Annotated in this window: 38 protein-coding genes, 1 pseudogene and 1 riboswitch; of the genes and pseudogenes, 30 read left to right on the top strand and 9 right to left on the bottom strand. The window is 63.3% G+C overall.

What is annotated here, in order from left to right; translation table 11 throughout:
• The 15 genes from D886_RS27110 to D886_RS0118995 all read left to right on the top strand — a co-directional run.
• The coding region (locus D886_RS27110) for an ABC transporter permease subunit (protein ID WP_033694275.1) at positions 1-889 on the top strand (889 nt) is incomplete at its 5' end.
• Positions 890-946: 57 nt separating this feature from the next.
• The gene (gene proX, locus D886_RS0119055; protein ID WP_027595431.1) at positions 947-1,975 is read left to right on the top strand and encodes a glycine betaine/L-proline ABC transporter substrate-binding protein ProX; all 1,029 of its coding nucleotides are present in this window, start codon (positions 947-949) and stop codon (positions 1,973-1,975) included.
• Positions 1,976-2,114: 139 nt separating this feature from the next.
• Complete coding sequence (locus D886_RS0119050; protein WP_027595430.1) at positions 2,115-3,170, top strand: GlxA family transcriptional regulator; 1,056 nt, start codon at positions 2,115-2,117, stop codon at positions 3,168-3,170.
• Between the two features lie 246 nt (positions 3,171-3,416).
• Positions 3,417-4,373 carry an AraC family transcriptional regulator gene (locus D886_RS0119045; RefSeq protein WP_027595429.1) on the top strand — a complete coding sequence of 319 codons (957 nt, stop codon included), beginning with the start codon at positions 3,417-3,419 and terminating at the stop codon, positions 4,371-4,373.
• A gap of 93 nt (positions 4,374-4,466) precedes the next feature.
• Entirely contained in the window at positions 4,467-4,847 is a 381-nt protein-coding gene (locus tag D886_RS28615) for an RHS repeat-associated core domain-containing protein (RefSeq protein ID WP_050580771.1), read from the top strand.
• A 29-nt stretch (positions 4,848-4,876) separates the two neighbouring features.
• Complete coding sequence (locus tag D886_RS28395; RefSeq protein WP_177323904.1) at positions 4,877-5,395, top strand: hypothetical protein; 519 nt, start codon at positions 4,877-4,879, stop codon at positions 5,393-5,395.
• A gap of 95 nt (positions 5,396-5,490) precedes the next feature.
• A complete protein-coding gene (benA, locus tag D886_RS0119035) occupies positions 5,491-6,849 on the top strand; it encodes a benzoate 1,2-dioxygenase large subunit (RefSeq protein WP_027595428.1) in 1,359 nt (452 codons plus the stop codon).
• The gene (gene benB, locus D886_RS0119030) at positions 6,846-7,331 is read left to right on the top strand and encodes a benzoate 1,2-dioxygenase small subunit (RefSeq protein ID WP_027595427.1); all 486 of its coding nucleotides are present in this window, start codon (positions 6,846-6,848) and stop codon (positions 7,329-7,331) included. The genes benA and benB overlap by 4 nt, the downstream gene beginning before the upstream one ends.
• 70 nt (positions 7,332-7,401) lie before the next feature.
• Positions 7,402-8,412, top strand: coding sequence for a benzoate 1,2-dioxygenase electron transfer component BenC (benC, locus tag D886_RS0119025; protein ID WP_027595426.1), 1,011 nt, complete (start codon positions 7,402-7,404; stop codon positions 8,410-8,412).
• 133 nt (positions 8,413-8,545) lie between these two features.
• The gene (locus D886_RS0119020) at positions 8,546-9,307 is read left to right on the top strand and encodes a 1,6-dihydroxycyclohexa-2,4-diene-1-carboxylate dehydrogenase (RefSeq protein ID WP_027595425.1); all 762 of its coding nucleotides are present in this window, start codon (positions 8,546-8,548) and stop codon (positions 9,305-9,307) included.
• Positions 9,308-9,365: 58 nt separating this feature from the next.
• Positions 9,366-10,694: an aromatic acid/H+ symport family MFS transporter gene (locus D886_RS0119015; protein ID WP_027595424.1), complete on the top strand. Its 1,329-nt coding sequence runs from the start codon at positions 9,366-9,368 to the stop codon at positions 10,692-10,694.
• Positions 10,694-11,893, top strand: coding sequence for a benzoate/H(+) symporter BenE family transporter (locus D886_RS0119010; protein ID WP_027595423.1), 1,200 nt, complete (start codon positions 10,694-10,696; stop codon positions 11,891-11,893). The genes D886_RS0119015 and D886_RS0119010 overlap by 1 nt, the downstream gene beginning before the upstream one ends.
• Positions 11,894-11,947: 54 nt before the next feature.
• Complete coding sequence (locus tag D886_RS0119005) at positions 11,948-13,198, top strand: OprD family porin (RefSeq protein ID WP_027595422.1); 1,251 nt, start codon at positions 11,948-11,950, stop codon at positions 13,196-13,198.
• Positions 13,199-13,293: 95 nt separating this feature from the next.
• A complete protein-coding gene (locus D886_RS0119000) occupies positions 13,294-14,373 on the top strand; it encodes a metal-dependent hydrolase (RefSeq protein WP_027595421.1) in 1,080 nt (359 codons plus the stop codon).
• 204 nt (positions 14,374-14,577) lie between these two features.
• Positions 14,578-14,790: a cold-shock protein gene (locus D886_RS0118995; protein WP_027595420.1), complete on the top strand. Its 213-nt coding sequence runs from the start codon at positions 14,578-14,580 to the stop codon at positions 14,788-14,790.
• Positions 14,791-15,003: 213 nt separating this feature from the next.
• Here D886_RS0118995 and D886_RS0118990 read toward each other — a convergent pair whose 3' ends face one another.
• Positions 15,004-16,014 (bottom strand): aldo/keto reductase, encoded by a 1,011-nt coding sequence (locus D886_RS0118990; protein ID WP_027595419.1) that lies wholly within the window; start codon positions 16,012-16,014, stop codon positions 15,004-15,006.
• A gap of 276 nt (positions 16,015-16,290) precedes the next feature.
• On the opposite strand from D886_RS0118990, the gene D886_RS0118985 reads away from it, so the two are divergent.
• On the top strand, positions 16,291-18,471 hold the full coding sequence (locus D886_RS0118985; protein WP_027595418.1) for a PQQ-dependent dehydrogenase, methanol/ethanol family: 2,181 nt from the start codon (positions 16,291-16,293) through the stop codon (positions 18,469-18,471).
• A 7-nt stretch (positions 18,472-18,478) separates the two neighbouring features.
• A complete protein-coding gene (gene aldA / locus D886_RS0118980; protein WP_027595417.1) occupies positions 18,479-19,912 on the top strand; it encodes an aldehyde dehydrogenase in 1,434 nt (477 codons plus the stop codon).
• A gap of 53 nt (positions 19,913-19,965) precedes the next feature.
• Here the strand turns inward: aldA and D886_RS0118975 are convergent, their stop codons facing one another.
• The 3 genes from D886_RS0118975 to D886_RS0118965 all read right to left on the bottom strand — a co-directional run bounded on the left by D886_RS0118975 (position 19,966) and on the right by D886_RS0118965 (position 24,984).
• Positions 19,966-21,879 (bottom strand): sigma-54-dependent Fis family transcriptional regulator, encoded by a 1,914-nt coding sequence (locus D886_RS0118975; protein WP_027595416.1) that lies wholly within the window; start codon positions 21,877-21,879, stop codon positions 19,966-19,968.
• Positions 21,880-21,944: 65 nt separating this feature from the next.
• Positions 21,945-23,465, bottom strand: coding sequence for an FAD-dependent oxidoreductase (locus tag D886_RS0118970; protein WP_027595415.1), 1,521 nt, complete (start codon positions 23,463-23,465; stop codon positions 21,945-21,947).
• 190 nt (positions 23,466-23,655) lie between these two features.
• Positions 23,656-24,984 carry an MFS transporter gene (locus D886_RS0118965; protein ID WP_027595414.1) on the bottom strand — a complete coding sequence of 443 codons (1,329 nt, stop codon included), beginning with the start codon at positions 24,982-24,984 and terminating at the stop codon, positions 23,656-23,658.
• 162 nt (positions 24,985-25,146) lie between these two features.
• Between D886_RS0118965 and D886_RS0118960 the strand changes: the two genes are divergently transcribed.
• The 9 genes from D886_RS0118960 to asnB all read left to right on the top strand — a co-directional run bounded on the left by D886_RS0118960 (position 25,147) and on the right by asnB (position 35,751).
• Positions 25,147-26,244 carry a sugar diacid recognition domain-containing protein gene (locus D886_RS0118960; protein ID WP_027595413.1) on the top strand — a complete coding sequence of 366 codons (1,098 nt, stop codon included), beginning with the start codon at positions 25,147-25,149 and terminating at the stop codon, positions 26,242-26,244.
• Positions 26,245-26,358: 114 nt separating this feature from the next.
• Positions 26,359-27,492 (top strand): glycerate kinase, encoded by a 1,134-nt coding sequence (locus D886_RS0118955; RefSeq protein WP_027595412.1) that lies wholly within the window; start codon positions 26,359-26,361, stop codon positions 27,490-27,492.
• 352 nt (positions 27,493-27,844) lie between these two features.
• Entirely contained in the window at positions 27,845-29,131 is a 1,287-nt protein-coding gene (locus D886_RS0118950; protein WP_256215215.1) for a phenylacetate--CoA ligase family protein, read from the top strand.
• Positions 29,128-30,843, top strand: a complete 1,716-nt coding sequence (locus tag D886_RS0118945; protein ID WP_027595410.1) for a prenyltransferase/squalene oxidase repeat-containing protein — start codon at positions 29,128-29,130, stop codon at positions 30,841-30,843. Before D886_RS0118950 ends, D886_RS0118945 begins: the two co-directional genes overlap by 4 nt.
• 9 nt (positions 30,844-30,852) lie before the next feature.
• On the top strand, positions 30,853-31,260 hold the full coding sequence (locus D886_RS0118940; RefSeq protein ID WP_027595409.1) for a hypothetical protein: 408 nt from the start codon (positions 30,853-30,855) through the stop codon (positions 31,258-31,260).
• Positions 31,257-31,541 (top strand): acyl carrier protein, encoded by a 285-nt coding sequence (locus D886_RS0118935; RefSeq protein WP_027595408.1) that lies wholly within the window; start codon positions 31,257-31,259, stop codon positions 31,539-31,541. Before D886_RS0118940 ends, D886_RS0118935 begins: the two co-directional genes overlap by 4 nt.
• Complete coding sequence (locus D886_RS0118930; RefSeq protein ID WP_027595407.1) at positions 31,538-32,533, top strand: AMP-binding protein; 996 nt, start codon at positions 31,538-31,540, stop codon at positions 32,531-32,533. The genes D886_RS0118935 and D886_RS0118930 overlap by 4 nt, the downstream gene beginning before the upstream one ends.
• Positions 32,520-33,905 (top strand): amidase, encoded by a 1,386-nt coding sequence (locus tag D886_RS0118925; protein WP_027595406.1) that lies wholly within the window; start codon positions 32,520-32,522, stop codon positions 33,903-33,905. The genes D886_RS0118930 and D886_RS0118925 overlap by 14 nt, the downstream gene beginning before the upstream one ends.
• A gap of 10 nt (positions 33,906-33,915) precedes the next feature.
• Entirely contained in the window at positions 33,916-35,751 is a 1,836-nt protein-coding gene (asnB, locus tag D886_RS0118920; RefSeq protein ID WP_027595405.1) for an asparagine synthase (glutamine-hydrolyzing), read from the top strand.
• 2 nt (positions 35,752-35,753) lie between these two features.
• On the opposite strand, the gene D886_RS0118915 is transcribed toward asnB, so the two are convergent.
• Positions 35,754-36,695, bottom strand: a complete 942-nt coding sequence (locus D886_RS0118915) for a LysR family transcriptional regulator (RefSeq protein ID WP_027595404.1) — start codon at positions 36,693-36,695, stop codon at positions 35,754-35,756.
• 192 nt (positions 36,696-36,887) lie between these two features.
• On the opposite strand from D886_RS0118915, the pseudogene D886_RS28905 reads away from it, so the two are divergent.
• Positions 36,888-37,532, top strand: a pseudogene (locus D886_RS28905) (SDR family NAD(P)-dependent oxidoreductase); the annotation flags it as partial.
• Positions 37,533-37,559: 27 nt separating this feature from the next.
• Positions 37,560-38,612, top strand: coding sequence for an SMP-30/gluconolactonase/LRE family protein (locus D886_RS28900; protein WP_371098215.1), 1,053 nt, complete (start codon positions 37,560-37,562; stop codon positions 38,610-38,612).
• Here the strand turns inward: D886_RS28900 and D886_RS0118905 are convergent.
• The 4 genes from D886_RS0118905 to D886_RS0118890 form a co-directional block, all read right to left on the bottom strand.
• The gene (locus D886_RS0118905) at positions 38,602-39,582 is read right to left on the bottom strand and encodes a site-specific integrase (protein WP_218186931.1); all 981 of its coding nucleotides are present in this window, start codon (positions 39,580-39,582) and stop codon (positions 38,602-38,604) included. The two genes, D886_RS28900 and D886_RS0118905, sit on opposite strands and share 11 nt — an antisense overlap.
• A gap of 42 nt (positions 39,583-39,624) precedes the next feature.
• Positions 39,625-41,952, bottom strand: coding sequence for a bifunctional diguanylate cyclase/phosphodiesterase (locus D886_RS0118900; protein WP_027595401.1), 2,328 nt, complete (start codon positions 41,950-41,952; stop codon positions 39,625-39,627).
• Between the two features lie 80 nt (positions 41,953-42,032).
• Complete coding sequence (locus tag D886_RS0118895) at positions 42,033-43,019, bottom strand: SCO family protein (RefSeq protein WP_027595400.1); 987 nt, start codon at positions 43,017-43,019, stop codon at positions 42,033-42,035.
• Positions 43,020-43,161: 142 nt separating this feature from the next.
• Positions 43,162-46,554: an Ig-like domain-containing protein gene (locus D886_RS0118890; protein WP_027595399.1), complete on the bottom strand. Its 3,393-nt coding sequence runs from the start codon at positions 46,552-46,554 to the stop codon at positions 43,162-43,164.
• A gap of 242 nt (positions 46,555-46,796) precedes the next feature.
• Positions 46,797-46,911, top strand: a riboswitch (TPP riboswitch).
• A gap of 79 nt (positions 46,912-46,990) precedes the next feature.
• Here D886_RS0118890 and D886_RS0118885 point away from each other — a divergent pair.
• Entirely contained in the window at positions 46,991-47,638 is a 648-nt protein-coding gene (locus D886_RS0118885) for a TenA family protein (protein WP_027595398.1), read from the top strand.
• Between the two features lie 2 nt (positions 47,639-47,640).
• Complete coding sequence (tenA, locus tag D886_RS0118880; RefSeq protein WP_033694274.1) at positions 47,641-48,300, top strand: thiaminase II; 660 nt, start codon at positions 47,641-47,643, stop codon at positions 48,298-48,300.
• Positions 48,301-48,368 lie beyond the last annotated feature (68 nt).

The raw sequence follows: 48,368 nt of genomic DNA, 5'->3' as shown, positions 1-48,368 counted from the left end.
CGCTACCCTCAACTTCCTCGTGCACAACTTCCGCGAGGTGTTTCGCGCCATCCGCTGGCCGATCGACCAGGTGCTCAACGGCATCGAGTTCACCCTGCAGAGCATCCCGCCCACCATCGGCATCCTGCTGTCGTCCTTGCTCGGTTGGCAGCTGGCGGGCAAGCGCATGGCGCTGCTGTGCTTCGTCACCCTGACCCTGCTGGGGCTGATCGGCGTGTGGTCGGAGTCGATGACCACCCTGGCGCTGGTGCTCACTTCGGTGTTTTTCTGCGCGGTGATCGGCATCCCGCTGGGCATTGTCTGCGCCCGCAGCAACCGCCTGGAAAGCATCATCCGCCCCGTGCTCGATGCGATGCAGACGCTGCCGGCGTTCGTCTACCTGGTGCCGGTGGTGATGCTGTTTGGCATCGGCAACGTGCCGGGCGTGCTGGTGACCATCGTGTTTGCCCTGCCGCCGCTGGTGCGCCTGACCAACCTGGGCATCCGCCAGGTGCCGGAAGACAAGACCGAAGCGGCCCGCGCCTTTGGCTGCACGCCGCGCCAGATGCTGACCCGCGTGCAGCTGCCGCTGGCCACCTCGACCATCATGGCCGGGCTCAACCAGACCCTGATGCTGTCGCTGTCGATGGTGGTGATCGCCTCGATGATCTCGGTCGGCGGCCTGGGCCAGATGGTGCTGCGCGGCATCGGCCGGTTGGACATGGGCCTGGCCACGGTCGGTGGCATGGGGCTGGTGCTGTTGGCGATCTTCCTCGACCGCCTGACCCAAGCCATGGGCGCGCGCACCAATGCCGACCCGAGCCTGCGCTGGTACCACACCGGGCCCGTGGGTGCGGTGCTGCGCCTATGCGGCTCAGGGCACGCTGCAGGGCGGCGCAAGACCGCCTGACGCAAACACATTCGTACTGCCGCACACGACATAAAAACCAGAAGAAGGTACGCGACGATGTTGGAATCCAAGTTCTCCCGCAGCATCCTGCAAGGCGCCAGCGCGCTGGCCCTGGTAATCGCCTCGCTGTGCGCCAACGCCTCGGCCGACAAGCCGGGCGAGGGCGTGAAGGTAACGCCGATCTTCCCCTCCATCGCCGAAGAACGCTTCCGTGGCGAAGTCGCCATGGAAGGCCTGCGCGAGCTGGGCTACAAGGTGCAGGAGCCTAAGGAAACCGAGTACGGCGTGATGATGGTGGCCCTGGCCAACGGCGATGCCGACTTCACCGTGCACCTGTGGGACAAGCTGCACGACAAGTTCTACCAGCAGGCCGGCGGCGATGACGTGATGGTCAAGGCCGGCGACATCATGCCTGGCGTGCTGCAGGGCTACCTGATCGACAAGAAGACCGCCGAGCAGTACCACATCAAGTACATCACCGACCTGAAGAAGCCGGAGATCGCCAAGCTGTTCGACACTGACGGCGACGGCAAGGCCAACCTGACCGGCTGCAACCCGGGCTGGGGCTGCGAGCTGATCATCTCGCACCACATCAAAGCCTATGACCTGGACAGCAGCGTGCACGTCGACCAGGGCTCGTACTTCGCGCTGATGGCCGACACCATCACCCGCTACAAGGAAGGCAAGCCGATCCTGTACTTCACCTGGGTGCCACAGTGGATCTCCACCGTGCTGGTCGAGGACAAGGACGTGGTTTGGCTGGAAGTGCCGAAGACCGACCTGCCGGATGGCAACAACGATGTCGACACGATGTACAAGGGCAAGAACCTGGGCTTTGCGGTCGACAAGGTCGAGGCGGTGCTGAACAAGGAATTCGCCCAGGAAAACCCGGCAGCCACCAAGTTCCTGTCGCTGATGCAGATCACCACGGCGGACGAGAGCGCGCAGAACCTCAAGATGCAGCAAGGTGAGAAAAAGCCTGCTGACATCACCCGCCATGCCAAAGCGTGGGTTGCGGCGCATCGCCAGCAGTTCGACGCGTGGCTGCAGGCGTCGCGCGCGGCGGCGACACAGGCCAGCAAGTAACCTGTTCCATCGGTGAGCGCTTCTTCGCGGGCAAGCCCGCTCCCACAGGGTTCGTGCCAGCGTTGGGTTTGCGCGCTGCCTGTAGGCGCGCGCTTGCTCGCGAAGAAGCCAACGCGATTTTTGCAGTTGAGTCAAAGCCATGAGCCATTTCGAAAGCACCCTCAAGAACGCCAACCTGGCCCACCTGGACACCGCAGGCCGTACTTCGCTGTCGATGCCGTGCCAACGCGTCGCCTTCGTGTTACGTGAGCATTTCTCCATGATGGCCTTTACTGCGGCCATGGACACCCTGGTCACCGCCAACCTGATGAGCGCCACGCCACTGTTCCAGATCCAGGTAGTGGGTGATGGAGCACAGGTCATGAGCGACCTGGGCATCGCCTTGCCGGTCAACACGCCACTGGCCGAGCTCGATGTGCAGGTGCTAGACACCCTGTTGGTATGCGGTGGGTTTCGGGTGCGCCTGGAAAGCGCACCGCTGCTGCGCGCCAAGCTGCGCCAGGCCGACCAGCATGGCTGCCAGCTGGGTGGTCTATGGAACGGCACCTACTTCCTGGCCGAAGCCGGCCTGCTCAATGACCACGCCTGCGCCTTCCACCCCGATGGTCGGGCAATGATGAGCGAGCTGTTCCCCAAGGTACGTGTCAGCCGCCAAGCCCATGTGTTGGATGGTCGGCGTCTGAGTTGCGCAGGGGCTAGCAGTGCCCTGGACATGATGCTGGCCTTGCTCGAACACAGAGGTGGCAACGGGTTGCGCCGGGCGGTGGAGCAGATGCTGGCCTGCGATCGCGCACGGGTGATGAGCGATGCCCCGGCCACTGCAGCGGACATCGACCCCAGCCTGCCCAAGGGCATACGCTTGGCCCTTGAGCTGATGCATGCGAATATCGAAGACCCGATCGGCATCGACGAAATCGCCGAACATGCAGGCTTGTCGCGTCGGCACCTGGAGCGGCTGTTCCGCCGCCATGTACAGGCGACACCGCCGCGCTACTACCTGGAATTGCGCCTGACCCATGCCAGGCAGTTGCTGCAACACACCAGCAAGTCATTGACAGAAGTGGCCGTGGCCAGCGGCTTTGTCAGTTTTCCGCATTTCTACCGGCGTTTTCGTGAGCTGTTCGCCGTTGCGCCGCGCCAGTTTCGGGCGAGGAGCCAGGGGTGGGCAGGGCGGCAGGAGATAGCGATACCGTAAAAATGAAATAGTGTTCGATAATCGCACGCTTAACCGTGCCCTGTTGTCCGCTATCCGCCCACGATTCCAATGGTCGCATTGCCCAATCCCCGCCTTTTTGCTTAGTGTGTGCCTATTCACCGGCTGTCGCCTGCCCCAGTACCCAGCGACCAGCTCGATAGAATAACCGTGATCGACCGCAACCACCGGCCCCAAGGCCCGTAGGAAGCGGCGCCCAGAACAATAACGAAACCGAGTGCCTTGCCTATGGAAAGCCGCCTGCTGAGCGAGCGCAGTAGCGTGTTTCACCACGCCGACCCTTATGCTGTGTCCGATTATGTGAACCAGCATGTGGGCCAGCACTGCATCGGTTTGTCGCGCACCACCCACCCCCAGGCCAGCCTTAGCCACCGCAAGTTCGCCGAACTCGACCTGTGCCGCATCAGCTACGGCGGCAGCGTGCGCGTCACCTCGCCTGCGTTGGAAACCATCTACCACTTGCAAGTGTTGCTCAACGGCAACTGCCTGTGGCGCGGGCCCCAGCGCGAGCATCACTTGGTGCCGGGCGAGTTGTTGCTGATCAACCCAGACGACCCGGTTGACCTGACCTACTCGGAAGACTGCGAGAAATTTATCCTCAAGGTACCGACCCGGCTGCTCGACTCGATCTGCGAAGAACAACGCTGGCATCGCCCGGATGGCGGCGTGCGGTTCCTGCGTAACCACTACCGATTGGAAGAGCTGGATGGGTTTGTAAACCTGCTGGCGATGGTGTGCCATGAAGCCGAGGTGAATGAGTCGTTGCCGCGGGTGCAGGGGCATTACAGCCAGATTGTGGCCAGCAAACTGCTGACCTTGATGAGCACCAACATCCGGCGCGAAAGCCTGAGTGCACCGGCGGCTAGCCTTGAGCGGATTCTTGATTACATCGAGCGCAACCTGAAGCTCGAACTTTCAGCTGAAGTGCTGGCAGAGCAGGCCTGCATGAGCGTGCGGTCGTTGTATGCCTTGTTTGATCGGCACTTGGGTACCACGCCTAAGCAGTATGTGCGGCAACGCAAGCTGGCGCGGGTGCAGGCGTGTTTGAGTGATGCCACGTGTGGGGTGCGGAGTGTGACGGAGCTTGCTCTGGATTACGGCTTCCTGCATTTGGGGCGGTTTTCCGAGGTGTACCGGCAGCAGTTTGGTGAGCTGCCATCGCAGACCTTCAAGCGACGCGGTTAAGCGGAGCCGTACTTTGTACCTGTTATTTCTGCCAGTTGCGAGCAGATTAGCGCGGATCCACCATTTGCCTTCATGGATAAAATGGTGACACTTATGTCTACTTTGCAGCAGTTGTATTTTTACTCGCCGGAGGGTCTGGCGATGGTCAGATATCCTGGTGCGCAGGCATTGACGCTATTGCGTGCGGCAGGCCAGGTGCTCGGTCAGCGGGATGCTAAACATGTTGCATTTTACTTGACTGACCTAAAAGATTCGGTCTTGGAATGTATGGGAGGGCAAGCATCGTCGATGAAATACACGGGTTACGGCTATGAAGGTGATAGCACGGGTTCCTCATTGTTGCGATTCAATGGGCAGCGCAAAGAATCTACGACGGGTCATTATTTGTTGGGGGATGGATACCGGGGGTTCAACCCTGTGTTGATGAGGTTCAATAGCCCCGACAGTCTCAGTCCATTTGGGGCGGGGGAGTGAATACGTACTGTTACTGTGGCGGCGATCCTGTGAATAGGGCAGACCCCAGTGGGCATGAATGGAAATCTTTTTTTGGAATTCGGCCGCGGCGAAGCTCCATACCGGACCTCATCTATCAAGGCCCATTTTCAATAGATGAACCACCGACCAAATATACTAGTAGAGATAGTTATTCGTTCGCGCATCACATAACAAGCCGCGACAAAGACAAATTTGCAGATTTCATTGCCTATCAGGGCAAGGGGACTGGAGCGCGGATTGACAAGCTGTTTGCGCGCGATAAATTCCTTCCCGAGGATCTAGAGCTGGTTCAAAGTGTGACGGTGTCCCTTCATCGGGATGGGCTAGCGCTGATCTCCAATATGAAAACTCACCCAATCAAATCGTACACCGATACCAGATTTATCGCCGCAAACTGGCTTGCTGAGGGGGTGGAAAAACTCGAACTCCTCTCAACAAGGATTAAATTAACCTTGGAGGCTCAGAGCAGAGCAAGGGCCAATAGGGAAAAATGGCTAAAAGCAAATACAGCGATTAGAAAGGCCTGAATGACTGGATAGCACTCTGCACAATCCGGATAGTCCCCCACCCGTCGAATCCCTAACCTGACCCGGTCTGAACAATAACAATGGAGACCCTGGCCATGTCCCTGGGATTCGACTACCTCAATGCCATGCTCGAAGACGACCGTGAACAGGGCATCTACCGCTGCAAGCGCGAGATGTTCACCGACCCACGCCTGTTCGACCTGGAGATGAAGCACATCTTCGAGGGCAACTGGATCTACCTGGCGCACGAAAGCCAGATCCCCGAGAAAAACGACTTCCTCACCCTGACCATGGGGCGCCAGCCGATCTTTATCGCGCGCAACAAGGACGGGGTACTCAATGCCTTCCTCAATGCCTGCAGCCACCGCGGCGCCATGCTGTGCCGGCACAAGCGCGGTAACCGTGCCAGCTACACCTGCCCATTCCATGGCTGGACCTTCAACAACAGCGGCAAACTGCTCAAGGTCAAAGACCCGAGCAACGCCGGCTACCCCGACAGTTTCAACTGCGACGGCTCCCACGACCTGACCAAGGTCGCGCGCTTCGAGTCGTACCGGGGCTTTCTGTTCGGCAGCTTGAATGCCGATGTGAAACCGCTGGTAGAGCACCTGGGCGAGTCGGCCAAGATCATCGACATGATCGTCGACCAGTCACCCGAAGGCCTGGAAGTGCTGCGTGGCGCCAGTTCGTATATCTACGAAGGCAACTGGAAGCTCACCGCCGAGAACGGCGCCGACGGCTACCACGTAAGCTCCGTGCACTGGAACTACGCCGCCACCCAGAACCAGCGCAAACAGCGCGAGGCGGGTGACGAGATCAAGACCATGAGCGCAGGCGCTTGGGCCAAGCAGGGCGGGGGCTTCTATTCCTTCGACCATGGCCACCTGCTGCTGTGGACCCGTTGGGCCAACCCAGAAGACCGCCCAGCCTACGAGCGCCGTGACCAGCTGGCCGCCGATTACGGCCAAGCACGCGCCGACTGGATGATCGAGAACTCGCGCAACCTCTGCCTGTACCCCAACGTGTACTTGATGGACCAATTCAGTTCGCAAATCCGTATTGCCCGGCCGATTTCGGTAAACAAGACCGAAATCACCATCTACTGCATCGCGCCCAAAGGCGAGAGCGCTGACGCCCGTGCCAAGCGCATCCGCCAGTACGAGGACTTCTTCAACGTCAGCGGCATGGCCACCCCGGACGACCTTGAAGAGTTCCGCTCGTGCCAGACCGGCTACGGCGGCGGCACCGGCTGGAACGACATGTCCCGCGGCGCTGCCCACTGGGTCGAGGGCGCTGACGAGGCGGCCCAGGAAATCGAGCTCAAGCCGCTGTTGTCAGGCGTGCGCACCGAGGACGAAGGCCTGTTCGTGCTGCAACACAAGTACTGGCAGGACACCATGATCCAGGCGCTCAAGGATGAGCAGCAACTGATCCCCGTGGAGGCCGTGCAATGAGCCTCTACGAAACCGTGCGCGACTTCCTCTACCGCGAAGCGCGCTACCTGGACGACGCCGAATGGGACCAGTGGCTGGAGCTGTACGCAGCCGATGCCAGCTTCTGGATGCCGTCCTGGGACGATGACGACCGCCTCACCGAAGACCCACAAAGCGAAATCTCGCTGATCTGGTACGGCAACCGTGGTGGCCTCGAGGACCGGGTGTTCCGCATCAAGACCGAGCGCTCCAGCGCGACCGTGCCGGACACCCGTACCTCGCACAACATCAGCAACATCGAGATCGTTGAGCAGGGCGAGGGTTACTGCCAGGTGCGCTTCAACTGGCACACCCTGAGCTTTCGCTACAAGACCACCGACAGCTACTTCGGCAGCAGCTTCTACACCCTCGATTTGCGCGGCGAGCAGCCGTTGATCAAGGCCAAGAAGGTGGTCCTGAAGAACGACTACGTGCGTCAGGTCATCGACATCTACCACATCTGAACCGAGGTAACGCGAGCCGCCCGGTGTGCCGCATGGCGCGCCGCGGGCAGGCTCGCCCGCGAGGTGCAACATGAGCTTCCAGATCGCACTGAATTTCGAGGACGGGGTAACCCGCTTCATCGAGGCCACTGGCCATGAGACCGTGGCTGACGCCGCCTACCGCCAGGGCATCAACATCCCGCTGGACTGCCGCGACGGCGCCTGCGGCACCTGCAAGTGCAAGGCCGAGTCCGGGCGCTACGACCTGGGCGACAACTTCATCGAAGACGCCCTGAGCGAGGACGAAATCGCCGAAGGCTATGTGCTGACCTGCCAGATGCGGGCTGAATCCGACTGTGTGGTGCGCATCCCGGCCTCTTCGCACGTGTGCAAGACCGAACAGGCCAGTTTCGAAGCCGCCATCAGCGACGTGCGCCAGTTGTCGGCGAGCACCATTGCCCTGTCGATCAAGGGCGAGGCGCTGAGCCGGCTGGCATTCCTGCCGGGGCAATACGTCAACCTCAAGGTGCCCGGCAGCGAGCAGAGCCGCGCTTACTCGTTCAGCTCGCTGCAAAAGGACGGCGAGGTCAGCTTCCTGATCCGCAACGTGCCGGGCGGCTTGATGAGCAGCTTCCTCACCAACCTGGCCAAGGCCGGCGACAGCATGAGCCTGGCTGGGCCGCTGGGCAGCTTCTACTTGCGGCCGATCCAGCGCCCACTGCTGTTGCTGGCAGGTGGCACCGGGCTGGCACCGTTCACCGCGATGCTGGAGAAGATCGCCGAGCAGGGCAGCGAATACCCGGTGCACCTGATCTACGGGGTCACCAACGACTTCGACCTGGTCGAGCTGGACCGCCTGCAGGCCTTGGCGGCGCGCATTGCAAACTTCACCTTCAGCGCCTGCGTGGCCAACCCAGACAGCCAGTACCCGCAGAAAGGCTATGTCACCCAGCACATCGAACCGCGCCACCTCAATGACGGCGATGTGGACGTGTACCTGTGCGGGCCACCGCCGATGGTCGAGGCAGTCAGCCAGTACGTTCGCGAGCAGGGCATTACGCCGGCGAACTTCTACTACGAGAAGTTCGCCGCCGCGGCCTGAGTTTCCTTGGGGCCGCCCTTGTGGGAGCGGGCTTGCCCCGCGAACACGGGCGCAGCCCGTGCCATCCACCGTGGGGTCTGCTAGCGGGGCAAGCCCGCTCCCACAGCGTCCGCGTCAGCATGGAGAAATACTGATGAACACAAGATTTCAAGGCAAAGTCGCCCTGGTCACCGGCGCCGCCCAAGGCATTGGCCGCGGCGTGTGCTGGCGGCTCAAGGCCGAAGGCGCGCAGGTGGTGGCGGTGGACCGCTCAGAGCTGGTCCACGAATTGGCCGGCGAGGGCATGCTGACCCTCACCGCCGACCTCGAACTGCACAGCGATTGTGCCCGCGTCATGGCCGCTGCGGTCGAAGCGTTCGGCCGCCTCGACATCCTGGTCAACAATGTCGGCGGCACCATTTGGGCCAAGCCTTTCGAACACTACGAAGTGGAACAGATCGAGGCCGAAGTGCGCCGCTCGTTGTTCCCCACCTTGTGGTGTTGCCATGCCGCGTTGCCGTACATGCTCGAACGCGGGGCAGGGGCCATTGTCAACGTCTCGTCCATCGCCACCCGTGGCGTCAACCGCGTGCCCTACGGCGCGGCCAAAGGTGGCGTCAACGCGCTCACCGCCTGCCTGGCTTTCGAAACCGCCGGGCGCGGTATCCGTGTCAATGCCACTGCCCCTGGCGGCACCGAGGCACCGCCACGGCGCGTGCCGCGCAACGCCGCCGAGCAGAGCGCGCAGGAAAAGGCCTGGTACCAGCAAATCGTCGACCAGACCCTCGACAGCAGCTTGATGCACCGCTACGGCAGCATCGACGAGCAGGTCGGCGCCATCCTCTTCCTGGCCTCCGACGAAGCTTCCTACATCACCGGCGTAACGCTGCCGGTAGGGGGCGGCGACCTCGGCTGAGCCAGCCCCCCCCCGGCAACCGTTTTACTCCACAACAAAAACAACAGAGACAGATGCCATGCGAACCCTTGACGTGCACCCGATCATCGATAATGCGCGCTTTACCGCGTTCCACTGGATGGTCATGGCCTGGTGCGGCCTGCTGCTGATCTTCGACGGCTATGACTTGTTCATTTACGGCGTGGTACTGCCGGTAATCATGAAAGAGTGGGGCCTGACGCCCCTGCAGGCCGGCGCCCTGGGCAGTTATGCGCTGTTCGGCATGATGTTCGGCGCCCTGGTATTCGGCAGCCTGGCCGACCGCATCGGGCGCAAGACGGGGATCGCCATCTGCTTCGCCTTGTTCTCCACGGCGACCATCCTCAACGGCTTTGCCACCAGCCCCAGCGAGTTCGGCATCTACCGCTTCATCGCCGGCCTCGGGTGTGGCGGCTTGATGCCTAACGCCGTGGCATTGATGAACGAATACGCCCCCAAACGCCTGCGCAGCACGCTGGTGGCGATCATGTTCAGTGGTTATTCGCTGGGCGGCATGCTGTCGGCAGGCGTCGGTATTTTCATGCTGCCGCGTTTCGGCTGGGAGTCGATGTTCTTCGCTGCGGCGGTACCGCTGCTGCTGTTGCCGGTGATTCTCTATTACCTGCCAGAATCCATTGGCTTCCTGGTACGTAAAGGGCGCACCGAAGAAGCCCGCAAGCTGCTCAAACAGCTTGACCCCGCGTGCGACATCCAGCCTGGTGACGTGCTTCAGGCAACCGACCGCAAGGGGGCTGGCAGCTCGGTCGTCGAGCTGTTCCGCAACGGCCTGGCCGTGCGCACACTGGCCCTGTGGCTGGCGTTCTTCTGCTGCCTGCTGATGGTCTACGCGCTCAGTTCATGGTTGCCGAAGCTGATGGCCAACGCGGGTTACAGCCTGGGTTCGAGCCTGTCGTTCCTGTTGGCGCTGAACTTCGGTGGCATGGCCGGGGCGATTTTGGGGGGCTGGTTGGGCGACCGCTACAACTTGGTCAAGGTCAAGGTCGGTTTCTTCATTGCCGCCGCGCTGTCGATCAGCCTGTTGGGGGTGAACAGCCCGATGCCGGTGCTGTACCTGCTGATCTTCATCGCCGGCGCCACCACCATCGGCACGCAGATCCTGTTGTATGCCGGCGCGGCACAGATGTATGGCCTGGCGGTGCGCTCCACCGGCCTGGGCTGGGCGTCGGGCATTGGCCGCAATGGCGCCATTGTCGGCCCGCTGCTGGGTGGCGCGCTGATGGGCATCAACCTGCCGTTGCAACTGAATTTCATCGCGTTCGCCATCCCTGGCGCGATTGCCGCGCTGGCCATGGCCGTGCACCTGGTCAGTGGCAAGCGCCATGGCCTGGCTACGGCGGCGCAAGCGTAATGAAAACCCTGATCAAGGACAGCTCGCTGTCTGCCATCGTCGCCGGCTGCCTGGCGACGATGATCTCCTACGCCGGCCCATTGGTGATCATCTTTCACGCTGCCGAGGCCGCGCAGTTGTCCCATGGCCAGCTGTCTTCCTGGGTCTGGGCCGTTTCCATGGGCAGCGGAGTGCTCGGCGCTGTACTCAGCCTGCGCTACCGGGTGCCGGTCGTGATCGCCTGGTCGATCCCAGGCTCGGCGCTGTTGGTCACGGCCCTGCCTGAGCTCGGCTTGGAGCAGGCCGTGGGGGCGTACCTGGTGGCCAACCTGGTCTTGCTGCTGATTGGCATCAGCGGGGCCTTCGACCGCATCATCGCGCGCCTGCCAGGCTCCATTGCCGCCGGAATGCAAGCCGGCATCTTGTTCAGTTTCGGCATCGAGGTGTTCCGCGCCTTGCCGGTACAGCCGCTGCTGGTGGTGGCCATGTTCATCACCTATGTGCTGATGCGCAGGCTTCAGCCGCGCTATGCGGTGGCCGCCGTACTGTGCGTGGGCGCCGTCGTGACCGTGGCCAGCGGGGCGTTTCGCAGCGAGGCGTTGGTACTGCAACTGGCCTCGCCGCAATGGATTGCCCCGCAATTCAGCTTGGCGGCGGTGTTCAGCCTGGCGTTGCCCATGGTGCTGGTGGCCCTCACCGGGCAATTCATGCCGGGGATGGCCGTGCTGCGCAACGCCGGTTACGCCACACCGGCCAGCCCGTTGATCAGTGCCAGCGCCATCGGTGGCGCCGTGCTCGCGCCTTTTGGTTGCCACGGCCTGAACCTGGCGGCCGTCACCGCCAGCCTGTGCACAGGCCATGAGGCCCATGAAAACCCGCGCCGGCGCTATGTCGCGGCCGTCGCCGGCAGTGTGCTGTACCTGCTGCTTGGGGTTGCTGGGGCCACCTTGATGTCGCTGTTCGCGGCATTTCCGGCGGCACTGATCGCGGCCCTTGCCGGGCTGGCCCTGTACGGGGCAATCAGCGAAGCCCTGGCACGCAGCCTCGCCGAGCCTGCTGAGCGTGATGCCGGGCTGTTCACTTTTTTGGTCACCGCTTCGGGGGTGTCCTTCCTTGGCCTGTCGGCGGCGTTCTGGGGCCTGCTGTTCGGCCTGCTGGCCCACGCGCTGCTCGTTCTGCGGCGGCCTCAAGCGCGGGAGGTAATGCGCCGCACCCCATGATGCCTGTGTTCCCAGCGCTTTATTCCATAAAAACAAGATCAAGAGAGCTTCGGAATGAACCACACCCCTTGCGTCGCTATTGGCCTGGCATTGCTCAGCCCACCGCTGCTGGCTGCTGAAGGCGGCTTCTTCGAGGATTCGAAGGCCAGCCTCAGTGCCCGTAATTACTATTTCAGCCGCGACTTCTCCGACATTGTCGGCGCCAATCAACAGTCCAAGGCCGAGGAGTGGGCCCAGGGCTTCATACTTGACTTCAAATCGGGGTACACGCCTGGCACGGTGGGGTTCGGGGTGGATGCACTCGGCCTGCTGGGCGTCAAACTCGACAGCAGCCCCGACCGGGTCAATACCGGCCTGTTGCCGGTGCATGGCGATGGCCGCGCCGCAGACGAATACAGCCGCCTGGCGCCGACGTTCAAGGCCAGGCTGTCGAAAACCGAGCTGCGGGTGGGCGAACTGCAGCCCAACCTGCCAGTGCTCACGTTCAGTGATATCCGCCTGCTGCCGCCGACTTACCAAGGTGCCAGCCTGTTGTCGACCGAGCTGCAGGGGCTGACCTTGCAAGCCGGGCACCTGACCTCAACCCACCTGCGCAACGAGGGCGGCGACGGCAAGATGAATGCCATGCTCGGCCACGTGCCAATGCGTCAGGCTGAAGGTGATGCGTTCAACTATGTGGGGGGCGACTACGCGTTCAATGCGAACCAAAGCAGTGTCAGCCTGTGGTACGGGCAGTTGGAAGATATCTACGAGCAAGGCTTTGTCGGCCTCAAACACAGCAAACCTGTCGGCGACTGGGTGCTGAGCGCCAACCTTGGCTATTTCACCGCCCGCGAGGACGGCGACGCCCTGCTGGGCAGTATCGATAACCAGGCATTCTTCTCGCTGTTCACCGCCCGCCATGGCGGGCACAGCTTCCATGCAGGGTATCAGGGCATTTATGGCGACAGCCCGTTCCCGCGAGTATTTGCCAACATCTCCCCCTTGGGCAACGAGGTGCCAACCTACGAGTTCGCCTACACCGACGAGCGTTCCTATCAGGTGCGCTACGACTACAATTTTGCCGCCATGGGCGTACCGGGGCTGACGGCAACGGTGCGCTACATCACCGGCAACAATGTCGATACCGGGCAGGGCTACGAGGGCCGTGACCGGGAGCGCGACCTGGATATCGGCTATGCGGTGCAGAGTGGGGCGTTGAAAGGCCTGGGCATTCGCGTGAGAAATGCCATGGCACGGTCCAACTACCGCAGTGATATCGACGAGAATCGCTTGACCCTGGTGTACACCTGGCAGTTGTTGTGAAAACCCAGCTGCCATCTTTTGTCACTGAGCCGCATTTGCACCCAGAGGGTAGAGGGGGTTAGCTTTCACGCGTCATCCTCTCAGGAAATCCCGCCTTGGACTCATTGACCCAAGCCGTACTCGGCGCCGCCCTACAGGGCACTGTGCTCGGTCGCATCCAGGGCCGCCGAGCGCTGCTGTACGGCGCAGCGCTGGCCACATTGCCCGACCTGGACGTGGTCATCCGCTACGCCGACCCGGTGTCGCAGATGACCTACCACCGGGGGTTCTCCCACTCCCTTTTCGTCCTGACCGGGCTGGCGCTGCTGCTGGCCTGGTGCGTCAACAGGTGCTGGCCAGGCAAAGGCTATACCGTGCCGCGCCTGTTCCTCGCGTTCTGGCTGGTGCTGGTCACGCACCCGGTGCTGGACGCCTTTACCGTGTATGGCACGCAACTGTTCTGGCCGTTGGCGCTGACCCCGCAAAGCTGGGCTGCGGTGTTCATCATCGACCCTGTCTACACCGTGCCGCTGCTGGCGGCAGTGATTTACACCCTCGCCAAGGGCGTGACGGGCACTGCCGTGCGGCTGCTGACCCTGGCACTGGTTTTCAGTACGGCCTACCTCGGCTTTGGCCTGGCTGGGCGCATGCAGGCGGAGCAACGCTTTCAGGCCGCGTTGGACCAGCAGGGCATCACGGTCAGCGACGTACGTGCCGTGCCGATTGCCTTCAACAGCCTGATCTGGCGCGTACTGGCCAAGACGCCGGACGGCGACTACTACGAAGGCGTCAGCAGCGGGTTCGACCAGCAACCGCCAGAAATGCAGCGCCTGCCACGCAACCTTGAGCTGGCCGCTGCGCTTGCCGGTGCGCCTTTGCATCAACGCCTGCGTTGGTTCACGGATGATTGGTTGCGCTATGACGAAATCGACGGCGCCCTGGTGGTGACCGACCTGCGCATGGGCATCCCCGGCAACTACACTTTCCGCTTCAACATGGCCCACCGCGACAGCCAGGGGCACTGGATTGCCGACACGCCCACGGCGTGGCGAGGGGCAGGGGTGGCATCGATGTTCAACGGGCATGACCTGGGCTTGATCTGGCGGCGTATCGTCGATCAGCAACCCCCATTGCCACTGGCTGAGTGGACTTCGCGTTACCTGGGGCCGGCTGCAGTACCGCCCAGGGGCGATTAAACGAAGATTCTGTTTACCGCCGCAGCCCCCATTTTGCGGGGGAAATCGGGTACAGGGCACAGCTATTTTGCGGCTTGGTGGAATTCTTAGTAGCTTATCGTCGCCAAAGCGCTCAATATGCCACTGCAGGGGCTGGTTGTTTGATAAGGCCCTCGTTGTAATTTCACGTAAAACGCATCAAATAAGCCATCGAGGGCTCAGAGCATGTCCAACAGACAAACCGGTACAGTTAAATGGTTCAACGATGAAAAAGGGTTCGGCTTCATTACCCCAGCGGGTGGTGGCGACGACCTCTTCGTTCATTTCAAAGCCATTGAATCGGACGGCTTCAAGTCGCTGAAAGAAGGCCAGACTGTTAGCTTTGTTGCCGAAAAAGGGCAAAAAGGCATGCAGGCCGCCCAAGTGCGACCTGAGTAAGACACGCACCCGCCGGCTCGGCGTTCGAACAGGTGCTTGCAACCTTGCGGGTTGACCTGGGTGCTTGATCGAACGGCGTGAAGCCTGGCAATTGTGTGGCGTGTAAAGAAAAGCTCCGTATCGAAAGATAGGGAGCTTTTTTTGTATCTGCCGCAGCGCGGTAGAGCCGCCAAGCGGCTTTGCGGCCCCTTGGCTTCAATCAAACGGCTGCCATCAATTGCGCGCCAGTCGCCCACTCACGTAGTGCGCCACGTCATTGAACCCTGGCGTCGAGGCATGGCCCGGCGTTACCAGCGAATCGATGAACGCTTCATCCTCCGCCGTGATTTTCACGTTCAATGCGCCGGCATAGGTGTCCCATTGTGCTTCGGTGCGCGGCCCGACAATGGCCGAACTCACTAGTTGGTTATTAAGTACCCAGGCAATCGCGAACTCGACGATGCCCACGCCCTTGGCTTCGACATACGCCTGGATCTGGCGGGCGATGGCCAATGATTCCTGGCGCCATTCCACTTCCATGATCCGCTTGTCCTGGCGCCCGGCACGGCTGCTGGCATCTGGCACCGAGCCGGGTGCGTACTTGCCGCTGAGCACACCGCGGGCCAAGGGGCTGAACGGCACCACGCCCAGGCCATGGTAGGCCGCAGCGGTCAGCTGTTCGGGTTCTGCCTGGCGGTTGACGATGTTGTACAGCGGCTGGCTCACCACCGGCTTGGCCACGCCGAGTCGCTCGGCCAGGTGGCACAGCTCGGCAATGCGCCAGCCGCGGAAGTTGGAGACGCCCCAATAACGGATCTTGCCTTGGCGCAGCAGGTCGCCGATGGCTTGCACGGTTTCTTCCAGCGGTACCTTGTGGTCTTCGCGGTGCAGGTAGTAAACGTCGAGGTAGTCCAGGTCCATGCGCGTGAGCGTCGCGTCGATGGCATTGAAGATGTGCTTGCGCGAAAGCCCGCTGCGGTTGGGCAGGCCGTCGGCCGGGCCAAAGCCGACCTTGGACGCCACTATCCAGTCCTGGCGATGGCGCGCCACGGCTTCGCCGACGATTTCTTCCGAACGCCCGCTGTTGTAGACATCGGCGGTGTCGATGAAGTTGATGCCCTGGTCCCAGGCTTTTTCGATGATCCGCAGTGAGTCCTCGGTGCTGGTCTGCTCGCCGAACATCATGCTGCCCAGGGTAAGGGCGGAAACCTGCAGGCCACTCTGGCCAAGGGGACGGTAGATCATGCGGTTGAGTCCTTTGCAGTGGGCTTGTCTGCCTGTTTTACACACAACCGCACGCCATTGAAAGCCCGCCACAGTGGCTGACACACCTGTGTCATGCCTGCATCAGCTGTGCCATGGCTGCTGCATGTGCAGGCCTCAGCCATTGCCCGGCCGTTTGGCTAGCAACCGCTCTGTAATGCCTGTTTCGAGGATGCTGGGTGATGCTGGCACAGCCGTTGCTCTGTCTGTTATCGACGCCTGATGCGGTGTCGCCATAACAAGAACGGAGAACCGACCATGAACCGAACAGGCCCGCACCGCCGGCCCCTTCCGCACGCCTTGGGCTGCCTGGCCCTTGCCTTGGCGTGCTGCGCAACCGCTTTTGCTGCAGAAGTGGATGGCAAGCGGATCATCCAGGCCGACCAGGAACCTGGCAACTGGATGAGCCACGGCCGTACCTACGATGAACAACGCTTCAGCCCGCTCAAGGCCATCAACCAGGACAACGTCAATCAATTGGGCCTGGCTTGGAGCTATAAGCTCGACCTGGACCGGGGTGTAGAAGCCACGCCTATCGTGGTCGATGGGGTGATGTACACCACGGGGCCGTTTTCCGTGGTGTATGCCTTGGATGCCCGCAACGGCAAGCTGCTGTGGAAATACGACCCGCAGTCAGACCGCAATCGCGCCGGTGAGGCGTGCTGTGATGCGGTAAACCGCGGCGTGGCCGTGTGGCAGGGCAAGGTCTACGTCGGCGTACTGGACGGGCGCCTGGAGGCGATCGATGCCAAGACCGGCCAGCGCGTGTGGTCGGTGGACACCCGCGACGACCATAAGCGCAGCTACACCATCACCGGTGCGCCGCGGGTGGTCAACGGCAAGGTCATCATTGGCAACGGTGGGGCTGAATTTGGTGTGCGTGGCTATGTGACGGCCTATGACGCCGAAACCGGCAAGCAGGCCTGGCGCTTCTTCACCGTGCCGGGTGACCCCAAGCTGCCGCCTGAAGACAAGGCCATGGAGATTGCCAGCAAGACCTGGCACGGCGATGCCTTCGTCGAGTGGGGCGGCGGCGGCACGGCCTGGGATTCGTTCGCCTACGACCCTGAGCTGAACCTGTTGTACATCGGCGTTGGCAACGGCTCGATGTGGGACCCTAAATGGCGCAGCCAGGCCAAAGGCGACAACCTGTTCCTGTCGTCGATTGTCGCCGTCAATGCCGATACGGGCGAATACGCCTGGCACTACCAGACCACCCCCGGTGATGCCTGGGACTTCACCGCCACCCAGCACATGATTCTCGCCGAGCTGCCGATCAAGGGCAAACAACGCAAGGTGTTGATGCAGGCGCCCAAGAATGGCTTCTTCTATGTGCTCGACCGGGCCACCGGCGAGTTGCTGTCCGCGAAGAATATCGTGCCGGTGAACTGGGCCAAGGGCATCGACATGAAAACCGGGCGGCCGATTCTCGACGACGAGGCAGCGGCCTACTGGAAGGACGGCAAGCGCAAGCTGGTGACCCCGGCATTCTGGGGCGCGCATGACTGGCACCCAATGTCGTACAACCCCAACACCGGCCTGGTGTACATCCCGGCGCATATCATGTCGGCCTATTACGAGCACATCCCCGAAGCGCCCAAGCGCAACCCGTTCAAAAGCGTGTACCAGCTGGGGTTACGCACCGGCATGATGCCCGAGGGTGCCGATGGCCTGCTGGAAATGGCCAAGACCTGGTCCGGCAAGCTGATCGCCTGGGACCCGGTGAAACAGGCGCCGGCCTGGGAGGTGCCCTACATCACCATCTTCAACGGCGGCACCCTGAGCACCGCCGGCAACCTGGTGTTCGAGGGCAGCGCCGATGGCCGTGTGATCGCTTATGCCGCTGACACCGGCAAGAAGCTGTGGGAATCACCCGCCGCCAGTGGCGTGATGGCAGCGCCGATCACCTATTCGGTCGATGGCGAGCAGTACGTCACCTTCATGGCCGGCTGGGGCGGGGCCTTCTCGACGTTTGCCGGGGCGTTGTCGTTGCGTGCCGGGGTACAGCCGTTCTCGCAAGTGCTGACCTACAAGATTGGCGGTACCGCCAAATTGCGTGAGCCAGCGCCCCCCGCCAATGCGCCCGAACCCCCACCATTGACCGCCGACGCCAAGACTGTCGCCGCCGGTGCGGCCCTGTACGACGGCAACTGCTCACAGTGCCACGGCATCCATGCCGTCAGCGGCGGTGTACTGCCAGATTTGCGCAAACTCAGTGCTGATAAACACCAGATGTTCCTCGGGATCCTCTATGGCGGCCGCGTGCCGGATGGGATGCCGTCGTTTGCCGACAACCTCAAGCCCGAGCAAGTCGAGCAGGTGCACCAGTACCTCATCAAGCGAGCCCACGACCTGAAAAGCGAAGGCAACGCCTGGCAGCAATTCAGCGCCAAGCCGGCTGCCCAGCCGTCACTGGCCGACAACCCGTCACAGGAGTGAGATGACCATGACTGAAGCGATCTACCAGAACTACATCGACAACGCCTTCGTACCCAGCGAGGGGCTGATCGAGGTGTACAACCCGGCCAACGCGCAGTTACTGGGGCGTGTGCCGGAGTCGCCGGTCGATCAGGTGGAGCGGGCCATTGCAGCGGCACGCAACGCGCAAAAAGGCTGGGCAGCGAAACCTGCCATCGAACGCGCCGGCTACCTGCGTCAGATCGCCGCCAAGGTGCGTGCCAATGCCGACCGCTTAGCGCGCATCATCACCCAGGAAGGCGGCAAGGTGCCGGGACTGGCGCAGGTCGAGGTGAACTTCACCGCCGACTACCTCGACTACATGGCGGAATGGGCGCGGCGCCTCGAAGGCGAGGTACTGACCAGCGACCGTGCCAACGAGCACATTTTCCTGATGCGCAAGCCGCTGGGTGTGGTGGCTGGGATACTGCCCTGGAACTTCCCGTTCTTCCTCATCGCCCGCAAGATGGCGCCGGCGCTGCTCACGGGCAATACCATCGTGATCAAGCCCAGTGAAGAAACGCCCATCAACTGCTATGAGTTCGCCAAGCTGGTGGCCGAGACCGACCTGCCAGCCGGGGTGTTTAACGTCGTCGGTGGCAAGGGGGCCAGCGTCGGCCATGGGCTGTCGAGCCATGCCGGTATCGACCTGGTCAGCTTTACCGGCAGCGTCGCCACGGGCGCACGGATCATGGCGGCGGCAGCGCCGAACATCACCAAGCTCAACCTTGAACTGGGCGGCAAGGCCCCGGCGATCGTGCTCGCGGACGCTGACCTGGACTTGGCGACGAAAGCCATTGTTGCCTCGCGGGTGATCAATACTGGCCAAGTGTGCAACTGCGCCGAGCGGGTGTATGTGGCGCGCAAGGTGGCCGACGCGTTCGTCGACAAGGTTGCCCAGGCTATGGCAGCGACCCGATACGGCGACCCGTCGCGCCAGGCCGACCTGGACATGGGGCCACTGATCAACCAGGCCGGGCTCGACAAGGTAGCGCAGATGGTGCGCACGGCGGTCGGGCAGGGCGCCCAGTTGGTGACCGGCGGGCAGGTAGCGGACCTGGGGGCCGGGTTCCATTACCAACCAACCGTGCTCGCGGGCTGCGCCGCCGACATGGAGATCATGCGCAAGGAAATTTTTGGGCCGGTGCTGCCGATCCAGGTGGTCGATGACCTGGACGAGGCGATTGCCTTGGCCAATGACAGCGAGTACGGGCTGACGTCTTCGCTGTACACCCGCGACCTGAACGCGGCGTTGAAGGCTAGCCGCGAGATCGATTTTGGCGAGACCTACATCAACCGCGAGAACTTCGAGGCCATGCAGGGCTTCCATGCTGGGGCGCGCAAGTCCGGGATCGGCGGGGCGGATGGCAAGCACGGGTTGTATGAATACACGCGTACGCAGGTGGTGTACATCCAGGGATAAGGGTTGGGTTTACCGGCCTCTTCGCGGGCTTGCCCGCGAAGAGGCCGGTACAGTCACCCCAACTGGTTCGGCTGAACGATCCCGTACCGCTTCATTTTCCGATACAACGTCGACCGCGAAATCCCCGCAGCCTCTGCCGCCAGGCTCATGTTCCAGCGCTCTCGCTTCAAAACCTCCAGCAAGTGCCGCGCCTCGGCATCTTCGACCTGCTGTTCCAGCACTTTTGGCCTGGCAGGCACTGCACGGTTCAGTAGCTCCTCCGGCAAATCTGCCAGCTCTATGACCCCACCTTCCGCCAGCGCTACCGCCTGGCGCAACGTATTGAGCAACTGCCGCACGTTCCCCGGCCAGGCATACCCCAGCAAGCAACGCCGGGCCTCATCGCTCAAACGCAAACCAGCCCCTCCCGGCAACCCCGCCAACAACCGCTCGATCAATTCACGTCGGTCACTGCGCTCACGCAATGCCGGCAGCGTCATGCGCATGCCGCATAGCCGGTAGTAAAGATCTTCGCGAAAGCCTCTATCACCGATCATGGCTTGCAGGTCCTGGTGCGTTGCCGAAATCACCTGAATATCCAGCGTCACCGGCGCCTCTGCGCCCAGAGGTACCAGTTCGCGTTCGGCAAGCACCCGCAGCAGGCGCGTTTGCAGGTGCGTTGGCATGTCACCGATCTCATCCAGGAACAACGTGCCGCCATTGGCCTGCTCCAGCTTGCCTTTCATGCCCTTGCGATTGGCACCTGTAAAGCTGCCAGCGCGGTAGCCGAACAGTTCGCTTTCGATCAGCGACTCGGGTATCGCTGCACAGTTGAGTGCGACGAAGGGTTTGGCGTGGCGCTGGCTAGCCTGGTGCAAGGCACGGGCGAAGGCCTCCTTGCCGGTACCGGTTTCGCCGTTCAACAAAATGGCGATGTCCTTGTCGAGCACCTTGCGCAGGCGTTTCACTCCCTGTTGCAACTGCGCATCCTCGCCTGCCAATTGCTCAAGCGTGGGGTACGCCGCCCGCGCGGGCAGGGGCCGCGACGGCGTGGATTGGCGGTAGCCGGCCGGTATACGCAGGCCGACGTCCAGCAGATGCGCCTGCACATGCCCGTGCAATTGAGTGCCACGGGCACCGCCGCGCGTAAGGTCGAGCAATTGGTCGATGTTGGCAGGCAGCAGTTGCTCGATCGCCACGCCCAACAGCGTGCCGGCATGCGCCAGGAAGGCCGCCCGATTGGCGCCTATCACCCGGCCGCCTTCGTCCAGGGCCAGCAGTTGCTCGGCGGCAAGGTCGGAGAAATCGTCACGCGGCTTGATGGCCAACGTCAGGCAGTCGCGGTAGCGCTGGCGGAAATGGCTGTTCTCAATAAGCCGGGCGTACAGGGTCACCAACTGCAAGGTCAGGTGCTGGGCCTGCTTGGGGCCGTCGTTATAGAGGCAGGTCGCGTTGAGGCAGCCGAGCAGTTGGTTATGGGCATCGAAGATCGGTGCCACCGAGCAACTGAGCCGGGCGTTGGTTGCCAGGAAGTGTTCCTGACGGTGGATGGTCAGCGCTTGCTGCGAGGCCAGTGCAGTGCCGATGCCGTTGGTACCGGCGATCGACTCGTCCCAGCGCGCGCCGACAATCAACCCGGAGCGGGTGTAACGCTGGTGGTCGGCTGGCAGGCGGGCATCAAGGGTAATGCCGTCGGCGTCGCTGAGCAGCACGGCAAAACCGGCGTCCACCACACGCCTTGCCAGGCCACTGACACCTTGGCTGGCGATGCTCAGGTAGGCCTCGTGTTGGGCCTGGTGCTGGCGGATTTCGGCAGCGCTGAGGATGTTGTCGACGTGGCGCAGTTCAGGGTCCAGGCGGTGCTGGGTGAGGCTGCGGTACCAGGATTCGGCAATCACCGGTTCTGGCGTCAGGCCGCGCTCGGCGAAGTGGCAGTCGACGAAGGCGGCCAGTTCACTGGCGCGGGGTGAAGGGGTGTGCGCGGCCATGGGCGCTCCACGAAATACTTGTTATTAGAGGTGGGGAAACCATAGCTGATTTTTTCCCGGAAAAGTCAGCCAATCAGCTTCAGCGCCTCGTCCAGGCGCAACGGCCGCTTCATCCGCTGCGACAGCTGCGCCATGGCATCCGAGTAGCCCTTGGCGATGACGGCCTCGACTTGCTCATCCACGCATTGCAGCGCGACGAAATCGCCTTGCTCCGGCTGGCCGACGAACTCGATGCGGTTCCAGTCCCGTGCATGCCCCAGGACTTCATAGGTGCGCCCATGCTGGTAGGTCCAGAAGAACGGCACATCTTCGTAGCGGCGCTGCTCGCCGAGCATGTTGGCCGCAGCAATCACGCCGTGTTGCTGGGCCAGGCGCCAGTGTTCGATGCGCACGGGCCGGCCAGCCAGGGGGAAGGTGGCGATATCGCCAGCGGCCCACAGCCCGGGTGCCGCACGCATTTCGGCATTGACCGGCAGCGATTTATCGTCGGCCAGCGTCACCCCTTGCACATAGGCTGTGGCAGGTTTGACCCCGGTGCCCAGCAATACCAATGGCGTCTGCAGCCGTTCACCGTTGGCCAGCAACACGGCCTCCACCTTAGCCTGGCCTTCGAAACGTTCGACTTCGGTGGGGCCGTGAAAGACCACGCCTTTGCGTTCGTGCAGTTCGCGAATGCTGCGCCCGATACGTTCACCCAACTGTTTGGCCAACGGCACCTCATGGCGGGTGACCAGGTGCACCTGCAGGCCGTACTTGCGCAGTGCAGCGGCGGCCTCCAGGCCGATGAAACCGTCGCCGACGATCACCACCGGCTGCCCGGGTTCTGCAGCGTCGAGCAACAGCGCGGCGTCCTCACGTGAGCGCAGGGTGAATACACCCGGCAGATCTGCCCCCGGGAGCGCTGGACGTTGCGCTTTACCGCCCGTTGCCAGTAGGCAAGCGTCATAGTCGATGTGCTGGCCGTCGGCAAGGATGATCTGGCGTTTCTCGCTGTTGAGTGTGCGGACCTTGCCGTGCTGACGGGTCAGGTGGCCTTTGCGCAAGTCATCCGCTTCGAGCAGGGCAGGGACTTCATCAGGTGGCATTTGCCCAGCAATGACGAATTTACTAAGCGCGGTCCGGTCGTAGGCCGGCTGGTGTTCCTGGTCGAGCCAGACCAGGCGGCCGGCGAAACCGTGCCGCAGCAAGGTAGCGACGGCGGCACTGCCGGCGGCGCCGGCACCGACTACCACGAAACAACGGGCATCGCTGTGCCGCGGTGGCTCGGCCTTGGCCAGGGGTTGGTCATCCACCCACACCTCATCACCTTTGACCCACGCACGGTAGCGGCGCAGGTTGGCCAGTGCCGGCGGTTCGCACACCGCACCTTCGTCCACGGCAAACGCCGCCTTGTGCCATGGGCAGACCAGCAGCCCCGAGCAGATCACGCCCTCTTCGAGCGGGGCGCCAGCGTGCGGGCAGTTGGCCTGGTAGGCATGCACCAGGTCGCCCTGGCGGATCAGGATGAGTTCTTCACTGCCGGCCTGCACACGCAGGGGGCGGTTGGGGTCGAGCTGATCGAGGCGGGCCACGGCGTGCTGGGTCATGGGGGTTCTCCAAAGGGGCCTTTGGAACCATTTGACGCCTGTGGTGATGAGTTGCTGACCCGAGCCGACGATCGGGGTCATTGCCCTGTAGGAGCAGCCTTGTGCTGCGAAGAGGCCGGTGATCACACAGCAAGTGTTCGCTGCTATCACCGGCCTCTTCGCAGCACAAGGCTGCTCCTACACAGGCGTTCTAGTTGGCCTTGGCCGTGGCCAACGCCCCTGCGCGCGTTACCCGCAGCGCCACCAGGCTACCGACCACGATCAATGCCGCCAACGAATACAGCGCAGCATCGGTCGAGCCGGTCTGGTCCTTGATGAAACCCACCAGGTACGGGCTGAGGAAGCCGGCCATCTGGCCCACCGAGTTGATCAGCGCAAGGCCGGCCACGGCTGCACCCGCGCTGAGCAGGGCGGTAGGCATTGGCCAGAACATCGGCAGGCCGGTGAGGGCGCCCATGGTGGCGATCGACAGGCCAAGAATGGCGATGGTCGGGTTGCCGGCGAAGTTGACCGCAATCAACAGGCCAATGGCGCCCATCAACATCGGCACCACCAAGTGCCAGCGACGTTCGTTGCGCCGGTCTGCCGAACGCCCGCAGACGATCATGAACACACCCGCCAACAGGTACGGAATGGCGCTCAGCCAGCCAATCAACAGGGGGTTGTCGAAGCCCATGTTCTTGATGATCGACGGCAGCCAGAAGTTGATCGCGTACACACCGCTCTGGATGCAGAAGTAGACGAAGCCGAACGTCCAGATCAACGGGTTGGTCAACACCGCGAGCACGCCGTCACCGGTGGTGGCGGGTTTACTCGCGGCATCGGCCTTCAGGTCGGCTTCGATCAATTGGCGTTCGGCCGGGCTCAGCCAGGCGGCTTTCTGGTAGCCGTCGCTGAGCAGGCGGATTGCCAGGCAACCCAGAACGACGGTGGGCAGGCCCTGGATCAGGAACAGCCATTGCCAACCGGCAAGGCCATGCTGGCCGGCGGCGAAATGTTCGAGGATCCAGCCGGAAAACGGCCCGCCCAACAGCCCCGACACCGGGATCGCCGACATGAACAAGGCCATGATGCCGCCGCGACGGGCAGCCGGGAACCAGCGCGAGAGGTACAGCACCACGCCAGGGAAGAAGCCGGCTTCAGCCGCGCCGGTCAGCAGGCGCAGGGTGTAGAACTCGGTGGGGGTGGTGACGAACAGCAGGCAGGTCGAGAGGCTGCCCCAGGCGATCATCATCAGCGCGATCCAGCGCCGGGGGCCGAAGCGGTTGAGCGCCAGGTTGCTCGGCAGGCCGCAGAGGACGTAGCCGATGAAGAAGATACCGGCGCCAAGGCCGTATACCGTTTCGCTGAATTTCAGCGCGTCGAGCATCTGCAGCTTGGCAAAGCCGACGTTGACGCGGTCCAGGTAGTTGAACAGGTAGCAGATGAAAATGAACGGAATCAGCCGCAGGGTGATGCGCCGGTACAGCGCATTGCGGGTGGTATCCGTGCCTTGGTCAGGGGCGGGGCTGTGTGCCATGATCGGGTTCTCTGTTGTTATGGTTGTCACCGCGTCGCCTGTTCCGGCGCTCGCCCTGACGAGTCTCGGGGACAGCGACGTGCCTGTCTTTGTGCTTTTGCACAGCGATTGACCAGGGGCGCTGTGCCCGGGACCAAAGCCTACCACCCTAAGGACCCTTGAATGTTCGAACTCGACCATGACCTGGCGCAGGATATCGTTGATCGGGCGATGGCCATTTTGCCGTGCAACGTCAATGTCATGGACAGCCAGGGGTTGATCCTGGGCAGTGGCGAGCCGGAGCGCATCAACACCCGCCACGAAGGCGCACAACTGGTGCTGGCCAACGGCCGGATCGTCGAGCTCGACGTGGACGCGGCCAAGTGCCTCAAAGGCGTGCAGCCCGGGGTGAACCTGCCATTGATGCTCGATGGCCGGCTGATGGGGGTGTTGGGCTTGACCGGCGACCCGCAGCAGCTGCGTACCTATGGCGAACTGGTGCGCATGACTGCTGAAATGCTCCTGGCCCAGCGCCACCTGCAGGTTGAACAGCAATGGCGGCGGCAACGCTGCGACGACCTGCTCGCCTTGCTGTTAGGCGGCAGCGGCGATTCGCCTCGGCTGCTCGATGAAGCCCGTCAGCTCGGCCTGAAGCCGCAACTGCCAAGGGTACCTTGCCTGTTCGAGCTGGAATCAGGGCCGCCTGCCGAAGCCCTGTCGTCCTGGCTGATGAGCCGTTACCCGGACAGCTGGTGCGTCAGCCCCGCACGGCAATCGCTGCTGTGGTGTCGCCCGGCGGGTCTGGTGCTGGACGACGCGCGGTTGCTGGAGCGCCTCGAGCGTCACGGCTGGCAGGTTGAGCGCTTGGCCCTGGGGTGCGTGGCGCAAAGCCTGGAACAACTGCGCCGTGGTTATCGCCGGGTGCGCGACCTGCTGGCTTATGGGCAAGAGGTGCTGCCGGCCGAGCGCCTGCTCAGCCTTGAGCGGTACCGGCTACCGGCCTTGCTGTGGCGGCATCGCAATGACGATGCGCTGGATGAGCTGTTGCAACCGCTGCAACGCATCCGCGCCAAGGACGCCAGTGGACAGCTGATTGCGACCCTGCGCGCCTGGTGTGCCCATGATGGCCAGAGCCAGGCTTGTGCCGACGCCTTGGGCATTCACCGCAACAGCCTGCGCTACCGGCTGGAGCGGATCGCCGAACTGGGCGAGGTCGACCCCTTGCGGATGGAGGGGATGCTCAGCCTGTACCTGGGGTTGCAGTTGTTGCGAGCTGAGTGAAGCGCTGGCCAAAGGCATTTGCCCAAACAACGCCTCCGCCGTCTTGTGCATTTGACCGAGGCCACCTTGCCAGGCAACTGTCAGCATGCCGCTCATCTGGACAGGAGAATCCCCATGAAGATCGTCATCGCCCCCGACTCGTTCAAGGACAGCCTCGACGCTGCCGGTGTCGCCCGCGCCATTGCCACTGGCCTGGCCGAGGTGTGGCCGGATGCCGAGCTGGTCGAATGCCCCATGGCCGACGGCGGTGAAGGCACCATGGACGCCATCTTGGCAGCCAGCCAGGGCGAATTACGCCGCCTGGCTGTACGTGGGCCGTTAGGGCACAGCGTCGAGGCCGGCTGGGGTTGGCTGCCGCAGAGCCGCACGGCGATCATCGAAATGGCCCAGGCCAGCGGCCTGCAATTGGTGCCCACCCAGCAGCGTGATGCCTGCCGCAGCAGCACCTGGGGCACGGGCGAACTGATCGCCGCCGCCTTGGCTGCGGGTGCCCGCCGCATTGTCTTGGCCATTGGCGGCAGCGCGACCAATGACGGCGGCAGTGGCATGCTGCGCGCCCTGGGGCTGCGGCTGCTGGATGCCGAGGGGCAAGCACTGGAAGAAGGGGGGCTGGCCCTGGCAAAGCTGGCACGTATCGATGCCAGCGACCTCGACCCTCGGCTGGCAGAGGTCCAGGTCGAGGTTGCTGCCGACGTCGACAACCCACTCTGCGGTGCCAATGGCGCTTCGGCGATCTTCGGCCCGCAGAAAGGGGCAAACCCGCAGCAAGTAGAAGCACTGGACCAGGCACTGGGCCACTTTGCTGATCACTGCGCGCACTTGCTGGGCGAGGACGTGCGTGACTTCCCGGGCTGCGGCGCTGCAGGCGGCATGGGCTTTGCGGCCAAGGCGTTCATGGGCGCGCAGTTCCGCCCTGGCGTCGAGGTGGTGGCAGAGCTGGCCGGCCTGGACGCGCTGGTACAAGGCGCCGACCTGGTGCTGACCGGCGAGGGACGTTTCGATGCCCAGACCCTACGTGGCAAGACGCCAATGGGCGTGGCCCGGGTCGCCAAGCGCCATGGTGTACCGGTGGTGGTGCTGGCGGGCACGCTGGGGGAGGGGTATCAGCAGTTGTATGGCCACGGCATCGACGCGGCCTTTGCGTTGGCCAGCGGGCCGATGAGCCTGGAGCAGGCGTGCGCCAACGCCCGCGAGCTGCTGCAGGCGCGCGCCGGTGATATCGCCCGGCTATGGCGCTGCGCGGTGTAAGCGCGGTCCAATATTTCCGTGTAAGTGCAACTAGCGTGGGGGCTGCTTTGCAGCCCTTTCGCGCCCTAAGGCCGCGCCTACACGTCCATGCCGAAGTTATGAGACTTGGCAAATATGGAAATCATCTTTGTTTGATATCTCGCCATAAACAAAGGCCGAATCGCTGATTTTGATGAGAAAAGCGCTACATACAACACACGCAAAAGGCTCTATTTCGGCCCAGTAATACCGTCCGACTCTCACCGCTACTTACTATTAAGTATTTTACTTAACCCCCGTCGCTCGCCAATTCTCTGCACTGTTTATTCGAGAGGGCGAGTCGATGTTAGTTCATGGCGATAAGGATTTCGGCGTGTTGAAGGATGCCGAGGGCGAACTTCAAGAGCAGGTCGGGCGCGTGCCCGATGCCGCATTTTATGAACGCAAGTTGCAAGCAGTCTGGACGCGTGCGCAACACAGTACCCATTACGCAGGGATTGGCCCCTACAGCTTCACAGCGTTCCAGCAATTGCCGCTGACCGCCAAGGCCGCGCTGAAAAGCCAACCCCTGGCGTTTTGCACCGTAGCCCTTGGCGATGCGGCCAAGTACTACGCCACCACCGGCACCACCGGCGAGCCAACCCCAACCCCGCGCCTGAAACACGACATCATCTGGAATGCCGTCAGCGTCGCCAGCCACTGGCGAGCGGTGCTGCAGCCCGGGGCGCGGGTGGCCAACCTGATGCCATCGGACATCGTGCCGGTCGGCGACCTGATCGCCAACGTCTGCGAATACCTCGACGTGTCGCATGTACGGCTCTATCCCTTTACCACCGGCATCACCGACTGGGAACGGGTGTGCACGACCTTCGACACCTACCGGCCCACGGTGCTGTTCATCGCCCCCGGCGTACTGGTGCAACTGACCCGCTACCTCAAGCAGCGGGAGCTGCTCGACACGTTTGCCCAGTCGGTGCGCACGATCATGCTGCTGGGCGAGGTCAACACCCAGCCGTTTCGTGACCGTTTGGCCCGCGGGTGGCACTGCGAGGTACACGACGCCAGTTATGGCAGTACCGAGACCGGCACGCTGGCAGCCGTAGGCGCGGGCCAGCAGATGCGCCTGGCCACGGCCACGAATTATTTCGAGCTGCTGTTGCCGGACGGCAGGCTGGTAACGCCCGCCGAAGGCCTGACCGGCCGCCTCGTCGTCACCCCGCTGAACCTGTATGCGCGGCCGTTACTGCGGCTGGACACCGGCGACAGCGTCACCCTTACCGCGCCTTGGCAAGCCGGGCGGAGCAGCCCCAGCCTGTTGGTCAATGGCCGCGACAGCGACAGCATCGCGGTGGCCGGCGTAGACCTTGAGATTCGCGCCGTCGAAGAGGTGGTCTACGGCGCCTGCGACGCGACTGGCTATGTGATCGAAATCGACCGCCAGAACGACAGCGCCGCGTTGATCCTTGAACGTGACGTGCACTGGGACAACGCCCAGGAAGGCCCATTGCAAGCGCAGCTGCTGGCACGTTCCGAGCAACTGATGGGGCTGCGCTGGAGCCGTGTGCTGTTCGTCAACAACTTGTCGGCCATCAACAAGAGCGGTGGCTCGCAAAAAAGCTGGAAGAAGACCAACCTGCGCTTCGTGGGGGGCAAGCAATGACCACGTCACCCCTTGCCCAAGGGCGCGGTCTGGGCAACGGCCAGCCTGACTTGTGGTGCACATACGCCGCGATCCGCAGCCTGGCCTGGGTCGAGCGCCTCGACAGCGTCGATACGCCGGCCCTGCACAGCTATATCCAGTCCCGGCGTAACCGCGATGGGGGGTTCGCCTGGAGCAAGGGCATGCCATCCGACGCCTGGGCGACTTTTTATTGCACCGAAACGCTCAAGGACCTGGGTATCGCCATTGACCATGGCGCCCAAACTGCCGATTGGCTGCAAACGCTGTTCGACGGTGATGCCTACGCCATGTGCCCCGGCCAGACGGCGGACGTCTGGGCCACCCACTATGCCGTGCGCACGTTAATCGAGGTGTGCCAGGGGCAGGTGGCCGATGCCCCGGCGTTGTACGCCTGGCTGGAAGGGCTGCAGTGCAGCAATGGCGGCCTCAGTTGGTCCGCGGACTTTGCCCAGCGCAACTTGGCCGACACCCGAGCCTGCTTCTACGGCGTGATGGCCGCGCGAGCCCTGGCCCAGCAGGGGCTGCCCGCACCGCAGTGGGACCTGCCGCGGTTGATTGCCTGGTTGCAGGCGCAGCAGGTGGAAAGCGGCGGCTTTCGTTTCAGCGAGGCTGCCGAGCAACCGTGCCTGTGGGCGACCTACCGCGCCACGGCGAGCCTTGCGGCATTGCATGCGCAGCCCTTGGCGCGCCACGCGTGTATCGCCTGGATCGACGCACTGCGTCGGCCCAGTGGCGCTTTCGTGCGTTGGCAGGGCTATGACGGCGAGGACGTCTGGGCCGCTTTTTGCGCGGTGGGCTCGCTCAAGGCGTTGGGAGAGCCGGTGGCCCACCTGGCAGATGACATTGCACGGTTCATCGCGACCTTGGCGCTGCCTCAGGGTGGCTACACCTATCGGCAGGTCGACAGCGCGGCGGATGTGCTGACCACGGCGGCTGCCGTGCTCGGCGAACAGCTGAATGCTGCGCAACGGGCGGCAGCCTTGCACTGGATCGAAGGCTGCCAGATGCCTAACGAGCCTGGGCTCATGTACATGCCAGGGCGGGGCGCCGAAGTCCGCTGCACCAATTGGGGCCTGGCGGCGGGCGCCTTCGCCGGCCAGCCAGCGGCGCGCAAGGCGGTCGGGCACTGGCTGGCCTCGTTGCAGAACCCCGATGGTGGCTTCGGGTTCTGGGAGGGGCGCGGGTCGGACCTGGTGTCCACGGCGTCTGCGGTGGCGATCCTCCAGCAACTGGGCAATAACGCTGGGGTCGACCTTGTGGCGCTGGAGGCCTTTGTGGCCAGTTGCGCTCAGCAAGGTGGGCACGCCGCCTACCCACGAGGGCAGGCGTCCTTGCGTGCCAGCCTGCAAGCCTTGATCTGCCTGCACCATGTGGGCTGGGATGTGCGCGAGCAGGCAAACGAACTGCTGGTTGCACACAAGGTGCGCCAGGGCGGCTTCGCCAATCTGGGGCAGCGCATCCCTGATTTGCTCAGCACCTACCAGGCCGTGGCGTTCGGCGCCGCGCAGGGGTTGCCGGTCGACCGCGCGCACCTGCAGTTCTTTCTCGACAAAGTGCGCAGCGGCCAAGGCCATGCCTGGTCGCCGCTGTACCTGGAGGGCCACGACGCACTGTCCGATTGCCTGGGGCGCCTGTTGCAGGCGTTTGCCGAAGGCAGGCGTCAGCACCTGCCCAACCTGCAGCTGTCGTGAGGAGCAGGCATGCCAACCATTACTGTTAGCTGCGCACCACTGCAGCCCATCGAGCGCAAGCGCCTGGCCCTGGCGTTCACCCGCCTGCTGAAAGCGCAGGGCGCCGATACCGCGCATTGCATGGTGTTTTTCAACCCGCTGGAACCGGGGTGTGTGTTCAGCGCCGGCATGCCATTGCCGACTGCTGATGGCAACGGTGTGGCGTTGCAGTTCTACCTGCGCATCACCCTGTCGGCGGCGCGCGACGGGCTGGCCCATGCGGTCTTGGCCGAAGGCCTGCACCGTTGTCTGGTGAGTCACTACCCGAACGCTTTCATCTACCTGCAGTTTGATCCGATCCTGCCAGAACACGTGTTCTACAGCGCGGGAACGGCATTGATCAATGCCCACCATCAACAAGGAAAACCAGGCGCGTGAGCAACCTTTCTATTGAGCAGCAGATTCGTCAAGCATTGGCGCAATTACTCGGTGACGAGGTCAACGCCATCGATAAGCGCGACAGCTTCCGCGATTTTCTAGGCGAACGCTTCGACAGCCTGATGGCCGTCGAGGTCATCACCGCCATTGAAGCCTGTTTCGCCATCGAAGTGGATTACCTGAGTGACGACGTTCGCTACTGGTTTGAAACACTGGAAAAGATGGAGCAGTTCGTCGCCCAGAAACGCGAAGACCAATTGACCCTGCAGGCCACCCCGTGAGCGGCGATCATCTGTTCACCACGTCAGGCTCCACCGGCGCGCCACGCCACTGGCTACGCAGCCACGCGCAGATGGTCGACGAGGCCGCGCTGATTCTCGGCCGCTGGGCGGCTGACGCGAGCGAGATCCTGTCATTCGCGCCGAGCTGCCACAGCTACGGGATGATCCTGGGCGCGGTCGGTGCGCAATGGCTGAACGCGCGGTTGCAGGCCTGCTCGCTGGAACAGCAGCAGTTACCGCAGCTCGATGGCGACGGGCCCTGTGTGATCCTCGCCATTGCCAGCACCTGGCGGCTCTTGCCTGCACTGCTGGCGCGCCTTTCAGTACGGCGTTCGGTACTGGTGGTGCACAGCGCATCGCTGTTGCCACCGGACGCATTGGCCACCGTGCACCGCTTCGCAGGGCCGCAGGTGCGCTTCATCGAGCTGCTGGGTGCCACCGAAACCGGCGCCATGGCCTATCGCGCGCTGGATGCGCAAAGTACCGCAGAGCAACCGTGGACGCTGCTGAGCGATGTCGAGTTGCTGAGCCCTATCGGCGCTGCCGGCCCGCTAGACGTCAGCAGCCCACGTATCGCGCGGGAGCAGGGCGCTGCAACCCCGGCACACGCTCACCGTTGCGATGACCTGGTGCTGCCATTGGACGCGCGACGCTTTCAATGGCTGGGCCGGGCCAGCAGCCTGATCAAGGTCAACGGGGTTCGGCTCGACCTGGCGCGCCTGGCCTGCGAGCTCGGCCAACGCCTGCAGTGCCCGACCCTGGCCTGCGTGGCGGTGCGCGATGGGTTGCGCGCCGAAGCGTTCGAAGTGCTGTTCAGTTCGCCAACGTTGACCGAGCAGGCCGTGCGCGAAGCGCTCACGCACTGGCCTGCGCACCACCCGCGACCGGTCGCCGTGCGCCGGGTCGCGCACCTGCCGCTGTCTGCCACCGGCAAGCCCCAACCGTGGGCCGCCTCATTAACTGTCAAGGAATACACCCATGAGCCACGCTGATACCCAGGGCACCATCGCCCATTACCTGAACCACTGCGGTGCGCCGCTGGCCAGTGGCCGCGAACAGCCCGAATACCTCGGCCTAAGCCTGCGCAAGCGCCTCGAACTGCTGGAACGCAGCCCAGCACTGGCGGCTGATTGGGCTGCACAGTATGAGGCCTGGCGCGATCACGCCGACAGCCACTATCGCTGCCTGACCAGCACCCGCCCAGTTGAGGCGCCGTGGGTCCGGCTGGGAGTGAAGGACACCGTGGACGTCGCCGGCCTACCGACCCGCCTGGGGCTGCGCAGCTACCGTCACTACCCGCAACGCAGCGCCGAGGCGCTGAGCCACCTCGACCCGCGTATCGCGCTGACCAGCAAGGTGGCGACCACCGAGCTGAACATCGCGTTCGGCGCAGGCTGCCGCAACCCGCATTTCCCGACCATCGACCCATCGGGTTCCAGCACCGGTTCTGCGGTTTCCGTGGCTGCGGGCCTGTGCGACATCTCGTTGGGTACCGATGTGCTGGGCTCGGTGCGTTGGCCGGCGTCCCACTGTGGCATGGTCGGCTTGCGCATGACCCACAAGGCCGCCAGCCTGGCCGGAGTATTCCCGCTGTCGCCACGCATGGACGCCTTGGGTTGGGTGACCCGCAGCGCCGACGACTTTGCCCTGCTGCTGCCGATGCTGGGCTTGGGGCCGTTGCTGGGCGATCAGCAACCGCTCAAGCAGTACTACCGTGTCGGCGTGCTTGAACACGCGCTCGACCCTGCGCTGACCAGCGCACCAATGCTCGACATGTTGAGCCAGGCCCGTAGTGCACTGGCCGACCTGGGCATGGCCCCGCGTGAAGTGGCCATGCCCGACCTGTGGGCCTGCCGTGGCGATGCCTGGCAGCTGTGCGCGCGCGACGCTTGGCTGGCATCTGCGGCCTGGGCGCGACGCTTCGACTGCGAACTGCATTGGTCAACGCTCAGCGCGCTCAAGGTAGGTGAAGGGGTAAGCGACAGCGACTACTCGCGCATTCATGCCCGCATGGGCGCCGTGCGGGCGGGTATCGATGCCTGGTTCGAGGCCGCCCAGGTGGATGTCGTTATTTTCCCGATGGACCCGAACCGGCCCTTCGACCGGCGCAGCCCGCAACCAGGTGATTCGACCATTCCGTCACCGGACGATCACGACTATGCCCAGAAAATCGGTTTCACCCCTCTGGCCAGCTTCAGCGGCCTGCCGGCCATTACCGTGCCGATCGCCCTCAGCGCTGACGGCAAGGCGCCCCTGGCCATACAGATCATGGGCCGACGCGACAGCGAGCAGCAGTTGCTGGACATCGCCAAACGTGTGCAGGCGCTGATCGGCCTGCTGCCTACCCGTCGTCTTCAGGTGTAAGGGGCGAGCCATGTGCGGAATTACAGGCTGGGTGGACTACACCCGCGACCTCGCGCAACAGCGCCAGGTGCTCGGCGCCATGACCGATACCTTGGCCTTGCGCGGGCCGGATGCCAGCGGCAGCTGGCAGCACCGCAACGCCTTGCTCGGGCATCGGCGCCTGGCCATCATCGACCTGAGCGGTGGCGTGCAGCCCATGACCTACCGCTTCGCCACGGGTGAAGACGTCGCGCTGGTGTACACCGGCGAGGTCTATAACCACCATGCCCTGCGCGAACGGTTGCGCCAGGCCGGGCATGTGTTTAAAACACGCAGCGACACCGAGGTGGTGCTGCACGCCTACCTGGAGTGGGGCGAGCAGTGCTGCGACCACCTCAATGGCATGTTCGCCTTCGCCGTGTTCGATGGGCGCAGTGGCCACTTTCTGCTGGTGCGTGACCGCTTGGGGGTCAAGCCGCTGTACTACGCCCGTCACCAGCAGGGGTTGCTGTTCGGCTCCGAGATCAAGGCGATTCTTGCCCACCCCGAGGTTGCCAGCACCCTAGACGCGGTCGGCCTGGTGGATGCCTTAAGCCTGTCCCGGGGCACCACCCGCACTGCCTTTCGCGGGGTCAGCGAATTGCCGCCGGGGCATCGGTTGTCCTGGCGGCCCCAGGGGCAGGTAAAGATCAGCCGCTACTGGCAGTTGCAACGCCGCGAGCATCAGGACGACGTGGCGACCACGGTCGAACGCACCCGCGAGCTGCTCGACAATGCCTTGGGCGAGCAGTTGCATGCCGATGTGCCGGTTTGCTCGCTGCTGTCCGGTGGCCTGGACTCGACCCTGCTGACCGCCATGGCGCAACAGCGGTTAGTGGCCGAGCAGGGCGGGGCGGTGAATTCGTTCTCGGTGGATTTCGTCGGCCAGGCAGAGCAGTTTCAGGGTGATGCGTTTCGCCCCGAACGTGACCAGCCTTATGCCCTGGCGGCGGCCCAGTACATCGGCAGCCGGCACCAGACCATCCTCATAGACAACCGGGAGTTGGTGTCGGACCCGGCCCGCCTGGCGGTGTACCGCGCCAACGACAGCGCGGCCACCTTCGGCGACGTGGACACCTCGCTGTACCTGTTGTTCAAGGCGATCCGCGCGCATTCCACGGTGGCCATCTCCGGTGAGGCGGCAGATGAAGTGTTTGGGGGCTACGCCTGGTTCCGCGACCCGCAGGCCGTGGCCGCAGCGCGCTTCCCTTGGTTGTCGCGCATGCAACTGCTGCAGCCCGAGCTGATCAACCCTGAGTTCAACCGGGCCTGCGATTTTGCCCAGTATCAGGACAGCTGTTATCACCAGGCCCTGGACAGCGTCGAGCATCTGCCAGGGGACAGTCCGCAGGAACGGCGCATGCGCGAAATCTGCCACATGCACCTGCAGCGCTGGCTGCCGATTCTGCTCGATCGCAAGGACCGCCTGAGCATGGCCGCGAGCCTCGAGGTGCGGGTGCCGTTCACTGATCATTCACTGGTGGAGTACGTGTACAACGTGCCGTGGTCGATCAAGGGCAAGGATGGCGAGGAAAAATGGTTGCTCAAGCAGGCCGGCGCCGACCGGGTACCGCCTGCGGTGTTGCAACGGCGCAAAAGCCCGTACCCGACCTCGGCGAACCTGGCCTATGAGCGCTTTCTGCGCGAGCGCATTCGGCAGTTGCTGAAGGCGCCAGTCCGGCCCGTGTTCCAGGTCATCGACCACGGTCGGCTGGCCGCCGAGTTGCGCCAGCCCGAGGGTTATTTCAACTCGCAACTGCGGCGTAACAACCTGGAGACGGCCCTGGCGCTGGACACCTGGCTACGTGAGTACCGGTTGACGGTGTAGGGCTACAGGATCAGAGGGTTCTGCAGGGTGTCGCTGAAGCGCTTCGGCGCGCCCTGGTCGAGCATGGCGATGAAACTGCCCAGGGCCGGCGAAGCGTTCTGGATGTTCCAGTTCATGTACAGGCCCATGGTTGGGGTGGGCTGGTCCTTGATCGGGCGGATCGGGCGGAATTGCACACGCTCACGCAGCGTCGAGTAAGCGATCGACTCCGGCACCAGGGCCACGCCGAAGCCACAGGCGACCAGGCCGATCAGGGTGTGGATCTGCGCCGCCTCCTGCACCACCTTGGGGTAGAAACCGGCCGACTCGCACAGGGCAATCAACTGGCTGTGGTAGCCACTGCCCAGGGCTTGCGGGGTGAAGACGAAGTCCTCTTCGGCAAAATCGCGCAGGTCGACCAGCGGCTGATGGGCCCTGGCGTGGTTGGCGGGCAGGGCCATGATGATCTGCTCGTTGAGCAACAGCCGCGACTCGATGGTATCGGGCGGCATCGGCAGCTTGCGCATGAAACCGATGTCGGCTTCGCCGGCCATCAAGGCCTTGGCCTGCGAGGCTGAGGGCATCTCGCGGATGGTCAGGCGTACATTCGGGTAGACCTCGCGGAACCTGCGCAAGGTCGTGAGCAGCGACTCGTAATACGCAATGGAGATGGCCGTGATCGTCAGTTTGCCGCAGATGCCTTCCGAGACATTGCGCGCGTATTCGATGCCTTGCTCCAGCTCTTTGAGCGTGCGGTACGCGGTTTCCAGAAAGGCCATGCCAGCGGCAGTCAGCTTGACCCCGCGCTTGTTGCGCAGAAAAAGGCTGAAGCCGAGCTTTTCTTCAAGGCGGTTGATCGCTTGGCTCAGGGGCGGCTGCGCCATGTGCAGGCGGATGGCGGCCTTGTGGAAGTGCAGTTCTTCGGCTACGGCGATGAACTGCCTGAGCAAACGTGTCTCGATCATTCTCTGTTCCTTCATCGACTTGCCGGGGTGCCTGGCAGGCGCCACCCCTGCAAGGCGGCCATCATAGTGCGTGGCCACCGAGTGACAAAGCCTCGGTGATATCCCTGAGATATCAAAGTTGCATGCTTTTAATATTAAGTCATTGATTTTTTTATTGTTATCGTAAAAAAGGAGAATCGAAGGTGCCCTGCAATGCCAATCACAGACCCATTCAAGAACAAAGTCGCGATCATCACCGGTGCTGCCCAAGGGCTGGGCCTGGCTTACGCCATGGCACTGGCCGAGCGAGGCGCCCGCGTGGTCATCAGCGACCTGGGGACTGACCGGGCAGGCCAGGGCGAGGACCCGTCGGCCCTAGCCCAGGCACTCGCGGCCCTGCAGGCCAAGGGCTACAACGCGATCGCCCATGCCGGGCAATTGGAAGACGAACGCGCCTGCCAACAATTGATCGAGCTGGCCATCGAGCAGTTTGGCGCACTGGATATCCTCATTCACAATGCAGGCTGGGTCGATTACCAGGGCATCGAAGCGCAGGAAGAAGCCTTTCTTCAGCGCGCGCTGGGCATCAGCGTGCACGCCCCGGTGTGGCTGGCCAAGCATGCCTGGAAGTACCTCAAGCATTCCGCCGCCCCGCGCGTGGTGCTGACCACCTCGGACCGCGCCATGTACCAGCGCTATTCGCAGCCCGGGCTGGTGGCCTATTCAGCCGGCAAGATGGCCCAGGTCGGCATCATGAACGCCTTGAGCATGGAAGGGATGGAGCACGGCATCCTGGTCAATGCCATCTCGCCCGTGGCCAAGACCCGCATGTGGGGCGTGACCCAGGCCCCGGAAGAGCTCAAGCCCGAATGGGTCACCCCAGGGTTGTTGTACCTGGCCAGCTCGCTGTGCCGCGACACGGGCTACATCCTGCGTGCCAGCAACGGGCAGTTCACCGCCACCCGTTTCACCGAGAACAGCGGCGTCAGCTACCCACGCGACCTGGCGCGGGTACAGGCGGGCAACTTCAAGGAAGTGGCCGAACGCTGGAGCCGCATCAAGGAATGCCATTACGTACCGGTCAAGGTCGCCAACACCCGCGCCGATCTGGGCGAGAGCCCGGTTTGGGACGCGCGCAGCGGCGCGCTGTACTTCGTCGATATCACCGATGGGCGCATCAATCGGCTGAACCCGGACGGCGAGGTCGAAAGCCTGTATGAGTCGGCCGCACGCATTGGCGCCCTGGCCCTGACCGACCAGGGCAACTTGATCTTCACCGAGGATTCCAGTGTCGCCATTCTGGACGTGAACGCGCGCAAGGTGCGGCAATACTCCGTGCCGGTTCACCCGCGTTCCACCTACCGTTTCAACGATGGTGCCTGCGACCCCCAGGGCCGTTTCGTCAGCGGCCTGATGGACGAAGCCCCAAGTGGCAAGACCGGCGCCTTGTTCCGTTTCGACGCGGAACTGAGCGACCAGGTGATCCACGATGGCATGGCGCTGCCTAACGGGCTGGCCTGGTCGGAAGACGGGAAAAGCGTTTTCTTCGTCGACTCGGTCGCCCGCGCCATCTACCGCGCCGAGTACCTGCCCGAAGGCCGCTTGACCGAGGTTACGCTGTTTGCCGAAACACCTGCTGAGCTGGGGCGCCCGGACGGCATTGCGCTAGACCGCGAAGGCGGGCTGTGGGTGTGCCAGTTCAATGGCAGTTGCCTGCTGCGTTACGACCGTCACGGCCACCTGACCGACCAGGTGGTGATGCCGGTGACGCGCCCGACCAGTTGCTGCTTTGGCGGTGAAGGGATGACCACCTTGTATATCACCACCGCGCGGTTCGGCATGAACGCTGTAGAGCTGCGGCACTACCCGGATGCCGGCGACCTCTATGCGATCCGCCCGGAAATCGGCGGCATTGCGCGCCACGCCTTCAAGGAATGAGGTTGTGCACCTGGCTGGCCGGTAACACGGCCAGCTCACCAAAGCGTTGCGCCGAGTCGATGTAGCGCAGTGCTGACTTGGCGTCCTTCCAACCCACGTAGCTCATCAACGACTTCAGTTCCCAACCATTGGCCGTGGCCCACGTGGCGAAACCACGGCGCAGCGAGTGGCCGGTGTACAACGCCGCCGGTACCCCGGCACGCTCCAGCATGCGCCGGAGCAGCCCAACCAGGCTGTTGCTGTTGAGCGCCGCGTCGCTGAGGTTGCCCCAGCGGTCGAGCTTGCGAAACACCGGGCCATGGGCGATGCCGGCCACTTCGATCCACTGCAGGTACGCGCTGACCGGGCACAATGCCTTGAGTGCCGGCGTGCGGTGCTGCACGCCAAGCGCTTCGCGGTCACCCTTGCTGCGAGGCAGGAACAAGGTGATGCCGACACCGGCTTCAGCCTGGATGTGCTCGACGCGCAGGCGCGCCAGCTCATCCCCCCGAAACCCTCGCCAAAACCCCAGCAACAGCAGCGCCGTGTCGCGACGCGCTCGGCGCAGGGTGGTCAAGTCGTGGCATTCGCGTGCCTGGCGGGCTTCGTCCTCGAAGCATTGCACGGCGGTTTGCAGGTGTTGCAGCAACAGCGGTGCAGCCTGTTTTGGCGGTGTCGGGTGCAGGGTGCGGATACCGCGCAGTACCTGGCGCACCAGCGGCGCCTTGGTCGGGTCGGGGAAGCCCTGGCTGATGTGCCATTGGCTGAGGGCCGCGAGGCGTTGACGCAAAGTGCTCACCGCGTGCTGCTCGGCGTGGTCGGCCAGGTAACGGGCCACGCCCTCGGCGGTGGCGGGCAGAAAGCCACCCCACTGGGTCTCGAAATGGTCGATGGCAGCCTGGTAGCTGCGCCGCGTGTTGTCACGGGTGGCGGCGCGGACGTAGCGCTCGATGTCGGTCATGGTGCAGTAGCCGGTATTCAGTGGTGACACGATAAACCGAATCGGCTTGCCTGTCCTGGCATCCATCCCTCTTTAGTAGACACCTACCTTTTCATCGATGCCGTTGAAGGGTGGGTAGTCGAGCAGTTGTGCCGGCGACAGTGGGCGGCTGAAGTGATACCCCTGGGCAATGTCGCAACCGGCGAGCTTCAGGCACACCACTTGCTCACGGGTCTCCACACCTTCGGCCACCACCTCCAGGCCGAGGCGCTTGGCCAGGATGATGGTGGAGGAGACGATCGGGCTGTCGTCATGGCTGTTGGACAACGGCGCAATCAACGAACGGTCGATTTTCAGCTTGCTCAACGGCAGCGAGTGCAGGTGCGCGAACCCTGCATAGCCGCGCCCGAAATCGTCCAGGCTGATGCCCAGGCCCGCTTCGCGCAAGCGCTGCAGGTGCTCGACCGCCGTGCCCTCGGGGTCAAGGATGGTGGTTTCAGTGATTTCCAGCTCCAACCGGTGTGGGGCGATGCCGTACCTTTGCAATTTGTTCAGTAGCCGCGTGCTGAAGCCTGCCTGGCGCAACTGCAGCGCCGAAACATTGACCGCCAGGCGCGCTTCGCGGCCCTGCGCGTGCCAACGGGCGAGCGCCTCACAAGCCAGGCGCAGCACTTCCCAGCCAAGCTCGATGATAAAGCCACTGCGCTCGGCCAGGCCGATGAAGCGGTCCGGGTAAAGCAGGCCGAATTCCGGGTGGTCCCAGCGCACCAGTGCCTCGTAGCCCAGCACCTGGTGGGTATCGAGGCGGATCTGCGGTTGGTAATGCAGGATGAACTGGCGCTCGGCCAACGCCGCGCCGAAGGCTTGCTCGAGGGTGAAGGCATGGATATCGGAAAGGTTCAGCGACGGGTCGAAGAAGCGGTACTGGGCACGCCCGGCCTGCTTGGCCGAGTACATCGCGGCATCGGCGCAGCGGATCAGGCTGTCGATGTCTTGGCCATCGCGTGGGCAGATACTGACGCCGACGCTGGGGCTGGTGTTGACCTCCTGGCCATCCAGCGCATAGGTGGTCGAGAGTTTCTGCACCAACTCGCGTACCCAGACGTTGATCTGCTCTTCGCTGCGCTGACCGGCCAGTAGTACCACGAACTCGTCACCACCAAAACGCGAGGCTTCGTCGCCCGGCTCCAGCAACCGTTGGATTCGCCCGGCCACGGCTTGCAGCAGCAGGTCGCCGATCTTGTGGCCGAGTGAGTCGTTGATCGACTTGAAACGGTCCATGTCGATGAACAGGATGGCCATCAACCGGCGTTTGCCCCGTTGCCGGGTCAGCGCAAGCCCAGCGACTTCGACGAACTGGCGGCGGTTGTGCAGGCCGCTGAGGTGGTCAGTGGCCGCGGCGTGGCTGCTGCGCCGGTGTTCGTCCTCAAGCCGCTCTATCAGTTGCTGGTTGACCTGCTGTGCGTGCTCCAGGGCGCTGAACGCTTCCTGGCGTTTGCGCAGCAGGCGCAACGTCCACACCAGGCTGGCCAGAATCATCAGGGTCATGCTCAGGTTCAGCCAGAACTGCCGTGAGTAGGCCAAGGCCGTCGGCGCCAGGATTTCTTCGTAGCGTTGGCTGACCACCACGCTAAAGCCTCGCTCGGCCTGGCGCCGGTACAGGCTCTGGTAGGGGCCGCCGGGTGAATACTGCGTGAGCGCGCCCGCGTCAGGCCCGGCCTGCGGCAAATCGGGCTCCAGGCTGTCGGCGGCCACGATCACCCCGCTGGAGTCGATGCGCAGGCGTTCGTGGCCATCGTCCTGCAGCAGGCGCATCAGGCCGGTGCTGCCCAGGTCGATGTGCTGGAACAGCACCGCCAGGTAACCGATGTCCAGCTGCACCACCAGGATGTTGTCGATTTCGCGGCCGGGCAGGTCGGTCAGCGGCAATATGAACGGCAGACGCCAGGTGGGCAGGGCGCTAAGCGGGCTTTGCACCTCGATACTGGGCATGAAGGGTTTGAAGCCGTAGCGGGCAACGTGCAATTGCAACTGCCGCAGCCAGTCTTCAGGCAGCGTTGCGGCGTCGTCGGCATGGCTGGCCGACACGAGCCGGCCGTGTCGGTCGTACAGGCTGATGCGTTTGAACAACGGGTCTTCGGCCAGCAACCGGGCCAGGTTGGCGTTGCCCTGGCGCGGGGCCTTCAGGTCGCCTTGGGTGACGCGGCCAACGGCCTGGGCACGGTCGACCAATTGGCGCAGGCTTTGCGCGACGATGCTGGCCAGGTTCAGGTGCTCGGCCGCCTTGGCCGACACTGCATCCTGGCGCGCAGCGGCTTTCTGGGAGAAGTGCAGCCCCCAGAGAAATGCCAGGGTGGCGGCACACAGCATCAGGATCAACAGGCGCAGAAGGCTGGCGGAAGAGAGCGAACGGCGAATCACGACTGATAATCCCGACCCTGGGTGATGCTGAAAACATACGACAGTATGATGACAGGCCGATGACTGATGGCTAAGTGCCTCTAGGGTTTTGCCGTGTCTGCCAACGGCGCCTGCAAGCGTGTGGTTTCTTCTTCGATGTAGGTCATCAGTGCAGCGACCTCGGCATCGCCCAGCCGCATGTTGGGCATTGCCAGGCGGTTGTATTGCTCGTACAGCAGCATCGCCAGCGGGTCTTTTTGCGCAAGCATCTGATCTGGCTCTTTCAGCCAGCGGCTCAGCCAGCGGGCATCGCGTTGCCGGGTCACGCCTAACAGGTCGGGGCCGATGCCCCGTTGCAGGCCTGGCTCGGCGTCGCCCAGGGTATGGCAGGAAGAGCAGCGGGTGCGGAAGATCTGCTCGCCGCTGCTGGGCGAGCGGACTTCCGGCGCATGGGCGTAGTCGTTGGCCATGGCACTGGCTTGCTTCCAGTTGTGCAAGCTGTTGCCCAGGCGGTCGGCGAGGATGTAGGGGCTCTCAAAGGGCGAGGCTTTCATCCAGCGGCCGGTGGCCTGGTTGCCGATGATCAGGCTCAGGTTGTGGTCTTTGGAGCGGCCGTTTTCCAGGCCTTCTATGTACAGGCCCAAGCTTCTGCGCAATTGCTCGATGTCGGCAGGCTCGCCGGTGAGCAAGGTCCAGCCGGGGCCGATGGCGAATTTTTCGGCGTAGCGTTTGAGGGTGGCCGGCGTGTCGTTGTAGGGGTCGATGCTGATGGAGTAGAGGAATATGTCCTTGCCGACCCGGTCGCCGAGAATCTTTTGCACCTGGCGCAGGCGCGCGGTTTCCACCGGGCAGGAGTCGGAGCAGCCGGTGAAGATGAAGTTGATGGCGACGACCTTGTCTTTGATCAGGTCATCGAAGAAGTGCACTTTTTCACCGTCCTGGGTCAGCAGGGGGGTATTGGGGAAGTAGTCGGCGCCCCAGGGGGTGGCGGTTTCTTGGGGTGGGGCTTGCCGGGGTTGCACGGGCCAGAACGGGATGCTGGCAGCGAACAGCGACAGCACGAGCAGAACACGCCATGAGCCAGTCATGAAGTCGTCCTCCGTAAAAGATCCTACACAAACCGTTGTAGGAGCAGCCTTGCGCTGCGAAAAGGCCAGTGAAAGCACCGAAATTGCATTGTGTTGTCACTGGCCTCTTCGCAGCACAAGGCTGCTCCTACAGCTGATTTGCCTACTTGATGCTGATTGGCGCTGTCACGCTTTGCCCCAGCGTCGACGTCACGGTCGCTGTCGCCGGTGTTGCTGGCCCGTTGCCGGTAGTGGTGGCCGACAACCTCCAACGGGCACCCGTGGTGGCCGCGGTCAGCGTGGCAGCACCCAGGTTCAACGGCCCGCTGGTGGTGGCCACCGTCACGTTGATGGCATTGCCGGTAGCCACCGAGGTGGTGCCCGCCAGCTCCCAGGTGTAGCGGTTGCCGCTGCGCACTTGCACCGAGGCACTGCTGACCTGGATGTTGTCGACCGGTACTGCCGGGCTCACCGCGATGCTGACCGCCGCCGGGGCGACCGACTCGGCACCCTTGGCGTCGCGCGCCGAGTAGTTGAAGCTGGCGGTGAACGGTGTGGCGACGGTGGCCGGTGGGGTGTAGGTCACCGTGGTGCCGTCGGTGCTGGTGGTACCCATGCCCGAATCCGGCTGGCTGAGGCCAATGACGGTCAAGGGCAGGTTGCGCTCGGGGTCGGTGTCATTGGCCAGCACATTGAGCGTGATCGCCTTGCCGGCCGTGGTGGCAGCACTGTCGTTGACCGCAACCGGTGGCTTGTTGGTATCGTCGTTATCATTGTGGCCCGACGTGCGGAAGGTCGGCAGGCCTACAGAAGCGACATATTCCACACCGTCCCAACCCGGCAACGGGGTTGGCATCACCTGGAACTGGCCAGGGTGCTCCAGGTCCCAGCGCAGCAGCATCGACGAGTCTTCGTGCTGGGTGTTGTGGCAGTGCTCCATGTAGGTGCCGGCAAACTCGCGGAAGCGGATGGCCATTTCCACTTCTTCCGACGAATCGGCATCCGGCCCGATGCGGTAGACGTCCTTACGCGCCCACTTTTCCCACTCTGGCGGTGCCTTGCCGTCGCGGCTGAGCACGATGCCTTCCTCGAAGTGCACATGCACCGGGTGGCTCCAGCCGTTGCCGCCGTTCTTGATCTTCCAAACTTCCAGGGTGCCGTCGCCGCTAAAGCCGCCTTGGGTGGCTTCGCTGGCCAGTTGCGGCGCTGCGTTGATGCGACGTGGGTCCATGCTGTAGCCGAAGCCGCCATCGGTCTTGATGGTCCAAGGGTTGGTGTCGGTGCCGTCTGAACGGCCGAAGATGAACTCGCGATGGCGGGCATCCTTAAGCTTGGCCTGGTCGGCAACAGCGTTGCGGTCGAGGGTCAGCGGGATCATCTTCAGGCCTGCGGCCTTGCCCGGCTTGGCCGGTTCATAAGCGACTGGGTCCATGCTCAGGTCCTGGCCGCTGTAGGGCTGCACCAACAGTTGCAGGAACTTACCCACCACCGGGTCGCCTTGGTCCCACTGCGGGCCCTTGCTGGTCTGCTTGATGACCGCCTTGTATTTCTCCGACAGCACGTCCGCCAGCGAAATAGCCTGGTTCGGGCCCTTGCCTGACTGGTGCTCCATCAGGTTGACGAAGTACAGCTTGTCGCCTGCCTTGATGCCGTTCTTGGCGAAGTTGATGATGATGTCGTAACGCTCGGCGATGCCTTGCAGCGGCAGAATGCCGTTGTTGTCCTTGAGGTCACCGTCGCCGTTGAGGTCCAGGGTGCCGTCGAATGGCACGGCATGTTCCATGATGTTGCCGTCGTTGGCGATCATGTGGAACGGCACGCGGGCATACGACACGTTGGAGCCGGACGGGCCCTTGAATTCGCCGCTGCTGCCGGCGATTTCACGCACCACGGCAAATTTGAAGTAGCGCGACACCGACCCATTGAGGATGCGGAAACGGTAGCTACGCGCCCGTACTTTCAGCTTGGGTTGGTACTGCCAGTTGACCAGGATCTGGTCGCCGAGGAAGCCGTCGGTGTTGAACGGGTTGAACCACAATTGGCCGTTGGCATCCCAGGCTTTGTCGGCAATCACCAGGTTGACGTCGTAGTCGCGGTTGCCCCACGGCATGGCCGAACCACTGGGGAAGCGCAGGTTGACGCCATCCTGCAGAGCCTCGTTGCCGCGGTCCAGGGCGCTGTAGTAGTTCATCATCACGGCGTTGCCTTTGTAGACGTTCTGCGCCGTGAAATCCATCATGTGGTCGTGGAACCAGTGGGTACTCATGGTTTCGCGCCAGTCGCCACGAATCTTGATGCTGCCGTTTTCGCAGGTTTTAAGGCCCGGCGAGGCGTCGTTGACGTACAGCGTTTCGCCCGGTGAGCAGGGGAACGCCGCGCGCGGGTCTTGGGCGCGGGTGTTGATAGTGTCGTAACCGGCCAACTGCACCGGCCACCGGTAGTCGTAGTACTGGCCGGGGAAGAAGTAGGCGTTGGCAAAGCCATCGCTTTCGGCCGGGGAGTGGCCGTTGTGCTCATGGGTCGAGATGGTGTGCAGGCCAAAGCCGCCGTTGGCCGACGGGTCGATCGGCAAGGCGTTGTAATGGCGCATCAAGATCGGCTGGCCATAGCGGACCATCAGCAGCTTGGGCGGGAAGGTGCCGTCGAAGGTCCACAGCGATTTGTGGTTTTGCAGAGGGAAACTTGGGTGGAAGCGGGTGTCGATGCCCTTGGTGGTGCCCAACGTGGTGGGGATGTCCGAGGTCTGGTAGTACAGCCCGCCCGGCGCGAACTCGCCGACCGCATAGTTGTGCATTTGCTTGCGGTCACGCAACCCTAGGTTGATGCGTGCGCCAGCTTGGGCGGTCTTGAACGCAGCCTGAGGGTAGAACTCGTTCCAACGCTGATGGGACCAGCCTTTTCCTGGGGGGCGGCCTTCAGCCGGCGAGCCGACCGGGTGGCGGTTGAGAAACATCTCGATCTGCGCCTTCCACGGGTTGCGGTCGAGCACGTTGGAATACTGGGTGGGGAATGGGTATAAGCCTGGTTGTTTGAGGAACGCTTCCAGGGCGGTGCCACTGGGGCCGCTGCGGGCGACCACATTGGGATCTTGTGCGGGGGCCGCGCCCAGGGTCGGTACAGGAAAGGTCAGGTCCGGTGCCGGGATGCTGGGGTCGAGCTTTTCCGGGCCGAACTCTTCGAACAGCAGCAGTTGCTGGGTGAACGGCTGCGCACCGAACAGCGGGCTGGGCTTGCCGTTGGTGGGGTATTTATCAGAGGTTTGCAGGGCGGGCGGCAGTACGTTGTCCTGGCGCACGGTCGAACGGTCACCGTAGGCACCATCGGTGAGCTCCAACGAGCCTTCGTTGGCTTCCGGCATGGTGTACAGGTTGAGCAACGCCGGGTTTGGGTCGTCCGGCTGGTCGGTGTAGGCCGAGGGGTCGGTCGGCGGGGGCTGGCCGACGTCATCGAGGGAAGACGCGATTGCCGGGTTCAGCCCAAGGCTGAGCATCAGCACGGTGACGGCAGACAGTTTGAATGTGTGCCTGGTTGGGTGACTCACGGCAGGTGTTTTCATTGCCTGGTGCCTCGCTCGCGGCGTTATGGCTTGGGGCCATCAATGGCGTTTTGCCTAGTAACGGGGCCTGAGCAACGGCTGTGCCAACAGATGTTGCGGTAATGCTTTGTTAAACAAATCCTTTGAAAACCTGAGTCGCGCTAAATAATGGCGTGCCAGGCTGGGGACCTGTACCCACAAGCGGGTCACCCAAGGCCCAGAGTTTGGGGCGTGACAGCACCTTCCTACCTGCTGTATACCTGTGGGCCACCAAGGGGAGCCCGGCAACGGGCTGAGAAACCGCTGAGCGTTGCAGCGCGGTGACCCTTCGAACCTGATCCGGATCATGCCGGCGAAGGGATGGGACATGAAACCTGCCTTTTTGCCGGCCTCACTGCGAGGCCAGTCCATGCCAGCTTCAACGGTCTCGCTGTCACCCCCTGCAGAGGACAGCATCATGACCGAACGTTTCACGCAAACCCTGCGCCGTCAGAGCGAGCCGACCTGGTCGGCGGCCATCGGGCACCGCTTCGTTAGCCAACTGTGCGACGGCAGCCTGCCGGACCCGATCATGGTCCGCTACCTGGTGCAGGACCACCGCTTTCTCGACAGCTTCCTGACCCTGCTCGGCGCTGCGATCGCCACCGCGGACACCTTCGAGGCACGCCTGCGCTTCGGCCAGTTCGCCGGCATGATCTCCAGCGATGAAAACACCTATTTCCTGCGCGCCTTCGAGGCGCTGGACGTCAGCCCGGCGCAACGCGCAGAGGCCGCAGACACTGCGCCGACCGCAGGCTTCAAGGCGATCATGCGTGAAGCGGCCGCCACCCGCTCGTACGCCGCCGCGTTGGCAGTATTGAATGTCGCCGAAGGGTTGTACCTGGACTGGGCGCTCAAGGCGCCGAAACCCTTGCCTGAACACTTCGTGCATGCCGAATGGATCACCTTGCACGACAACCCGGCGTTCCAGGCGTTCGTCGCCTTCCTGCAGGCCGAACTGGACCGCGTTGGGCCGCAGGAAGCCGAGCTGAGCACCGATTTCTACCTGCGTACCGTGGCCTTGGAGCTGGCCTTCTTCGATGCGGTTTACGAGGGGGAGGCGTGAGCATGGATATTTTCGATCGCCTCAAGGCCGCCACCACGGGCGAGTGGCACCGCTATGTCGAGCATGATTTCGTGCAGCAAATGGGCGAAGGCACGCTGAGCGAGGCGGCGTTTCGGACGTACCTGGTGCAGGACTACCTGTTTCTGATCCAGTTCGCCCGCGCCTGGGCCCTGGCCGCTTACAAGAGCCGCCTGCCGGCCGACATCCGCGCCGCCCAGGCGGGCCTCGCGGCAATTCTCGACGAAACCGAACTGCACCTGCGCCTGTGCGCGCGTTGGGGGCTGACCCAGGCTGATATCCAGGCCGCACCCGAGCACCAGGCCACGGTGGCGTACACCCGCTATGTGCTCGACTGCGGCGCCGCCGGCGATTTGCTGGAGCTGCATGTGGCGTTGGCGCCCTGTGTGATCGGCTATGCGGAAATTGGCCGGACGTTGGCTGAGCGGATTGGTGACCTGAGCGATCACCCTTACCGTGAGTGGATCGCTGAGTATGCCGGGGAAGGGTATCAGCAGGTGGCGGCCAATGCCCGCAAGCACCTGGATGAACTGGCCGCGCGGAGCATGACCGAGCAACGGTTCGTGGAGCTGGCAGGGATTTTTGGCCAGGCGTCGAGCCTGGAGGCCGATTTCTGGCAGATGGGGCTGGATGGCGCGAAGTAGGGATCAATGGTCCTCGTTGATCATTGGAAATTCCAGGTAGGAGCAGCCTTGCGCTGCGAAGAGGCCGG

The organism is Pseudomonas sp. LAIL14HWK12:I7, assembly GCF_000483465.1.
GTDB lineage: Bacteria > Pseudomonadota > Gammaproteobacteria > Pseudomonadales > Pseudomonadaceae > Aquipseudomonas > Aquipseudomonas kermanshahensis.
This window is presented reverse-complemented; position numbering and strand designations above follow the sequence as displayed.

Excerpts from the sequence above, each read along its gene's own strand:
- proX (WP_027595431.1), top strand. The coding sequence starts at position 947 with ATGTTGGAATCCAAGTTCTCCCGCAGCATCCTGCAAGGCGCCAGCGCG.
- D886_RS0119050 (WP_027595430.1), top strand. The coding sequence starts at position 2,115 with ATGAGCCATTTCGAAAGCACCCTCAAGAACGCCAACCTGGCCCACCTG.
- D886_RS0119045 (WP_027595429.1), top strand. The coding sequence starts at position 3,417 with ATGGAAAGCCGCCTGCTGAGCGAGCGCAGTAGCGTGTTTCACCACGCC.
- D886_RS28615 (WP_050580771.1), top strand. The coding sequence starts at position 4,467 with ATGTCTACTTTGCAGCAGTTGTATTTTTACTCGCCGGAGGGTCTGGCG.
- benA (WP_027595428.1), top strand. The coding sequence starts at position 5,491 with ATGTCCCTGGGATTCGACTACCTCAATGCCATGCTCGAAGACGACCGT.
- benB (WP_027595427.1), top strand. The coding sequence starts at position 6,846 with ATGAGCCTCTACGAAACCGTGCGCGACTTCCTCTACCGCGAAGCGCGC.
- benC (WP_027595426.1), top strand. The coding sequence starts at position 7,402 with ATGAGCTTCCAGATCGCACTGAATTTCGAGGACGGGGTAACCCGCTTC.
- D886_RS0119020 (WP_027595425.1), top strand. The coding sequence starts at position 8,546 with ATGAACACAAGATTTCAAGGCAAAGTCGCCCTGGTCACCGGCGCCGCC.
- D886_RS0119015 (WP_027595424.1), top strand. The coding sequence starts at position 9,366 with ATGCGAACCCTTGACGTGCACCCGATCATCGATAATGCGCGCTTTACC.
- D886_RS0119010 (WP_027595423.1), top strand. The coding sequence starts at position 10,694 with ATGAAAACCCTGATCAAGGACAGCTCGCTGTCTGCCATCGTCGCCGGC.
- D886_RS0119005 (WP_027595422.1), top strand. The coding sequence starts at position 11,948 with ATGAACCACACCCCTTGCGTCGCTATTGGCCTGGCATTGCTCAGCCCA.
- D886_RS0118995 (WP_027595420.1), top strand. The coding sequence starts at position 14,578 with ATGTCCAACAGACAAACCGGTACAGTTAAATGGTTCAACGATGAAAAA.
- D886_RS0118990 (WP_027595419.1), bottom strand. The coding sequence starts at position 16,014 with ATGATCTACCGTCCCCTTGGCCAGAGTGGCCTGCAGGTTTCCGCCCTT.
- D886_RS0118985 (WP_027595418.1), top strand. The coding sequence starts at position 16,291 with ATGAACCGAACAGGCCCGCACCGCCGGCCCCTTCCGCACGCCTTGGGC.
- aldA (WP_027595417.1), top strand. The coding sequence starts at position 18,479 with ATGACTGAAGCGATCTACCAGAACTACATCGACAACGCCTTCGTACCC.
- D886_RS0118975 (WP_027595416.1), bottom strand. The coding sequence starts at position 21,879 with ATGGCCGCGCACACCCCTTCACCCCGCGCCAGTGAACTGGCCGCCTTC.
- D886_RS0118970 (WP_027595415.1), bottom strand. The coding sequence starts at position 23,465 with ATGACCCAGCACGCCGTGGCCCGCCTCGATCAGCTCGACCCCAACCGC.
- D886_RS0118965 (WP_027595414.1), bottom strand. The coding sequence starts at position 24,984 with ATGGCACACAGCCCCGCCCCTGACCAAGGCACGGATACCACCCGCAAT.
- D886_RS0118960 (WP_027595413.1), top strand. The coding sequence starts at position 25,147 with ATGTTCGAACTCGACCATGACCTGGCGCAGGATATCGTTGATCGGGCG.
- D886_RS0118955 (WP_027595412.1), top strand. The coding sequence starts at position 26,359 with ATGAAGATCGTCATCGCCCCCGACTCGTTCAAGGACAGCCTCGACGCT.
- D886_RS0118945 (WP_027595410.1), top strand. The coding sequence starts at position 29,128 with ATGACCACGTCACCCCTTGCCCAAGGGCGCGGTCTGGGCAACGGCCAG.
- D886_RS0118940 (WP_027595409.1), top strand. The coding sequence starts at position 30,853 with ATGCCAACCATTACTGTTAGCTGCGCACCACTGCAGCCCATCGAGCGC.
- D886_RS0118925 (WP_027595406.1), top strand. The coding sequence starts at position 32,520 with ATGAGCCACGCTGATACCCAGGGCACCATCGCCCATTACCTGAACCAC.
- asnB (WP_027595405.1), top strand. The coding sequence starts at position 33,916 with ATGTGCGGAATTACAGGCTGGGTGGACTACACCCGCGACCTCGCGCAA.
- D886_RS0118915 (WP_027595404.1), bottom strand. The coding sequence starts at position 36,695 with ATGATCGAGACACGTTTGCTCAGGCAGTTCATCGCCGTAGCCGAAGAA.
- D886_RS0118895 (WP_027595400.1), bottom strand. The coding sequence starts at position 43,019 with ATGACTGGCTCATGGCGTGTTCTGCTCGTGCTGTCGCTGTTCGCTGCC.
- D886_RS0118890 (WP_027595399.1), bottom strand. The coding sequence starts at position 46,554 with ATGAAAACACCTGCCGTGAGTCACCCAACCAGGCACACATTCAAACTG.
- D886_RS0118885 (WP_027595398.1), top strand. The coding sequence starts at position 46,991 with ATGACCGAACGTTTCACGCAAACCCTGCGCCGTCAGAGCGAGCCGACC.
- tenA (WP_033694274.1), top strand. The coding sequence starts at position 47,641 with ATGGATATTTTCGATCGCCTCAAGGCCGCCACCACGGGCGAGTGGCAC.